At 41.6% G+C, this 57,671-nt stretch carries 49 protein-coding genes, 1 tRNA gene and 1 other RNA gene (1 of these 51 running past the window's edge); 34 read left to right on the plus strand and 17 right to left on the minus strand.

The window, feature by feature from the left end:
* Nucleotides 1–739: 739 nt before the first annotated feature.
* Together VHE99_10755 and VHE99_10760 are read right to left on the minus strand one after the other, a co-directional pair.
* Nucleotides 740–931, minus strand: coding sequence for an SDR family oxidoreductase (locus VHE99_10755; protein HVV69488.1), 192 nt, complete (start codon nucleotides 929–931; stop codon nucleotides 740–742).
* A complete protein-coding gene (locus tag VHE99_10760; protein ID HVV69489.1) occupies nucleotides 912–1,253 on the minus strand; it encodes an SDR family oxidoreductase in 342 nt (113 codons plus the stop codon). The genes VHE99_10755 and VHE99_10760 overlap by 20 nt, the downstream gene beginning before the upstream one ends.
* A 28-nt stretch (nucleotides 1,254–1,281) precedes the next feature.
* Here VHE99_10760 and tsaD point away from each other — a divergent pair, with 28 nt between their 5' ends.
* The 15 genes from tsaD to kdsB all read left to right on the plus strand — a co-directional run bounded on the left by tsaD (nucleotide 1,282) and on the right by kdsB (nucleotide 13,621).
* Nucleotides 1,282–2,298 carry a tRNA (adenosine(37)-N6)-threonylcarbamoyltransferase complex transferase subunit TsaD gene (gene tsaD / locus VHE99_10765; GenBank protein ID HVV69490.1) on the plus strand — a complete coding sequence of 339 codons (1,017 nt, stop codon included), beginning with the start codon at nucleotides 1,282–1,284 and terminating at the stop codon, nucleotides 2,296–2,298.
* Between the two features lie 96 nt (nucleotides 2,299–2,394).
* On the plus strand, nucleotides 2,395–4,356 hold the full coding sequence (gene thrS / locus VHE99_10770) for a threonine--tRNA ligase (protein HVV69491.1): 1,962 nt from the start codon (nucleotides 2,395–2,397) through the stop codon (nucleotides 4,354–4,356).
* A gap of 15 nt (nucleotides 4,357–4,371) precedes the next feature.
* A complete protein-coding gene (gene infC / locus VHE99_10775) occupies nucleotides 4,372–4,887 on the plus strand; it encodes a translation initiation factor IF-3 (protein HVV69492.1) in 516 nt (171 codons plus the stop codon).
* A gap of 13 nt (nucleotides 4,888–4,900) precedes the next feature.
* Nucleotides 4,901–5,098, plus strand: coding sequence for a 50S ribosomal protein L35 (gene rpmI, locus VHE99_10780; GenBank protein HVV69493.1), 198 nt, complete (start codon nucleotides 4,901–4,903; stop codon nucleotides 5,096–5,098).
* Between the two features lie 38 nt (nucleotides 5,099–5,136).
* The gene (rplT, locus tag VHE99_10785; protein ID HVV69494.1) at nucleotides 5,137–5,499 is read left to right on the plus strand and encodes a 50S ribosomal protein L20; all 363 of its coding nucleotides are present in this window, start codon (nucleotides 5,137–5,139) and stop codon (nucleotides 5,497–5,499) included.
* A gap of 3 nt (nucleotides 5,500–5,502) precedes the next feature.
* Nucleotides 5,503–6,576 carry a hypothetical protein gene (locus VHE99_10790; GenBank protein HVV69495.1) on the plus strand — a complete coding sequence of 358 codons (1,074 nt, stop codon included), beginning with the start codon at nucleotides 5,503–5,505 and terminating at the stop codon, nucleotides 6,574–6,576.
* Between the two features lie 182 nt (nucleotides 6,577–6,758).
* Complete coding sequence (gene pheS / locus VHE99_10795) at nucleotides 6,759–7,766, plus strand: phenylalanine--tRNA ligase subunit alpha (GenBank protein ID HVV69496.1); 1,008 nt, start codon at nucleotides 6,759–6,761, stop codon at nucleotides 7,764–7,766.
* An 18-nt stretch (nucleotides 7,767–7,784) separates the two neighbouring features.
* Complete coding sequence (locus VHE99_10800; protein HVV69497.1) at nucleotides 7,785–8,180, plus strand: hypothetical protein; 396 nt, start codon at nucleotides 7,785–7,787, stop codon at nucleotides 8,178–8,180.
* A gap of 109 nt (nucleotides 8,181–8,289) precedes the next feature.
* A complete protein-coding gene (pheT, locus tag VHE99_10805) occupies nucleotides 8,290–10,671 on the plus strand; it encodes a phenylalanine--tRNA ligase subunit beta (protein HVV69498.1) in 2,382 nt (793 codons plus the stop codon).
* Between the two features lie 4 nt (nucleotides 10,672–10,675).
* On the plus strand, nucleotides 10,676–11,005 hold the full coding sequence (locus VHE99_10810; protein ID HVV69499.1) for an integration host factor subunit alpha: 330 nt from the start codon (nucleotides 10,676–10,678) through the stop codon (nucleotides 11,003–11,005).
* Nucleotides 10,992–11,348: a MerR family transcriptional regulator gene (locus VHE99_10815; GenBank protein HVV69500.1), complete on the plus strand. Its 357-nt coding sequence runs from the start codon at nucleotides 10,992–10,994 to the stop codon at nucleotides 11,346–11,348. The genes VHE99_10810 and VHE99_10815 overlap by 14 nt, the downstream gene beginning before the upstream one ends.
* Before the next feature lie 117 nt (nucleotides 11,349–11,465).
* Nucleotides 11,466–11,542, plus strand: a tRNA-Pro gene (locus VHE99_10820).
* Between the two features lie 314 nt (nucleotides 11,543–11,856).
* Complete coding sequence (locus tag VHE99_10825; GenBank protein HVV69501.1) at nucleotides 11,857–12,210, plus strand: endonuclease domain-containing protein; 354 nt, start codon at nucleotides 11,857–11,859, stop codon at nucleotides 12,208–12,210.
* A 464-nt stretch (nucleotides 12,211–12,674) separates the two neighbouring features.
* On the plus strand, nucleotides 12,675–12,854 hold the full coding sequence (locus VHE99_10830) for a Trm112 family protein (protein HVV69502.1): 180 nt from the start codon (nucleotides 12,675–12,677) through the stop codon (nucleotides 12,852–12,854).
* Nucleotides 12,854–13,621 carry a 3-deoxy-manno-octulosonate cytidylyltransferase gene (gene kdsB / locus VHE99_10835; GenBank protein HVV69503.1) on the plus strand — a complete coding sequence of 256 codons (768 nt, stop codon included), beginning with the start codon at nucleotides 12,854–12,856 and terminating at the stop codon, nucleotides 13,619–13,621. Before VHE99_10830 ends, kdsB begins: the two co-directional genes overlap by 1 nt.
* Nucleotides 13,622–13,730: 109 nt before the next feature.
* On the opposite strand, the gene VHE99_10840 is transcribed toward kdsB, so the two are convergent.
* Complete coding sequence (locus tag VHE99_10840) at nucleotides 13,731–16,256, minus strand: hypothetical protein (GenBank protein ID HVV69504.1); 2,526 nt, start codon at nucleotides 16,254–16,256, stop codon at nucleotides 13,731–13,733.
* A 212-nt stretch (nucleotides 16,257–16,468) separates the two neighbouring features.
* A complete protein-coding gene (locus VHE99_10845; GenBank protein ID HVV69505.1) occupies nucleotides 16,469–17,587 on the minus strand; it encodes an IS4 family transposase in 1,119 nt (372 codons plus the stop codon).
* Between the two features lie 295 nt (nucleotides 17,588–17,882).
* Between VHE99_10845 and VHE99_10850 the strand changes: the two genes are divergently transcribed.
* The 3 genes from VHE99_10850 to mnmA all read left to right on the plus strand — a co-directional run bounded on the left by VHE99_10850 (nucleotide 17,883) and on the right by mnmA (nucleotide 21,271).
* The gene (locus VHE99_10850; GenBank protein ID HVV69506.1) at nucleotides 17,883–19,172 is read left to right on the plus strand and encodes a hypothetical protein; all 1,290 of its coding nucleotides are present in this window, start codon (nucleotides 17,883–17,885) and stop codon (nucleotides 19,170–19,172) included.
* An 89-nt stretch (nucleotides 19,173–19,261) separates the two neighbouring features.
* Nucleotides 19,262–20,188 (plus strand): Rpn family recombination-promoting nuclease/putative transposase, encoded by a 927-nt coding sequence (locus tag VHE99_10855; GenBank protein HVV69507.1) that lies wholly within the window; start codon nucleotides 19,262–19,264, stop codon nucleotides 20,186–20,188.
* Between the two features lie 3 nt (nucleotides 20,189–20,191).
* Complete coding sequence (gene mnmA, locus VHE99_10860; GenBank protein ID HVV69508.1) at nucleotides 20,192–21,271, plus strand: tRNA 2-thiouridine(34) synthase MnmA; 1,080 nt, start codon at nucleotides 20,192–20,194, stop codon at nucleotides 21,269–21,271.
* 186 nt (nucleotides 21,272–21,457) lie between these two features.
* Here the strand turns inward: mnmA and VHE99_10865 are convergent, their stop codons facing one another.
* Together VHE99_10865 and VHE99_10870 are read right to left on the minus strand one after the other, a co-directional pair.
* Complete coding sequence (locus tag VHE99_10865) at nucleotides 21,458–24,433, minus strand: hypothetical protein (GenBank protein ID HVV69509.1); 2,976 nt, start codon at nucleotides 24,431–24,433, stop codon at nucleotides 21,458–21,460.
* Nucleotides 24,434–24,605: 172 nt separating this feature from the next.
* On the minus strand, nucleotides 24,606–28,808 hold the full coding sequence (locus tag VHE99_10870) for a hypothetical protein (GenBank protein ID HVV69510.1): 4,203 nt from the start codon (nucleotides 28,806–28,808) through the stop codon (nucleotides 24,606–24,608).
* Nucleotides 28,809–29,289: 481 nt separating this feature from the next.
* Between VHE99_10870 and VHE99_10875 the strand changes: the two genes are divergently transcribed.
* The 10 genes from VHE99_10875 to VHE99_10920 all read left to right on the plus strand — a co-directional run bounded on the left by VHE99_10875 (nucleotide 29,290) and on the right by VHE99_10920 (nucleotide 38,091).
* On the plus strand, nucleotides 29,290–29,631 hold the full coding sequence (locus VHE99_10875) for a 4a-hydroxytetrahydrobiopterin dehydratase (GenBank protein ID HVV69511.1): 342 nt from the start codon (nucleotides 29,290–29,292) through the stop codon (nucleotides 29,629–29,631).
* A gap of 126 nt (nucleotides 29,632–29,757) precedes the next feature.
* Nucleotides 29,758–31,173, plus strand: a complete 1,416-nt coding sequence (gene murC, locus VHE99_10880) for a UDP-N-acetylmuramate--L-alanine ligase (protein HVV69512.1) — start codon at nucleotides 29,758–29,760, stop codon at nucleotides 31,171–31,173.
* Between the two features lie 21 nt (nucleotides 31,174–31,194).
* On the plus strand, nucleotides 31,195–32,091 hold the full coding sequence (gene murB / locus VHE99_10885) for a UDP-N-acetylmuramate dehydrogenase (protein HVV69513.1): 897 nt from the start codon (nucleotides 31,195–31,197) through the stop codon (nucleotides 32,089–32,091).
* Between the two features lie 129 nt (nucleotides 32,092–32,220).
* Nucleotides 32,221–33,336, plus strand: coding sequence for a D-alanine--D-alanine ligase family protein (locus VHE99_10890; GenBank protein HVV69514.1), 1,116 nt, complete (start codon nucleotides 32,221–32,223; stop codon nucleotides 33,334–33,336).
* 114 nt (nucleotides 33,337–33,450) lie between these two features.
* The gene (locus VHE99_10895; GenBank protein ID HVV69515.1) at nucleotides 33,451–34,083 is read left to right on the plus strand and encodes an alpha/beta fold hydrolase; all 633 of its coding nucleotides are present in this window, start codon (nucleotides 33,451–33,453) and stop codon (nucleotides 34,081–34,083) included.
* Between the two features lie 126 nt (nucleotides 34,084–34,209).
* Nucleotides 34,210–34,830 carry a hypothetical protein gene (locus VHE99_10900; GenBank protein ID HVV69516.1) on the plus strand — a complete coding sequence of 207 codons (621 nt, stop codon included), beginning with the start codon at nucleotides 34,210–34,212 and terminating at the stop codon, nucleotides 34,828–34,830.
* A 721-nt stretch (nucleotides 34,831–35,551) separates the two neighbouring features.
* Complete coding sequence (locus VHE99_10905) at nucleotides 35,552–36,415, plus strand: DUF3050 domain-containing protein (protein HVV69517.1); 864 nt, start codon at nucleotides 35,552–35,554, stop codon at nucleotides 36,413–36,415.
* Between the two features lie 287 nt (nucleotides 36,416–36,702).
* Nucleotides 36,703–37,061, plus strand: a transfer-messenger RNA (tmRNA) gene (gene ssrA, locus VHE99_10910).
* 401 nt (nucleotides 37,062–37,462) lie between these two features.
* A complete protein-coding gene (locus VHE99_10915) occupies nucleotides 37,463–37,705 on the plus strand; it encodes a type II toxin-antitoxin system prevent-host-death family antitoxin (protein ID HVV69518.1) in 243 nt (80 codons plus the stop codon).
* Nucleotides 37,702–38,091, plus strand: coding sequence for a type II toxin-antitoxin system VapC family toxin (locus VHE99_10920; protein ID HVV69519.1), 390 nt, complete (start codon nucleotides 37,702–37,704; stop codon nucleotides 38,089–38,091). The genes VHE99_10915 and VHE99_10920 overlap by 4 nt, the downstream gene beginning before the upstream one ends.
* 90 nt (nucleotides 38,092–38,181) lie before the next feature.
* Here the strand turns inward: VHE99_10920 and VHE99_10925 are convergent, their stop codons facing one another.
* The 4 genes from VHE99_10925 to VHE99_10940 form a co-directional block, all read right to left on the minus strand.
* On the minus strand, nucleotides 38,182–39,084 hold the full coding sequence (locus VHE99_10925) for a tetratricopeptide repeat protein (protein HVV69520.1): 903 nt from the start codon (nucleotides 39,082–39,084) through the stop codon (nucleotides 38,182–38,184).
* A gap of 195 nt (nucleotides 39,085–39,279) precedes the next feature.
* Nucleotides 39,280–41,568, minus strand: a complete 2,289-nt coding sequence (locus VHE99_10930) for a hypothetical protein (protein HVV69521.1) — start codon at nucleotides 41,566–41,568, stop codon at nucleotides 39,280–39,282.
* Between the two features lie 553 nt (nucleotides 41,569–42,121).
* On the minus strand, nucleotides 42,122–42,598 hold the full coding sequence (locus VHE99_10935; protein HVV69522.1) for a hypothetical protein: 477 nt from the start codon (nucleotides 42,596–42,598) through the stop codon (nucleotides 42,122–42,124).
* Between the two features lie 213 nt (nucleotides 42,599–42,811).
* On the minus strand, nucleotides 42,812–43,408 hold the full coding sequence (locus VHE99_10940; protein HVV69523.1) for a peptide deformylase: 597 nt from the start codon (nucleotides 43,406–43,408) through the stop codon (nucleotides 42,812–42,814).
* 268 nt (nucleotides 43,409–43,676) lie between these two features.
* Between VHE99_10940 and VHE99_10945 the strand changes: the two genes are divergently transcribed.
* Together VHE99_10945 and VHE99_10950 are read left to right on the plus strand one after the other, a co-directional pair.
* Entirely contained in the window at nucleotides 43,677–44,009 is a 333-nt protein-coding gene (locus VHE99_10945) for a tRNA-binding protein (GenBank protein HVV69524.1), read from the plus strand.
* Between the two features lie 101 nt (nucleotides 44,010–44,110).
* Nucleotides 44,111–45,730 (plus strand): ABC-F family ATP-binding cassette domain-containing protein, encoded by a 1,620-nt coding sequence (locus VHE99_10950; GenBank protein HVV69525.1) that lies wholly within the window; start codon nucleotides 44,111–44,113, stop codon nucleotides 45,728–45,730.
* A gap of 51 nt (nucleotides 45,731–45,781) precedes the next feature.
* Here the strand turns inward: VHE99_10950 and VHE99_10955 are convergent, their stop codons facing one another.
* Complete coding sequence (locus VHE99_10955) at nucleotides 45,782–46,006, minus strand: hypothetical protein (GenBank protein HVV69526.1); 225 nt, start codon at nucleotides 46,004–46,006, stop codon at nucleotides 45,782–45,784.
* 252 nt (nucleotides 46,007–46,258) lie between these two features.
* On the opposite strand from VHE99_10955, the gene VHE99_10960 reads away from it, so the two are divergent.
* Nucleotides 46,259–47,179: a TIGR01777 family oxidoreductase gene (locus VHE99_10960; GenBank protein ID HVV69527.1), complete on the plus strand. Its 921-nt coding sequence runs from the start codon at nucleotides 46,259–46,261 to the stop codon at nucleotides 47,177–47,179.
* A 171-nt stretch (nucleotides 47,180–47,350) separates the two neighbouring features.
* On the opposite strand, the gene xylA is transcribed toward VHE99_10960, so the two are convergent.
* The 4 genes from xylA to VHE99_10980 all read right to left on the minus strand — a co-directional run bounded on the left by xylA (nucleotide 47,351) and on the right by VHE99_10980 (nucleotide 52,704).
* Nucleotides 47,351–48,664, minus strand: a complete 1,314-nt coding sequence (gene xylA, locus VHE99_10965) for a xylose isomerase (protein ID HVV69528.1) — start codon at nucleotides 48,662–48,664, stop codon at nucleotides 47,351–47,353.
* A gap of 191 nt (nucleotides 48,665–48,855) precedes the next feature.
* Nucleotides 48,856–49,407, minus strand: a complete 552-nt coding sequence (locus VHE99_10970) for a DotI/IcmL family type IV secretion protein (GenBank protein ID HVV69529.1) — start codon at nucleotides 49,405–49,407, stop codon at nucleotides 48,856–48,858.
* Nucleotides 49,408–49,639: 232 nt separating this feature from the next.
* Nucleotides 49,640–51,106 carry a xylulokinase gene (xylB, locus tag VHE99_10975; GenBank protein ID HVV69530.1) on the minus strand — a complete coding sequence of 489 codons (1,467 nt, stop codon included), beginning with the start codon at nucleotides 51,104–51,106 and terminating at the stop codon, nucleotides 49,640–49,642.
* A 200-nt stretch (nucleotides 51,107–51,306) separates the two neighbouring features.
* The gene (locus tag VHE99_10980; protein ID HVV69531.1) at nucleotides 51,307–52,704 is read right to left on the minus strand and encodes a sugar porter family MFS transporter; all 1,398 of its coding nucleotides are present in this window, start codon (nucleotides 52,702–52,704) and stop codon (nucleotides 51,307–51,309) included.
* 183 nt (nucleotides 52,705–52,887) lie between these two features.
* Here VHE99_10980 and VHE99_10985 point away from each other — a divergent pair, with 183 nt between their 5' ends.
* The 3 genes from VHE99_10985 to VHE99_10995 are packed head-to-tail and all read left to right on the plus strand — an operon-like array spanning nucleotide 52,888 to nucleotide 55,494.
* Nucleotides 52,888–53,610 (plus strand): SDR family oxidoreductase, encoded by a 723-nt coding sequence (locus VHE99_10985; protein ID HVV69532.1) that lies wholly within the window; start codon nucleotides 52,888–52,890, stop codon nucleotides 53,608–53,610.
* Between the two features lie 33 nt (nucleotides 53,611–53,643).
* Nucleotides 53,644–54,522 (plus strand): Rpn family recombination-promoting nuclease/putative transposase, encoded by an 879-nt coding sequence (locus tag VHE99_10990; GenBank protein ID HVV69533.1) that lies wholly within the window; start codon nucleotides 53,644–53,646, stop codon nucleotides 54,520–54,522.
* Between the two features lie 27 nt (nucleotides 54,523–54,549).
* Nucleotides 54,550–55,494, plus strand: coding sequence for a hypothetical protein (locus VHE99_10995; GenBank protein HVV69534.1), 945 nt, complete (start codon nucleotides 54,550–54,552; stop codon nucleotides 55,492–55,494).
* A gap of 67 nt (nucleotides 55,495–55,561) precedes the next feature.
* Here VHE99_10995 and VHE99_11000 read toward each other — a convergent pair whose 3' ends face one another.
* Nucleotides 55,562–56,521 (minus strand): hypothetical protein, encoded by a 960-nt coding sequence (locus VHE99_11000; GenBank protein HVV69535.1) that lies wholly within the window; start codon nucleotides 56,519–56,521, stop codon nucleotides 55,562–55,564.
* A 360-nt stretch (nucleotides 56,522–56,881) separates the two neighbouring features.
* Nucleotides 56,882–57,671, minus strand: part of the annotated coding region (locus VHE99_11005; GenBank protein HVV69536.1) for an integrase (this coding region is incomplete at its 5' end). The annotated region continues 87 nt past the right edge of the window; 790 of its 877 annotated nt are in view.

Below are 57,671 nucleotides of genomic sequence, written 5' to 3' on the forward strand. Positions count from 1 at the left end.
GATAGCGGTATCATCGGAAACCAGTTGTAAGGTGAAGTTAAAAGGCTGGGATAGGGTTTCTGTGCCGGAAAAACTTAAGGGTACTAGTTGGTCTTCTGGTAGTAAATCCGATTGTAGGAAACGTTGGGTTTGGGTTAGCCAAGACATTGTAAATCCTTATTTTGTTTTTTATATGCGATTATGCCGCATATTATTTATAATATATTCCATTAAGACATAAAAATTTAATTAAAGCAATACGGTAAAAATTTAATATAACTAATATTCTGATTTTGTTGTTAGAGGAGGGATTTTTTAAGAAAAGATGTGAAGGTAAAAATGCCCATTTGAATAGCGTACACTAATCAAAAAATTTTTAATTATTGCTTTCAATTGAACGGATTCAATTTAAAAAAGATTTGTTGAATATCAACCTTTGATATTTGCATTGGTTATTATGCTGATTTTCCCGATTAAATTATGTTCGGGTAAAAGATAAATTTCTAAGCACAGTGATTTGAAAAAATAAATTGCAAAAAGAATTAATTAAGTCTTGTTCCATAATAAAATATCACTTAAAATTGCAATCTAACTCGCTGGCATTTTCATAAACATGTCCCTTTATTATTCTAGTGTTTGTGGGTCAGCGAGTTACTTTTTTGCTAATCAGAATTCCTAACGCAAATGTGGCTATCAGAATAAAATTCCTTAGATTTCTTGCAAATGCATTTCACTGGAACACTCTGATACGGCAACTACTTCAATCTGGGTTAAACCGCGCCCCATCATCAATTTGCAACATGGCGCCATTCATATAATTCGATCCAGAACTCGCTAAAAATAAAACCAAAGGCACCAATTCACTGGGCTCCATAAAACGTCCCAGCGGCACTTTATTTAGAAATTTTTTCAACATCTCAGCATTTTTTGGATTATCCCAAACTTCGCGCAATAATTTGGTATTGGGTTAGTCCCGGACAAATGGCATTCACTTGAATATTATGCGGTGCCCATTCGATAGCCATGGTTTTAGTAAGCTGATTAATGCCAGCTTTTGACGCAGTATAAGCACCACTTTCTGGCGTGCCATAAAAAGTAGCGTTTGAAGAGATGTTGATAATTTTTCCTGATTTTTGCGCAATCATTTTTTTTGCAATGAGGCGCGAGAGTACAAACACTGCGCGTAAGTTGACTTGATGCACTGCAGGGTACGAAAACTCTGCGGACACTAATGCGCCTGCGCTGGAATGACACTTTTTTATATCCTTGTGCAAAATATCATTCTTAATTGAAAAAACAAATATGAACATACTCGGTATTGAAACCTCTTGCGATGAAACCGCGGTTGCCATTTATGCAACAGCCGGCGGATTACTAGCGCATGATCTACATAGCCAGATAAAACTTCACGCCCAATATGGTGGTGTGGTACCAGAATTAGCTTCACGCGATCATGTGCGTAAGTTAACGCCGCTGATCCAACAAGTATTACAACAATCTGGATTGCAGGCGGAGAATATAGACGGCATCGCTTATACGAAAGGTCCTGGATTGATGGGCGCTTTGTTGGTGGGGGCGGCTATGGCAAAAAGTTTAGGATTTGCGTGGGGAATTCCAACCTTGGGAATTCATCATTTGGAAGGCCATTTGTTAGCGCCTATGTTGGAGCAACCAGCACCAGAATTTCCATTTCTGGCTTTGCTGGTTTCAGGTGGTCATACGGCCTTGGTTGCGGTATCAGGTGTCGGGCAGTACCGCATTTTAGGTGAAACCTTAGACGATGCGGCAGGGGAGGCGTTTGATAAAACGGCTAAATTGTTGGGTCTGCCTTATCCTGGTGGCGCACATCTGGCAGCTTTAGCGCAAAAAGGGGAGGTTGAGCGCTTTCATTTTCCTCGTCCCATGATAGATCGTCCGGGTTTGGATTTTAGTTTTAGCGGGCTTAAAACTTTTGCCATGAATACACTGCGTGCTAATGCTGTAGATGAACAGACTAAAGCTGATATTGCGCGGGCTTTTGAAGAAGCGGTGGTGGAAACCTTGGTCATCAAGTGCCAACGTGGGATAGGTTATACAGGATTTAAGCGTTTGGTTGTGGCGGGTGGTGTAGGGGCGAATTTGGCGCTGCGTCAAGCTTTGCAGCAAAAGGTGGCTAGCCAAGGGATTGAATTATTTTTTCCGCGCTTTGCGTTTTGTACGGATAATGCTGCGATGATTGCTTATGCAGGACATTGCCGGTTTATGGCGGGGGAGTGTGATAAGAGTCTGGAAATAGCGGTGCATCCGCGGTGGTCTTTGGAGGAGATATCTGGGAATTAGATATTATACAACATTTGCTTTTCCCCCACCAACCCCGCTAGAATACTTCACTTTTTTAACCCATAAATCAAAAGTGCGTATTTTCAGGAACAGTCCATGCCCGTAATCATCCTGCCCGATGGTCAGAAAAAAGAATTTTTGGAGCCAGTCAGTGTTGCTGACGTGGCTGCTGCTATTGGTGCAGGTCTTGCCAAAGCTGCTTTGGCAGGTAAGGTCAATGGCAAACTAGTCGATACCTCTTATATGATAGATCAAGATGCGCACGTCGCGATCATCACTGAGCGTGACCCCGAAGGATTAGAAATCATCCGCCACTCCACCGCGCATTTATTAGCTCACGCCGTCAAACAATTGTTTCCTCAAGCCCAAGTCACCATCGGTCCAGTGATAGAAGATGGGTTTTACTACGATTTTTCCTGGCCACAAGGTTTTACGCCTGCCGATCTAGATAAAATACAAGAACGTATGCAGGAATTAGCTAAGCAAGATTTTAAAGTGATGCGACGTGAGATCAGTCGTGAAGAAGCCATCGCCTTTTTCCGCGCGGCTGGTGAAGAATACAAAGCTCAAATTATCGAAAGCATCCCAGTCGGTGAAACCCTGACCTTGTATCAACAAGGTGATTTCACTGATTTATGTCGGGGGCCACATGTCCCCAGAACTGGATTATTAAAAGTCTTCAAGCTGACTAAAGTTGCAGGTGCCTACTGGCGTGGTAATTCCAATAATGAAATGCTGCAACGCATTTATGGCACTGCTTGGGCAGATAAAAAAGCCCTGGCTGATTATTTACAGCGTCTGGAAGAAGCCGAAAAACGCGATCATCGCAAACTGGCTAAGAAATTGGATCTATTCCACTTCCAAGAAGAAGCCCCGGGCATGGTGTTCTGGCATGCCGATGGCTGGACTATTTATCAAACCATAGAACAATATCTCCGGCGTAAATTACGCGCGCAAAACTACCTCGAAGTTCGTACGCCACAACTACTGGATCGTAGCCTATGGGAGAAATCCGGGCATTGGGAAAAATTCGGCGATGATATGTTTTATTCTGAATCCGAATCGCGGCAGTATGCAGTCAAACCGATGAGCTGCCCATGTCATGTCCAGATATTCAAACACGGTTTTCACAGTTACCGTGATTTACCGCTGCGATTTGCTGAATTTGGCTCCTGTCATCGCAATGAACCTTCCGGCAGTCTGCATGGATTAATGCGGGTGCGCAGTTTTGTGCAGGACGATGGCCATATTTTCTGCACCGAAGCACAAGTTGCGGATGAAGCGGCGCATTTTATCACTCAGCTGCGGCAGATATATGCCGATTTTGGTTTTAACGACATCATTGTCAGATTATCCACCCGTCCTGAAAAACGCATGGGTTCTGATGCGATATGGGATAAAGCGGAACACGCGCTGGAAAATGTGCTCAATGCCAGTGGTTTGGCTTGGGAATTCCAACCTGGAGAAGGGGCATTTTACGGACCTAAAGTGGAATTTTCACTGCGGGATTGTTTGCAACGCGTATGGCAATGTGGCACCTTGCAGGTAGATTTTCTCATGCCCGAACGCCTAGGCGCGCATTATATTGCCGAGGATAGCAGCAAACAGACCCCCGTGATGCTACACCGCGCGATCATAGGTACGTTTGAACGCTTCATGGGTATTTTGCTCGAAGAGTATGCAGGACATTTGCCGCTATGGTTGATGCCTGTGCAGGTTGTTGTGATGAATATCACCGATCAACAGCGTCTCTATGCCGATCAAATCGTGGAAACATTAAAAAATCATGGATTAAAAGTCATTGCAGACTTGAGAAACGAAAAAATCGGCTTTAAAATCCGCGAGCACACGTTAAAACATGTCCCTTATCAGCTGATTATCGGCGATCGTGAACTGGAGACGAATACAGTTTCGGTGCGCACTAAAGCGGGACAAGACTTAGGCAGCATGACACTCAACGATTTCATCCACAAATTACAGGTTGAAATTGCTCAGCATAGCAAGTCTCAAGTAAATAATCCTTCTCCCACGGGAGAAGGAAAAAGGCTAAGGCTATAATAGGAGGAATGAAATATTACAACCAAAAAAACCCGGGTAAACGAAGAAATCACTGCACCTGAAGTATTTCTGATCGGCACAGATGGTGAAAAAATCGGCAATATGCGGTTCAGGCAGGCATTACAAATGGCTGAAGAAGTGGGGAAAGACTTAGTTGAAATTGCGCCCCAAGCGACGCCTCCAGTTTGCCGAATTATGGATTATGGTAAATACCGTTTCGAACAGAACAAAAAATTAGCTGTACAGAAAAAGAAACAAAAGCAAGTACAAATTAAAGAAATCAAGCTGCGTCCCGGCACTGATGTCGGTGATTACCAAGTGAAATTGCGTAGTGCATTGCGATTTTTGGAAGAAGGTGATAAGGTCAAGTTTACTGTGCGCTTCCGCGGCCGGGAAATGTCTTATCAAGAACTGGGTATGGATTTATTAAAACGCATTGAGCAAGATTTAGGTGAAGCGGCGATCATTGAAAGTCGGCCTAAACTGGAAGGCAAGCAGATTGCCATGACGGTCGGGCCAAAGAAAAAATAATTGGAGTAAAGAAATGCCAAAATTAAAAAGCAACCGCGGTGCAGCTAAGCGGTTTAAAGCGACCGGGGGTGGTGGATTTAAACACCGTGCTGCCTACCGTAACCATATTTTAACCAAGAAAAAAAATAAGCGTAAACGTCATTTGCGCGGAACAGTCATGATTGCTGAAAGTGATTTGAAAAGCATTCGCCGCTTATTAAACTTTGAATAAAGCATCTTTTTGAGAAAACTGTATCAGAGGAAAAATCAATGCCAAGAGTCAAACGCGGGGTTCAAGCTAGAGCCCGGCATAAAAAAGTATTAAAGCAAGCCAAAGGCCATTACGGTGCACGCAGCCGCGTATTTCGTGTCGCTAAGCAGTCTGCTATCAAAGCCGGACAATATGCCTACCGTGACCGCCGTCAGCGCAAACGCCAATTCCGTGCATTATGGATCGTGCGTATCAATGCTGCTGCACGTGAAGTGGGTCTATCTTACAGCCGCCTGATTGCTGGTTTGAAAAAAGCTGCAATTGAAATAGATCGTAAAATATTAGCTGATCTGGCAGTGTTGAATAAAACTGCATTTACAGCCATTGCCGAAAAAGCTAAAGCCGCGCTTGAGAGCGCATAAGGAATGAAGCAGTATAGCGCCAGGATCAAATATGGTTGTGCGGTTTTGTTGGCATTACTGTCAGTAAAATCCATCCTGGCTGCTACCGATCCGCTGAGCTCCATGACACAGATACCTACTCAGCAGTTTGTGACTGCTGACGATGACAGTGGCGCGCCATCCGCCGATTCAGCTCCCGCTGCTGACACGCCTGATAACTCAGCTGCAAATCCGGATATTCCCTTGCAGCAAAGTACTACTCCGGTAACGGTAGTGCCGGTAACTGGCAATACGGTACAACCGACATTACCCCTGACGCCACCTATCCCAGGCTCTGAAAATACCCTGCAAGGCACCCCCAGATCTAATGCTCCTCTGGTACAATCTATCCCTGTGCCTTCTACGAATTTGCCATTGTCACCGCCTGTCAATCCAACGCCAATTGGGGCATTGCCGCAAGCTGCCGAAACTGGAGGACAAGCCGTAGCGCTGTCTCCTGAAGATGCAGCCCAAGTCGCTGCGCCAGAATTTGTAGGTGGCATCGACAGGCAACCCTTCATTTATTGCTCAAGATTATCAACGGTAGTTTGTAACCAAGCCACCAATGACACGACCTTTCGCAGCTGCCTGAGCACTATCACACAGCCAGGTTGTAAACAATATATGTCCTTTGCCGCTAGAGCCGGCTTTAACCGCGGCGATGTAGTGGATAGCACTCAGCATATTCAACAAGGACAGCTAGATTTAGTCCATGTTAAACGTTTTGGCGTTAATTTCCCGGGCGATTATTATGTCATTGGGGCTAAAGGCAATTTTTACAACATGACTTCGGGTCCAGAAGCGCAGGCGATTAATATCAAAGCCAGTCCCAATTTTCCCATGATGCAACAACGTTTTGCTCAGCCACAACTTTGGTCGATTATAGACAACCCTCCACGTGTGGAAGCTTTATCAACGGGTGGTGTACGCCTGGTATTCCGTTTCAAAATTTTAAATGGTTGTGCGACTTGTGAAACTGCGGGCTATGCCAATGTGGCTTATGATTTTTCGGCTGATGGGGTGTTAACGCAGGTACAATTGTTATCGCTGGATGTATAAGATAAATTAATGCTATTTTTTTCATTTCTTATGGTGAATTCATTTTTTTCCTTAGCACTATATCCCCTCTCCCACAAGGGGAGAGAGGATGCAGTGCAAAACCCAAAACCCAACACCCAACACCCCAACCGGAACATCACATGACCACCCAAACCCACGATGCGCAACAAATACAAAAACAAATGCAGGAGTTATTACAATCCGCGCAACAAGCCATCAACGCCGTAACCGATCTTGCCGCACTAGAACAACTGCGCACACACTATTTGGGAAAAAAAGGTCAAATCACCGAAGTACTGAAAAACCTAGGTGCTCTACCCCCTGAACTACGCTCACAAATCGGACAAACCGCTAATGCTGCCAAACAACAATTGCAACACACCCTACAAGCACGCCAAGATGCCCTGCAAACTTTACAGCTGACACAAAAATTAGAAAACGAACGCATCGATGTTACCCTACCAGGCCGACTCCACATTGCATCTGGTAACTTGCATCCTGTCGCTCGCATCCGCGAACGCATAGAACAACTCTTCATAACTGAAGGTTTCAACGTCGTTGAAGGTCCTGAAATCGAAGACGATTATCACAATTTTGCCGCGCTGAATTTCCCAGAACACCATCCGGCGCGCGCCATGCATGACACTTTTTATTTTGACAATGGCTTATTATTACGCACGCATACCTCACCCGTACAAATCCGCGTCATGCAACAAACTCCTCCCCCTTTGCGCATCATCACCCCTGGCCGCGTTTATCGCTGTGATTCTGACCAGACGCATACCCCCATGTTTCATCAAGTCGAAGGCTTGGTGGTTGATGAAACTTGCACATTCGCAAATTTAAAAGGCATGTTACAGGACTTTTTTATCCAACTATTTGAACGCGATCTCAAATTCCGTTTTCGCCCGTCCTATTTCCCATTCACCGAACCCTCAGCCGAAGCCGACATCGCCTGTGTCAAATGCGAAGGGCAGGGTTGCAGAATCTGCAGTCATACAGGTTGGTTGGAAGTGCTAGGCTGCGGTATGGTGCACCCCAATGTGCTGTCCATGTGCGGTATTGATTCTGAACGCTATACCGGTTTTGCGTTTGGTATTGGCATAGATCGCTTAGCAATGTTACGTTACGGTATTGACGATTTGCGGAAATTCTTTGACAATGATTTGCGATTTTTAGAACAGTTTTAATATTATTCAGGATTAGAGATGTCGATCTTTAGAACAATAAGACAAATTGACTCTCAGTTAGGTTTAACCAATACTTTGAGTAATTTAGCAGATCAAGCAGTGGACTTAGCTAGAAATCCAATGCGCTGCACTGGAGTAGCAGGGGGTAGTCTAGCAGCGGGAATAGGAGTATTCACCCTGGCATATGGAGTGATAGTGTTTAATCCTACGCTACAGTATTTAGGTTTTGGAATATCAGTAATTGGCGCAATGGTCATAGTAAAATCTTTAGACCCAACAGCTGATTTAGGACTGAATGACTCGGATGATGAGTCAAATGAGGAACTAGAAGAGCAAGAAGAACCAGAGGAACAGGAAGCGCCAGAGGGGCAAGAGGAACACAACATTACTTCGCATAGTCCTGTGCAGATATAAAAGAGAGAATAATGTGCCAGCGAAAGTAATCCAGCGAGACATGCGATGGCAGCCAAATTTTGTTCCACATTCCTTCTTCTATTAAAATTCAAATTCACAGGCATCAAGCATGAAATTCAGTACAAAATGGCTGCACGAATGGGTTAATCCCGATAGTAATATTGACCAACTGGTAGAAAAACTTACCATGGCAGGTCTCGAGGTTGAGTCAGTCACTCAGATTGGCGCGGGTTTAGAAGGCGTGCTCGTGGGGAAAGTATTGGCGGTCACTCCCCATCCAGACGCCGATCGGCTACGGGTCTGCCAAGTGACAGTGGCAGAAGATGTTGAGCCCTTAAGCATTATCTGCGGCGCACCCAATGTGCGAGCGGGATTAAAAGTAGCAGTAGCTATGATAGGCGCAGTATTGCCGGGAGATGTGAAAATCCGCCAAGCAAAAATCCGCGGCATCTCCTCCTCGGGCATGTTATGCTCCGCCAAAGAATTAGGTTTGGGCGAAGGTCAAGAAGGCATCCTCGAGTTAGCCTTGGATGCCCCTTTAGGGATCAGCATCAGCGAATACTTAAGCCTACCCGACCATATCCTCGATCTAAGCCTAACCCCTAACCGTGGTGACTGCTTGAGCGTAGCCGGAGTGGCACGGGAGGTCGCTGCCATCTGTGAAAGCGAATTTCATCCGCTGCAGCCGCAAACCATACCCCCAGTGATTGATACTGTTTTTCCAGTCAGTGTCAATGACGGTGCGGCGTGCCCACGCTATACCAGTCGCGTAATCAAAGGCATCAACCCACACGCCCAAACACCCTTGTGGTTGCAAGCACGCCTAGAGCGCAGCGGTTTGCGTAGCATCCACCCCATAGTAGACATCACCAACTACGTCATGCTGGAGCTGGGTCAACCTTTACATGCCTTTGACCTCAAGCATTTGGCAGGACACATCACCGTACGCCAAAGCAACCCAGGAGAAACAGTCACCCTGCTGGATGGTCAAACCCTCAGCTTGGAAAAGCCCGCATTAGTCATCGCCGATAACGAAAAAATCCTCGCCCTAGCCGGCATCATGGGCGGTGAACAATCGGCCGTCACGACTGAGACTTGCGATTTATTTTTAGAAAGTGCGCATTTCACGCCAGATGCCATATGCCCGACACTACGCCGCCTCGCCGTAAAAAGCGATTCTGCACACCGCTATGAGCGTGGTGTCGATCCAGAACTACCCTTGGCGGCACTCAATCGCCTCACCGAATTAGTCCTGCAAATTACCGGTGGTCAGGCAGGTCCAATCATCTGTGTTGAAGACACTACGCAGCTGCCAAAGCCAGTCACCGTGTCGCTACGTCATCAACGCATTGAGCGCATTTTAGGTATTTCTCTTGATGTTACTACCGTAACGCAAATTCTTCAGCGCTTAAAGATGACGTTCAAGCCCACCGCCGAAGGCTGGGAAGTTACTGTGCCTAGCTACCGTTTTGATATCCGTCAGGAAATCGATTTAATCGAAGAATTAGCGCGCCTTTACGGCTATAACCGTATCGAGCCTAAGGCATTACAAGCTCCTCTAACCATGCAACCGGTGTCTGAGCAACACTTGTCACAATCTCGCGTGCGGACTTTTTGGGCGGATCGAGGATATAGCGAAGCAATCAACTACAGCTTTGTCGATCCTGAATTATCTAAGCTATTAAATCCCAAACACCCGGCCTTACCGCTCAGCAATCCCATTTCTGCCGATATGGCAGTCATGCGTACTTCTTTATGGATGGGGTTGATAAAAACCGCCCTGTTCAATTTAAATCGCCAGCAAACACGCGTCCGCTTGTTTGAAATTGGCGCATGCTTTTTGCAATCAGCTACCGAGTTTACCCAACAGACGCGTATCGCTGGCATCAGCATAGGCAATAAAGCGCAAGAACAATGGGGTATCAAAGCAGCTCCAGTAGATTTCTTTGATATCAAAGGTGACTTAGAAGCATATTTTGATTTGACTAAAAATAGCGAACACTACCATTTTGCACCCACGCAGCACCCCGCCTTACATCCAGGACGCAGCGCTGAATTAACCTACTTAGGCCAACCGGTCGGTTATGTGGGCGCCTTACATCCACAATTACAACAGCAGCTGGGTTTTCCTTCCACAGTTTATCTATTCGAATTATTATTAGATGCAGTGGCGCAAGCGCAATTACCGATGTATATTACCCCTTCTAAGTACCCATCGATTCGACGCGATCTGGCGTTTATCGTAGATGAGCAATTCTCTTGGCGCAAAATTCATGACAGCATTCAAGCTTGCGTCGGGGGAATGTTGAAAAATATCCAATTATTTGATATTTATCGCGGTGAGGGTATCGCGCCAGGTAAAAAAAGTATTGCGCTGGGCTTGACGTTTCAATCAGCTTCGCGCACTCTAATAGACGAAGAAGTTGATACTATGGTGAGTCAAGTGATTAAGACGTTGAATGAAAACTATCAGGCAATTTTGAGGAATTAAAACGATGGCAGTGACCAAAGCGGATTTAGTCAACCATCTGTTTAATGTGCTAGGCATTAACAAACGCGAAGCCAAAGAAGTGGTGGAATCGCTGTTTGCGGAAGTCATGCTAGCACTGGAGCGTGGTGAAGAGGTCAAACTTTCGGGTTTTGGCATCTTTGGCATACGCGACAAAAATGAACGTCCGGGAAGGAACCCAAAAACGGGGGAGTCAATCCCCATTAAAGCGCGTCGCGTGGTGACTTTTAGGGCGGGTGAGAAACTTAAAGCCAGGGTTGTAAACTATGCAACAAGAACTACACAACAAGAAACGAGCAAATCTGACAACGAATAACAACAACACACAACTGCCGTCCATTCCAGATAAATTATATTTTAGCATTGGTGAAGTAGCAAAATTCTGCGAAGTCAAACCGCATGTGCTCCGATATTGGGAACAGGAATTCGAACAACTAAAGCCGTCCAAACGCCGTGGTAATCGTCGTTATTACCAGCGTAAAGATGTGTTGTTAGTTTGGCAAATCAAAGAATTATTATACGGCCAGGGTTTCACCATCGAAGGTGCCCGTGCACAGTTATTGTTGTCGGTAGAAGACATTAGCTCACTGCCGTTGGAAATATTGCAACGTGCTTTGACCGATCTAGAAGATTTACTTTTAGAATTGGAAGCCAATTAGTGCAAAATAACAGTCACAGATTAGTTGTGGCGCAAAATTCAAAAAAGCACGTCGTCCCGGCTTCCTTGCCGGGACGACATGCTTTTTTTAAGTTAAGAGCAAATGAATAACAAAAATCGGGGCGTAGCGCAGTTTGGTAGCGCACTTGCATGGGGTGCAAGGGGTCGCAGGTTCAAATCCTGCCGTCCCGACCAGTTTTGAGTTTGCAAAGTTAAGTCCTTAAGTGAACTACAAACTATAAAATAATTTATTTGAAATCAAACCATTAACAGAGAGCGACTGACTTTGTAAATAATGTTAATACATCCTTCTTCCTCCTGTGGCACTCATATCAACCTAAGTTTTGCAACCCACCTTGTCTGAGCATAAGTGCTAACTTAAACAACTCCTAGTAAGTATAGCGCTAACTTAGCATTGCAACTTTCTCTCCCTTGGCACTGTATCCCCTGGGTTAGGGAGAGGGGGAGTTTTAGCCATCACCTTATAAAACTTTTCTACCTCAACCACCATGTCAAAATCAAAATTTAAACAATTTGCTAAGAGCCTGCGCACAAACGCAACTGATACTGAGCAATTATTATGGCAACATTTGCGTGGTCACCGTTTTTTTAAAGTTAAATTCAAACGGCAACAGCCTATTGGTGAGTACATTGTTGACTTTATCTCCTTTAAATCCCAATTAATTATTGAATTAGATGGTGGGCAGCATGCAGAACAAAAGGAATACGATGAAAGCAGATCAAATTGGTTGCGCTCTCAAGGATTTGAAATTATCAGATTTTGGAATAATGAAGTTATTGAGAATTTAGAGGGGGTGTTGATGGTGATTGCTGAGAAACTTGGAATGGGTGACTTTTTTTAAGGTCGTGGCCTAAGCTCCCCCTCTCCCTAACCCTCTCCCACAAGGGGAGAGGGGATACAGTGCCAAGGGGAGGGAAATATATCACTCCATCTGCTCTGGCACTTTACTAACTCTCTCTAGCACTGCATTCCCTCTGCTCTGGCACTTTACCATCTCTCTCTAGCACTGCATTCCCTCTGCTTTGGCACTTTACCATCTCTCTTTAGCACTGCATTTCCTCTGCTTTGGCACTTTACCAACTCTCTTTAGCACTGCATTCCCTCTATTTTGGCACTTTACCATCTTTCTAGCACTGTATCCCCTCTCCCCTTGTGGGAGAGGGTTAGGGAGAGGGGGAGCTTAGGCCACGACCTTAAAAAAGTCACTAAAATAATCCCCAACCCCTATTAAAAAAATACAAAAACAACTAACTATGGCTATAATAAAGCAGTTGCCCTAAAATTCGGAACCGAGGTATCCTAAAAGTGGATTATAAATTACTACAAATTCTGGCTTGCCCAATCTGCAAAGGTAAACTCATTTACCAGAAAACCACCCATGAGCTGATCTGCACAGCAGATCAACTGGCCTATCCGATTCGCGATGGAATTCCAGTCATGTTGGCAGATCAGGCGCGCCGTTTAATGCAAACTGAGGTACAGTGATGGAATTCAAAGTAGTCATACCCGCGCGCTATGCGTCAACGCGTCTACCGGGAAAAATGCTAGTCGATATCGCCGGCAAACCCATGTTACAACACGTCTACGAGCGCGCACTCAAAAGCGGTGCCGAGAGCGTCATTATTGCCGCAGATGATGAACGCATTGCCAAAGTTGCAGAAGATTTCGGCGCCACCGTCTGCATGACCTCCCCCGATCATAACACCGGCACCGAACGCCTCGCCGAAGCCGTAGTCGCCCTGGGCTATCAAGAAGATGACATCATCGTCAACTTACAAGGCGATGAGCCTTTAGTCCCACCGGTAGTCATCCGTCAAGTCGCCGAAGATTTAGAAAAATACGAAAACGCCCGCGTCGCCACCCTCTATGAACCGATTAAAACCATAGAAGAACTCTTCAACCCCCACCATGTTAAAGTGGTCATGAACAAACGCGGCTACGCCCTATATTTCAGCCGCGCCCCCATTGCCTGGGATCGTGAGCATTTTCAAATCCCACCCAAGAAAAACCAGAAACTCGTCACTCAGCATTTCCGCCATGTCGGTATCTACGCTTACCGTGTAGGCTTCTTGCAGCAATATATGGAATGGGAATCTTCCCCGTTGGAACAAATGGAACGCTTAGAACAGCTGCGCGTATTATGGAACGGCGGCCGCGTGCACCTAACCCAGGCACAAGAAAGCGTGCCCAGTGATGTGAACACTGAGGAGGATTTAGAGCTGGTGCGCAAGTTGTTGGGTAAAAAAGCATAATTAATCACAGTGTTTTTGAGATTAATTATGCTTTCCAGTCGCATTAAATTGCCAACAATTTAGTAGGGTGCGTGTGACGACAGACCCTAAATTATCTCATATCATAATGTTAGCTTGGTGGTTGAGTTAAGTTTAGTAAGGCTGTGACTTCTCCAAGTAGATTTGTTTCCACCGATTCTTTCTCCGATGGAGAGGTAGGCAGTGGTCGTAAACCGCCCGCTTTTTTAACTTCCTGTGAATCTCTTCTTTCAAGCTTTTTCTCTAATACCCTTTCTCGTTTGCTGTTAGCTGCAGGTATAATAGTGCTAAATTGAAAATTTACCGGCGTTCCTAGGGGGGGTGTTGTTGCGGTGGGTGATTCTTTCTTGGGTTGTATATTGCAAGCATGTTGATAAGCTTTTTGAAACCTTGTCAGTGTTTCAGGCATTGAAAACAGGAGTGACTCGAGCTCTCTAAATGTAGCAGATATTTTTGCAATCTGTGAATTTTTTTCATGACCAAGTGTATATAGTTTATCTATAAGCTTTTCAAATGCTTGCTTAACTTCAGAATATGTTGGTTTTGATTGCAGCTGAACAGGAGGAATAATACTTAGACCCGCACTTATTGCCATTAAATCTTTGTAGCATCTCAGGGCATATAATTGGAGCTTTTGCTTATACCGACTACTCGGTTCCTTTAAATCTGGAAGTCCATCAATACCAGCCGTCGAACAAATGTCTTTGAAATTGCGTTGATAATAGAGTAAAACCTGTTTCTCAAACAAGGCCTTAGCATTAGTGTCTCTTTTTCTTGTAAGCTGTTCCACGATTTTTAATTGTTCACCTAAGGTCTTAAGTGCATCAACAACCTGCTTAAGACTTTCAACGGTTGGATAATTATTAGAGAGTTTTATTTTAACATCACCAGTAGGTATTGGCGGGTTTTGTTGTGGAGAATCCGATATTGGCAGGATATCTAAAGCGCTTGTCCCTCGTGCAGGAGGAGAAGTAGTTTCCGTAACATATATGGAACTTGGGCTTGAGCTTGAACTTGAACTAGAAGAAGAAGGGGCAGTTTGTTTAGCTTCTTCAGGTATACATTTTTTAGGGTCTTTAAGAAAAGATTCAGCTTGCGAGATTGTCTCTATAACTACGTCTATGCTATTTCTCATTTCTGGATAATCATCTTCTGTACCCTCTATATTAGACAACAGGACTTTGATCGTCGAAAAACATTCATTTAAATCCATTTTCAAATGGTAGTCACTGGGAAGAAAATCTTGACTGATACAGAATGGAAATAAGGTATCAAAGCAAAAATTTAACAACCCCCTATAAGCTGCTTTAATATCAACAGTAAGTTTTTTTAATAGTAATTCTGATTCTACCGGTTTATCTAATAATGAGTCTGGTTCTGATTTTGATAAATTGTGGATCCTATTTCCATTAATATTCCTATATTGATCAATCAGAGTACCAATGGTATCCCTAAACTTATTAATTTCTTCATCAATAAGTTTATGCCCTGATGACATCAATTCGAATTTATTAAAAATCAGCTGAATTTGTTCATATAAATTTAGCAATAGTGGAGGTGCTTTCTTAGATGAACCTATAATTTCTCTGATTTTTTCTATTGCTGAAGATACGAATGCTTCATCTGATAAAGTTTTTTTATCTTCGCTCTCAAAGGCAGTAGGAAATAATCCATCCTGTTTAAGTCCCAGTAAAAATTCTTTTAAATCTTCCGTAATGGACTTTAGTATTTTTTGAAGTTCCTCGTCATTACTAAGATTTATTTTATATTTATCTAGTGACAATGAAAGAGATAGATCATGTTTTTGAGCTTCTTTAATTGCTTTAGATGTTACTGCTATGAACTTTAAATTTTTCTCGTGTTCATCGAGGTTACAATAGAGTTCAGTAATCTCTTCAGCTCCTTTTTGAATTAAATTCCATAGGGTTGGGGTAGAACTCATTTGAATTTGCGTTAAAAAACTGCGTGCTTCAGCTTGAGTTGGGTATGTTTTTGGCATATCTAATATTAGGCCAGAATTAAAGCAGTATGCTAGAAATTCGGCATATTTAATTTTTAGTTTGTAGGATTGTGGATCTACATGACCCTCTAGAGCTTTATCAAAAGTTTTTTGTCTGTATTCTTTAAATGCCTTAATACTGCTTAGAATATTTTCAAGTAATTCTTGAGAAATTTCGGTAGTTTCTTTCGAAGTTTCAGTGGATTCCTTTGATTTTTTGTCAGTATTTTTCGGTTCACTTTCAGCAAGCTTGTGTAAGATTTTTAGTAATAATAAGACTATGTCATGTTTACTTGCGGGTTTTGTTTCTTTATTTGGAACTCCAGGCTCTAAAAACTTTAACTTTTCATTAGCAGACTTCATTACATCTGTAATCTTTTTGCTGATATCTTGCGTATTTTTTTTCCATTTAAATAAATCAGATTGTTCGCAGTATTTTAAAAATTCTTCAAAATTTTCTTTACTAGGAAGATTTTCAATTTTTTTAGAAAAATCTAATAAAGACCCATATAGTGTTTGGTAATTAAGGGTATCTTTAATATCAGAAGTTACTGTGCTAACTAAGGATGCAGATGGTTCTAAATTCGGAGTTGATGATGGAGTTCTTTCGCCTGACATAAATATTTTCTCTATAGTTAGATAAAAATTTGTCCTGTATTAAATTTTCCTAGTGTGAGTATTAAGTGCACGCAAAAATACTTAATTAAACAACTATGGATGTTAAATATGAAATTTGCGCAAGAATATTTTTTTGTAGTTTGAATGATATTTATTAAAATAGTATTAAGATTCAGTTTGCAAAGTTAAAAAATCTCTGTAGGTGACAAAAATCATAAAGCCACCTGCATATGAGTATGTGTTGGCGTACTCATAATTAGCTGCAAACAAGATTTCCAAATTTTTTTCACTTGTAAATTACCTTTAAAAACAACTTCTTGTAGCAAATCTAGCCCGTATCGAAAATAGCTACATTGCGGTCTTTGGCTATTTTTATAACGATTGATTGGAATAGGTTTTTGTATCGCTCGCCATTCGCCCACTTTATGTGCCCAACAAAATGTCAATGCTAACAGGGCCATCACTTTTTCTAGGCGATCTAGCGCTGTTATGTGGGTTTCCTCAAAATGAAATCCACGGCCTTTGAGACTTTGAAATAATGATTCGATTTCCCAGCGCCACAGATAAATCGCAATAGCATTCTTAGGGCTTTGGTTGGTGGCCACAATCATTAATTCTCCTCGCTCTGAGCGAGAACCTGCTAAAAACACCGAGGTATTATCCCACAGGTTAATTCTCATCATAAAAATAGACTTTTCTTTAAGATTTAAATGATTGAAAATTTTTTTAGCTTTCACCCATTTTTTGCCTTTGATATTCACCTGACTTCCTTCTTTAATGCGAATATAAAACGCAATTTTTTCCTTATTTAACCATTTAAAGAATGCTTTACTAGCAAATTCTCTATCTCCCAAAACACCTATAATATCCTTACTTCCAAATACACTAATAAATCGTTCTGCCAAGGAAATGTGCTCTTTAGCGGAAGCATTCCCCGCCTTTGGTAATAGTTGCCAAAATAAAGGAATCGCTATGCCTTCATAGGCTATTGCCAATGTAAACACGTTAATTTTTGCCTTACCTCGAAACCAATTTGTTCTATCTATCGTCAAATAGAGTTTTTTTCCAGAAAAAGAAAACCACTTAAATATCAATCGCGCAATAACAATCCCATCAATACTAAACCCGCTAAAAAAGCGTTTTAATCGCCTATAACGCGATGTTTGCTGCGCTTGGCTATCAATGACTACTGCCATCTTGTACAGACTAATCGTGCGTGATGCTAGCAGTGCCAATATCATCAAACTAAAGCAGATCAATCTTGCCTTGTTCCATTTTAATTCTTGTCCTAAAATGCTTACTAACTCGCTGGTTTTATTTTTATTATTCATAGAATCTCCTTTCTTGGTCGAAAAGATTATATGATTTTTTATTAAAATCAGCGAGTTATCTTCATACCATCCCTCCTAATAACGTACTCTTAATTTTTGTCACCTACAGAGACAGAAAATTTTTTCTTAATTATTATTAATATTCCTTTAAGAAACCATAGGCATACTATAAGCTCCAATACTTGGGTTTTCTTCCAGCTGGCGTAATCAAAACACTAGATAATCTGTAAGATAGCACCTAAGTAACATTAAAAACCATAGGACAAATTTTCATCCCTATTTTTTGGTAAAATTTATGTCTGATGTCAAAGCTGAAACGTCTTATCTCAATCAACTGCGTACGATATCTGATCTTGCTGAAGCTATTTTAAGATCTTTGAATCATACAAAAATTTCAATAGTAGATATCGAAAGAGATCTGAAATATTTTCTGAAAGAATGTAGAAAGATTAAGTTAATTAAGTATCCCATTTCTTTTTTGAATTCTGAAATTTCTGGGGAAAGTTTGAATTCTGCTTTAGATGCAATTTCGAAAAAACTTGAACTTTTTCAGAAAAAAGAAGGGATTTCTTCTGCTCAGCCTGAAGAAATTGCTGCTCTTCTAAAAGTAACGGAAGTAATTATATCTTATCAAGAAAAAAAGCATTTTAAAAATACGCCTCAAGAATCTAAAAAATATCCTAAAGAATTTAGAGAATTTGAAAATATTGTGCAGGTATTTTATTTGTTTAAAGATAAATGCGAGCTTTTGAGTGATACCGAAAAATTTATTGAAAAATATCCAGTAGATGCAGAGAAAACAGGGATAAAAGATTTTAAAAAATCTATAAAGTATTTATATCATAAATTTTTTGAAGCTTGCAGGCAAGCGAAGTTATTGCCTATTGAGCCAAATGAAGTGTTGGGATTGCCAATTAAACCGGATAAAAAATCTATTAGAAACATTTATTCAGTTAAATTTATTAAAGAAGAAATAGCAAGAATAAAAAGTGCAGATAAAGATGAAAGGCTGCATAAGACGCTTGATTTTATAGAGGCTGCTGCCGGCGCAATTATACCAATGTACAATAAGTTACCTGATAAATTGAGAAAAATGGATTTAATTTATGATAATTCAATGTTTCCTGGATGGCTTGAAGATGATGAAGACGAAGAAATCTTTGAATTAAAATCGACTATCGTAGATACGCTTACTAAAGATAACATTCGTCATATTCTCGGAATGTTAAATGTCCGTGATAGAAGAGTGGAGTTAAATAATTTTAGTGATAAATTACTTATAAAAGCGCTTAAACAAGCAGTGAGTGAAAATATTTCTACAGCAGCAATTCTAATTTCAGCGCATTTAACTGAAAGACAAAAACCTAGACAAGGTATCTTCAGCCCCTCAAGAAAATTACAAGTGGATTTACAAAAGCAAGAGATATTAGATTTTTTAATTGCCAAATCTAAGGAAGGAAATGAAACTGCAAAATATTTGATTCTAAGTCATAATTTTGAAAGTAAACGACGCACGCTTTCATCACCTCTTCCTGTCAGGGGTGAATCTACAAGAATACAAAGATTAACCTGCCAGTTGAATTAGATCCTCACTGATTATGAGATATATTCTAGGTTACTAGGTTGCTGAACCGCCTGCTTTTTGCTATGGTTAATCTTCACCAAGGAGCCACCATGTCAAAATACCTCGATCCAAAAACGGACATTGTTTTCAAGAAAATCTTTGGCCAACACCCACATTTATTGAAAAGTTTTCTCAATGCCGTGTTGCCATTGCCCGAAGATGGTTTAATTGACAGCCTGGAATATTTGTCGAATGAGCAAGCGCCGGTGATACCTGCATTTAAGTACACCGTGGTTGATGTGCGCTGCACCGATCAAAAAGGGCGAGTGTTTATCGTTGAAATGCAAATTCAATGGACGACCAGTTTTAAACAACGCATGCTGTTCAATGCTAGTAAGGCTTATGTTAACCAGTTGGAGAAAGGTGAGCATTACCATTTGTTAAAGCCGGTCTATGGTTTAGGCCTCATCAATACAATTTTTGAGCCAGATACTAACGATTGGTACCATCATTATAAAATCGTAAATGTCAAAAGCCCACGCACTGAAATCAAAGATTTACAGTTAATATTTATTGAACTGCCCAAATTCAAAACCCAAAATTTGCGCGAGAAGAAACTGCAGGTGTTATGGTTGCGCTTTATGTCTGAATTAAATGAAAAGGTTAACCAAGTGCCGTTGGAATGGCTGGAGGCGCCTGAAATACAAGAGGCTGTGGCGCTAGCTGAGGAAACAGCGTATTCACCAGCAGAATTGGCGGCTTATGATCGTTATTGGGATGCAATCAGCATCGAAAAAACACTGGTGGGAGATGCCTATAAATCTGGCCAAGATCAGGGTATTGCCTTGGGGTTTGAAAGAGGTTTAGAACAAGGGTTAGAACAAGGACGAGAACAAGGATGGGAAGAAGGGCAGAGAGAAATTAAATACGCTATGGCACGCAGGTTGTTAGCAAAAGGTCTGTCGGCAGAGGAGGTGGCTTCTTTGTCAGAATTGCCTCTGCAGGTGATTGAAACCCTCAAATTAAGCGTAGAATGACCCTTGGTAAGTAAGCCCAAAATCATAGTCGGCCTATCCGGTGGCGTGGATTCCTCTGTCGCTGCTATTCTTTTGTGTCAACAAGGTTATGACGTCCATGGCGTATTTATGCAAAACTGGGATCAAGACAATCAAGATCCATTCTGCAGCGCCAACCAAGATTTCCTAGATGCTAAAATGGTTTGTGAGCGTCTAGATATCCCATTGCAGACCGTGCGCTTTGCTAAGGAGTACTGGGAGCGAGTGTTCCAGCATTTCCTCGATGAATATGCCAAAGGCCGCACGCCCAATCCTGATATTTTGTGTAACAAAGAAATCAAATTTAAAGCCTTTCTGGATTATGCGATCTCTCAAGGTGCTGAGTTTATCGCCACGGGGCATTATGCGCGCTGTGTGCGCAAGGATGGGCAATATCAATTGCAGAAAGGTCTGGATGCTAACAAAGACCAAAGTTATTTTTTATATACGCTGCAGCAATCGCAGTTGGCGCGGAGTCTGTTTCCGCTGGGCGAGCTGGAAAAGCCGGCGGTGCGAGCCATGGCGCAAGCTGCCGGTCTTGCTAATCATGCGAAAAAAGACAGTACCGGGATTTGTTTTATCGGGGAGCGCAAATTTAAGGATTTTCTGGGTGAATATCTGTTGGCGCGGCCTGGTAATATCGAAAATGACAGTGGGAAAGTGATTGGGCGGCATAGTGGTTTGATGTTTTATACTTTGGGGCAGCGGCAAGGTTTGGGGATAGGGGGTAGGCAAGATGCTAAAGCGGATCCTTGGTATGTGGTAGCTAAAGATATTGCGCGAAATACGCTGATTGTGGGGCAGGGGCATGAGCATCCGCGGTTGTTGACTAAAGTTTTGCAGTGTCGGCAAATGCATTGGGTGTTGGGTCATGCGCCGCCTTTTCCGCTGCAATGTGCGGCGAAAACTCGGTATCGACAGCGTGATGCGGCTTGTATGGTCAGGCAATTGGGTGAGGATTATTTGCAGGTGGAGTTTTTTGAGCCGCAATGGGCGGTGACAGAGGGGCAGTCGGTGGTTTTTTATCAGGGAGAGGTTTGTTTGGGTGGGGGGGTGATTGAATGAGGCGAAGGATGCTAAGAGTTAATTTAATGACTGCTCACATCTCATATCAGCACGTCGTCCCGGCATCCATGTCATGAGTTTATACATAACAAGGTTTGTCATTCAGGTCCCCGCCTTCGCGGGGACCTGAATGACAAAGTTATTTTTCCTGGTAAGTTCTCTTTCTTATCCTTGGAAAGTTACTAATCATTCACTACTGGTGCTGGGGCTACTGCTGGGAGTGATGCTGTTATTAGTGCTGGTGCTGCTTTCGACGTTGGTTGAACTACTACTGCTGGCGGTGCTATCACTACTATTTGAGCTACTACTGCTGAGGGTACTGCTATCGCTGCTACTATTGCTGAGTGTGCTGCTATTGCTAGTACTTGAGCTGCTACCACCGCTACTATAGGGGAAAGTCACTGAGCTACCTAAGTATGAAGCAGAAGTCGAGACCCTTCGTCTTCGACCTGAAATAGTTTCAACATGTCCCACAAAAAGTTTTGCAGCTGGATTTTTATCTGAAAATTCAAATGTACTTTTAATATATTCATTTAATAAATGAACAGCAGTAGCCCCTGTCTTGTTGTTCCAAATTAAATCAGTTTGTTTAATCAAAAAATCGTAAACTTCAGCAGCTGTTCTTTTGTCATTTTTTGAAATTATGCAGTGTTGTAATAATGCTCCTATTTTAAGGTTATCCTGAATATATGGAGCTAAAATAATTGCTAAGTCGTCACCTAACAATATCTTGTTATAAAGTTCTGAGGCAAGCTTGCCGGAAGATTTAACATCAAGTACCGGCAAAGATGTTATAGATGTAGTTTTAGATAGCCAAGGTGAAGTTAATATAGATGGTTTTAGAAAACAAAGAATTTGTTGAGAAACGGGATTTTCCACGGTCAAATGGTCTATATGATCGAGGATTAGACTTGTAAATGCTTCTAGTTTTTCAGATAGCAGAATAGAAGCAGGTGAAGATATCGGTATTACTGGATAGGATAGTGTTGAACTTGAACTTGAACTTGAACTTGAACTTGAACTTACCACAAGTGTATTTTGATCTTTACAGTATTTCTCTAAAGTATGGTTAAGTAAAGCAAAAGCTATTTCCTCTTCATTAAGGAAAATAGCCAGCTTTAATGCTTCAGTGATAACTGCATCATCTTCTTGATCGAGGGGAGTTGAAATATTTGATTTTAGAGCAGCATGAAGCTTAAGCGCCTTGCCTTCTATAATTTTAATAAATGCACTTTGTAGATACTCAATTGATGTGGTTACATGATTTTCCAACTCTCTCAAGGTTAAAATTATATTTCGCAATGTGGCTAGTAATGGTAATTGATCGGTGATTTTTTGAGTAGCTTCTGTTTGAAGGTATGTAAGAAAATTTTCTGATTTCTTTTGAAGAGATATGGGCATTACAATCTGTGGAGGCGCTAGTTTGTAACTATTTGCAATAAAAGCATCAATAACGTTGCCGATAAGTCTATCCAGAGGTTCTATTGTAATTTCTCTAAGTAATTGTAAATCGATGAATGTATGGGTGACATAGGCATGATGGAGCTTAAATTTGTCTTGTAATATTTTTGATATATTGACCCCAGCAAACGTACAAAGAGAAATTAAATTACGTAGATGTTGGCCAAGATCTTCTAATGAAATTACTTTTGATGTATCTTGTATTATGCTTGACAAAATATTTTTTGTTGAATCGAGGCACTTTTCATATTTTTTGTAATCGCCTGTTAGAGTAATCATTGTTGGAAATTTCTCTCTACTAGTGAGATCGAGAGTAGGTTCTCTATCCGATGATGAGCGCGCAATGGATTTATGTTTGCTTTCTGTGTGAAGTGTTTCAGCTTCCAAATTTCTATGACTAAATAAGGAGAGATAATTTTCTAGGGCTTGATGGATGTGAGAATGCAGCGTAAATATCCCTGCTGGTAGAACTTTTTCTTGTAGTGATTTTTCTGTATTTAGTGAAGAGGTGGTGAAATTTTTAAAAAATACAGCTATATGAATATCTAAAAATTGAGTTTTTGTAATAAAATTAAAATTCTGGTATACATAGGGTTGAGCTAGTGCTAAGACAAATCGAAGCTCTCCTATCGCTCCGATGGGATCAGGGTCCATGCTGACAAGTTTTTTGTCCTTACCCTGCGGTGGGTTTTTCGACTGCCAAGCTCGCTCTAGCTGTTCAAAAGATTGAAATTGAGTGGTTGGATATTTTTGTGAAATAAACTCTCTTAGTATAGTTACTGCCTCAATTATCTCGGTGCATTGCGTGGTAATTTTAAGAATGCTTTCTGGTGGAATCTTAGATTCAGCAGGAGAATTCTTAGCTCTTTTGTCTAGCCAGGGCTTTAAAAAATCAAGCAACACCAAATACATGTTTGACATATGCAGAATCACATTGACCAAATCTGCATGCTGGCTAATTTTACCTGACTTCTTTTTAACATCCTTTAAAAAATTGGGCACTCGTTCAGTTAAAATTTTTGGATCAAGAAATCTGTATAGATATAAAGCAAATGAACTGTCTAGCAGATGTTCGATACGTGCACAGCTTTTAAGGATATCAAAATATTGTTGTTGGTATGACGGAAATTTATGTACTAAATGCCGGGTTCTTTCCTTCTCTTTGGGTTCGGTATCTAGAAAATCCAATATGTCGGTATAAAACTTTCGAATGGTTTCAATTCTTTTTGGTATAGTTAAAGGTTCTTGACGGGTTTCTTTCTCGGAGGAATCTTTTTTATCCTGAGGAAAAACTTTGTCTGGATTCCAGCTGCATTTTGTGCAGTAATATTGCAACCGGCTATGATAATTGATTAAAGATTTTGTGATTCCTATAATGTCTTTAAGCAGTGAAGATTCTGCGTTATCTGGATCTTTTAAGAAGTCTGAGAATTTTGTCAAATAAGTGTTGGCTGCCGCAGGTTCTGATATTTTTGGTTTGTCAGCTACTGGTATAAAACCATGCCTGACGCAGACCAGCAAAAATTCATTATAAATATAAACCAGTTTTGCCGTTCTTTTTGCTATTTCCTCATCTGAAGGTAATGAGCTTACTTGCAGTAATTCTTTATAAGTTGTTTGAAATTTTTCAATGGCTTTGGTTACTTCGAGATAATTTTTTGAGAAGTCAGGTTTTGATTCTTTTTTTTCTGGTGATGACATGATTACCTCTTTACGTTAGTTATAATTTTTTTAATTATGAAAATATTCTGTCATTGCTCACCCACTATGTCATTCTGGCATCACTGACAAAGTGATATAGTCGATTAGTGGCTACAATAATCTTATGAAATTGTAAAGATTTTACTTTTAATCGTGAGCTAATTTTGTAAATTTATTTTCTTTTTGTTGGAGTTGAATTAGGGGTAACGTTTGTACTTGTACTTGTACTTGTACTTGTACTTGTACTCCCCTTCCCACTTCCACTTGGTGGAGATTTAGTGGGTGTACGAGGAGTGGTTATAACTGCAGAGGGTTTAGGAGTTTTAGCCCTTTTAATGTCTGCAGGTTTGCAGGCTACAGATATTAATTTTGCGGCTTTATTAACACCACTTTGCTGAGCTTCAATTGCAAATTGATATAGATCTTTTTTTGTTCGAGTTAATTGGGGTTCGCGTAATGTTCCATCTAAATAGCTAAATATTGCACTGGTTACTTTTTCATTGTGTTCTGTAATAGCGTATTTCAAAACTTCAATAATAAAATTAATCTGCTTTTTAGTCTGCATTTCATTTAGTTTTTCAAAGACTTTTGGAAAGTTGTCCGTTATGTAAAAAATGGCATTAAAAAGATCTACATGATCCTTAGTATACTCTTCAGTAACAGGTGCAGTGGGTAAACTAATGGATATCAATTGGCCATAGCTTGAGCTAATTGGATGTTTGACAACTCGTTGTTTATTCGTAGGGTCATCAGACGTTGCCTTTGTAATAACATAATGGGCTTTCACAGGCTCCCTGATCTCATCCAGAACAGTGAAGCTGGATTGAAAGGTCAGAAGAATTTTATCATAAGTTGTTACAAGAGCATCTAAAGATTTTAAAAGAAGAGGAGGTGTAGGGCATGTTTCGAGTTGTTCCTTTTCCTTTAGCCTTTCTTCCTCTCTTTCTATTTCTGCATAAAGTGACGTTGTTGTTGTTTCATCAAGCCTTTTTTCTGCAATGGATGGGACTTTTGATTTTATAGCCATATATATAGATTTGAAATGGTCGTAATTTTCAAAATCAATTATAGGGAGCCCCAATAATTGTAAGATATGATTGCTGCAATCATAAATAAGTGATTCAAAAGTTTCGGTTGACTTTTGTTTAGGGTCTTCAAAGAAATAAGTAGATACTATGTCTGGGTAGATTTGGAATATTTTAGAAGCTAAAGGTTTTACATTAACTTTTTCAAAAACAGGAGAGTGAACAAAATAATAAAATTGTTTTTTCCAGGAACCCTCTGGATTGGAAGGATCAGATGTTTTTTTAAAATCAGGCAAAACTAGGCTGGAGAGTAGTTCCTCTGGGGTGGGATATTTTTTCGGTGTTGGCTTTGGTTGTATGGTAATAAAGTGTGCAATAGCATCGGCGCCATGATCTAATGTGGTTGGAATGTTTTCACGTAGTGTCAATAACAAAGTTAGTATGTGAAATAGATTAATTTCTTGCGCATTGTATTCATAAACAGGATTGGTAAAGTTTCTCTTTATTGAATTAAATGCTTGCTTAAAATCAAGGTAGGAGTCAATCCTTGGTGGGTCATTAGCGACCATAGCTAATAGTTCATTGCAGCAATCAAACATGATAAGATGTATTTCTCTGGGGGAAGAACTTTTCACTTTTTTTTCTCGGACATTTAAAAAAGCAGTGAAAAATATTTCATAATCTTCAAACTTTGCTTTTGCATCAGGCAATATGTCAATTTTTGCTTGCTCACATTCGGATAAAAATTTAGCAAAATCCGCTTTCCATTTTTTTCTTGCTAAAGTTCCGTCTTGCATTTTCTTAATCGCTTTAAATTCAGCTGATAACTGCTGTTGTGCTTTATCAAGGTCTTTAAGTTGAACTAAATCAGAATAAGTTCTTGTGCGTGATGTTGATAAAACTTTAGAATCCGCTACCGCCTGATGAGATTCTAGTTTTAAGATGGTTCTTAAGTTTTGTCTGCTTTGTTCGAGAGTTGTCACGATCAAGTTTTGAGTCTGGATCAGAAGTTCAAATGTACGTTTCAGTTCTTTTATTTTCTCATAGTTTTCAGGCAATGGCACTTTAGATTTGTTTTTTTCTAAAAAATCTCCTATAGCCGCTTTTTTACTCTTAAATTCACTTTCGTTTTCTACATTATTTTTAGTTATTTTGAGTGTGATGTTCGCGGATTCGCATGCTGCAGATAAGTCAGTAAAACATTGAGATACAAATCCCGGCATGTTATCAACCTGATTTGTGTCTTTGGTTTCTTGCCAATGGCTTTCTGGGAGTTTTATGTTTTTAGCGTCTAATAGAGGATAAAGATATTCTGCTTCGCCCGGCCTTACAAATATTTCTAAGGTTTGTGGTAAAACATCTAGTTCGGCATTATTCCAGGCTTTCAAAAAGTTTATAAAATCATTATTCCAGTGAGCTGTAGATTGGGGTATCTGCATAAGAATATCGCTTTTTTCTACAATTTTTTCTAGTTCCGCAATGGTTGGGTAAGGTTTTGCGGATTGTTTTTTTTCCTTCTGTTCTTTAATTGGAGCTCTAAGTTTTAGATCAGGTGCGCGGCTACTAAAGCTGAGAGATTTGGGTGTCTGGAAAAGTGACCTTGGAGTTGAAGGGGCTGTTGCAGGTGAAGTGGTAGGGCTGATCAAACTGAATGTAGCACCATTGCGAGTCGATGCAAGTGGAGTAGCAGGTGATGCAGAGGGAGGGATGGGTGATTGTGGTAGCAAAGTTGTTGAGCCAAGGAGAGGGCTTAAAGTTGATTGTGAATCGCCATCTATAGTAATAGTAAGAGGTGGGGTGGGTTGCCTTGGAGTTAGAAGTTCTGAAGTAGAGGTTGATGAAGTGATTGAGCTGCTTGCGGGAGAAGGAGCGCTGGAAGATATTGTGATTTTATTTTCTATTTCTATATTTGAACCTAAAGGGGGATTTAGACTGTCACTTTGAGCAGGAGTGCTATTGCTAATTGTAATTGGAGTTGATGGCATGGTTGAAGAAGAAGAGCTTGCACTACTAGGTTGTGATGCTGGTTCAGTTGTTGGTTCTTTGAGTTTTGATTCTAAACTCGGCTGATTCTTATCTGGCTCTTGAGTGGGTTCGCTTTTGAGTGACGGGGTCGCTGGATCAGATATTTCTGTTGGTTTATTTTTTTTATCCTCATTAATAGATTTTTCTAAAAATAAATTGATTTGATCAATTGCTGCTATAGCAGCATCTATGTGTGACAATAATTCATCATATTGATTAGTTACATTGCCTGAATGTACTGCGTCTCTAATAGCCTGTAGGGTTAGAGTCGGATTTGGGTCGTCTAGTGTGGTTATAGTGAGTCCGCGTTTGCTGCAAAATGCATACAACTCAGTGAAAAAGAATGCAGCAATTCTACTGCGTAAATTTCTTAACTCTTTTAGAAAATTATCTCTCTCTTCTTCCTGCTTAGGGGGGAATTGTAAAGTTTCTCCAATAGTAATACTAAGATCTTTTAGTGTATTTTTTATTTGTTTAAGCTCAAAATCACTGGGATTAAAATTGATTAAAATAAGGTGTTTGTTAAGTATTTCTTCCATTTGGACGTAATAAGTAAACTTTATAACTGCGTATGAATTTGTTGATTTTTCGAAAAACATCTTAGCTGTTGATATTCTACCTAACAGTTGGGAAATATTTTCTGCTTTTGTAAAATCTGTATCTTCTGAGAAATTCCATCCATCGAATAGTTTTTCAGACAGACATTTTTTCAATAATGGGATCAGCATTCGCAATTGTTGAGCTTGAGTTTCCTCAATAACTTTGATATGACTTTCTGGACTTAAGGTTGTTAGGCATGAAGTAATAGCATTATTACGTTCTAAAATAGCTTCTAGCATTGAGTCTTTGGTAACTGTTATATCTTTCTTTAATCGTAGAAAGTTGCGATTTAGTTGTGAAAGCAATGTTACATATAAATTATGAATGTCTGTAATAATTTTTTTTGTGAGGTTATTATTTTTAATGTCTTTTGCGTTGAGTATTATCTTTAAATACTCTCTTGCCTCAGTTATTTCTGTTATTGGAACTTCTGGTTGATCTTTTAGGTAGTTTAGCTTCTGACATTTCGTAAGAAATGTCAGGTGTAATGAAGCTAGTTGCTCTTTGGTTGCTCTTAGAGTTTGAAAGGTTTTTGTTTTAGACTTTTGATCTTTTTTTGATGTTTCAATGGTTTCTTCTAGGGATGCAATTTGTGTTTGATAAGTTTTAAAATTTTCTAAAATAGACGAAAACTCTAAACTAATTTGATGGTCGGTTGTCGAGCTTGATGATTGAGGTGGAGCAGGGCGGGACGATGGTGGGGGATTTTTTTGTTTTTCTTCCATAAATAATTCCTCGGAGTTTAGTGTAAAATTTATTTTTGTTTATACTCTCTTGTTTATTTATATGTTACTTAAGTTTCTTTGAAAAATATGAGTCCTTATGGGTTGTTAAAAAAATTTACTTCATAAAAATTCCTTTAGCCATGTTGGAAGGAAATTTAAGACTTCAGTAAAATTTTTAGGTTAATCGATGCTGTTAGGCTGGAGTGCAGCCGAAATTGGCTTGTTGATGCCAGAGGGGATTTTAGGGTGTTTAGTACAGACATGAACTTTTCCTTTTAAAGGCAGATGGGTAAGGTGCGCTTACTCTGGTTTCTTATAAGTGTCTGCAAAGCTTGAGCGCAAGAGAGATGGAGATTGCTTCTGGCGCCTACGAAATTCGTTAAGCCTATCATTAATAAAATATTATGGCAATCATGTTTATATTGCTGGTACAGAGATATCCTTCTACACTTAAGTCATTTCACTTATTGGAGAAAAACAAATGGCGGATTTAACTCAGAAGAAATGTCTTCCCTGTGAAGGAGGTGTGGCGCCGTTGACGCTTTCGGAGGCTAACAATTTATTGGGGCAAGTGTTGGGCTGGCAGCTGGATAGCACAGGCCAAGTAATTTCCCGGGATTTTACTTTTAAGAATTTCTATCAGGTGATGGCTTTTGTGAATGCGGTTGCTTGGTTGGCGCATCAGGAAAATCATCATCCCGATCTTGAGGTGGGTTATCAGCATTGTTTGGTGCGCTATAGCACGCATGCGATTGGCGGGCTTTCGGAAAATGATTTTATCTGTGCCGCTAAAGTGAATGGGTTGTTTGGGGATAAGCCGTAGCAAAAGTCACAAAATTCGACAGGATTTTAAGTAAAATACCTACATTTTTCGGGGTGTTTTCATTTGTCTGCCCTCGTATCTCCCTGTACAATATACCTTTTTTGTACCATATTTCAGGGGATAATTGTGACCACATCTTTATTGGAAAATGTAAGGCATATCCACTTTGTGGGTATTGGCGGGGCAGGGATGGGAGGAATTGCCGAAGTATTATTACACCAAGGCTATATAATCAGCGGCTCGGACATGGGTAAAAATGCCATGGTGCAGCGGCTTTCCGGTCTTGGCGCTAAAATTTTTCCCGAGCATAAAGCACAAAATATCCTGGGGGCGGAAATAGTGGTGGTTTCTACCGCTATTGCTGAGGATAACCCTGAAGTCATTGCGGCGCGATTGGCGAATATTCCGGTGATTGCACGCGCGCAGATGCTGGCTGAGCTCATGCATAGCAAATATGGAATCGCTATTGCCGGCACCCACGGTAAAACTACCACCACGAGTTTAGTTGCCTCTATCTTAACCGAAGGTGGATTAGATCCGACTTTCGTCATCGGTGGTTTATTAAAAAGCGCCGGCGCCAATGCGCATTTAGGCACGAGTGAATATTTTGTCGCTGAAGCCGATGAGAGCGACGCTTCGTTTTTATTCTTACATCCTAAAATCACCATTGTGACCAATGTCGATGCCGATCACCTCGGAACTTATGGCGGGGATTTCGAATGCTTGTGCGATACGTTTATTCGATTTTTACATCAGCTGCCTGAAGATGGTTTGGCCATTGTCTGTATTGATGATCCGGTGATCCGGGAATTATTGCCGCGTATTACCCGGCCGGTAGTGACTTATGGTTTTGACAGTGCGGCAGAAATCCGCATTACGGATTTTGATCCGCAGGGTTTTCAGACGCATTTTAAAGTGCGTGATACGCACCATGGCGAGGAGGTGGTGGTTAGTCTGAATTTGCCAGGTGCGCATAATGTCTTAAATGCGACAGCAGCAATAGCGGTGGCTTTTCGATTAGGTATTTCGGGAGAGGCAGTTGCGCGTGCGTTGCAGAAATTCGCAGGCGTAGGTCGCAGAATGCAGATTTACGGTGAGCTACCAGTGGGCAAGGGTGGGGTGTTGGTGATTGATGATTATGGTCACCATCCGCGTGAAATCGCAGCGACTTGGGCGGCGATCCGTCAAGCCTGGCCGGAGCGACGTTTGGTGGTGGTGTATCAGCCGCACCGTTATACTCGCACCCGGGATTTGTTTACGGATTTTGTCAGTGTGTTGACCAAAGAGGTCGATAAATTGATTTTGCTGGACGTCTATTCTGCGGGAGAAACACCGATATCCGGCGCTGACGGTGCTGCGTTATTTTTGGCGATTCAATCACATACTGAAGGCGAGCCGGTATTTGTGCCGCATATGGATGATTTACCGGAAGTGCTTGCGCGAGAGCTGCGCGCTGGTGATGTGTTGTTGACGCAAGGCGCAGGCAGTGTCGGGGGGGTGGCGCCGAAATTGATGGCTAAGGAATTTCAGTTGGTAGCTTAGGATTTACTACAGGATCATTCCATGTCAGACCTACAACTCTCTCCAGCCTTGCGTGGCGTATTACTGAAAGATGAGCCACTAGCCGGCTACACTTCCTGGCACGTTGGCGGCAAGGCCAAGCGCTTTTACAAGCCTTTCGATCTGGCTGATCTTGCCGCGTTTCTACCGACATTACCCCCCACAGAAACTATCGTCTGGCTCGGTCTTGGCAGTAATGTCTTGATCCGTGACGGCGGCATTAACGGCACGGTGATTTTTACCCAAGGTTGTATAAAAGAACTGAGTTTGCAGACTCCGGAGACTATCCGTGCTGAAGCCGGCGTCACCTGCGCTAAATTAGCTAAATTCTGCGCCCGCCACCAATTAGCGCAAGGCGCTTTTTTTGCCGGCATTCCTGGAACGGTAGGCGGTGCTTTAGCCATGAATGCCGGTGCGTTTAATGGTGAGACCTGGTCATATGTGACTGCGGTGGAAACCATCGATAGAGAGGGAGTTATCCGTAAAAGGTTGAAACAGGATTTTGAAGTGGCCTACCGCGAAGTCAAACGTCCGGCCAATGAGTGGTTTGTCGCCGGCCATTTTCAATTTCCGCTGGGGGATGAACAACAAGCTAATCAGGCCATCCGCGAATTATTGCGCAAACGTGGAGATAGCCAGCCGATTGGCGAATTCAGTTGTGGCTCAGTATTTCGCAATCCACCCGGTGATTATGCGGGAAGGTTAATTGAATCTTGTGGTTTAAAGGGGAAAAAAATCGGCGGTGCGTGGGTGTCAACTAAGCATGCGAATTTTATTATTAATGGCGGTGAGGCAACAGCGGCTGACATTGAAAATTTAATTGAAAATGTGCAGCAAGTGGTAAAAGAGCAGACGGGGGTTAGTTTACAGCCAGAGTGCCATATGGTAGGAGAGCCATAGCTAGTTTAAAAATAGAAATGGAATAAATCAGAAAAAAAATATAACTCCAAATACTTGTATTTTTTTGGTATTTTTTAACTAGGGTCTATCGTCAATTAGCCCGCTACAGAACGCAAATTTGAGAAAAGTATGCCCCAAAAAAAACATATCGCTATATTATGCGGCGGCCAATCCGCCGAGCATGAAGTATCCATACAATCCGCTAAAAATATTATTCAGGCACTAGATGTCAATCGTTATCAGATTTCCACCATATTAATTACTTTGCAAGGAGAATGGTTGTTGCTTGATTCTCCCGCAGTAATCCTTAATAACCCGGATATGCAACCCTTGCCTACACCCGTCGCGGGGCAGCGTTTGGTATTTAATTTTGGCAGTGAACACCCTTTAACTGTGCAAGCATCACAAGCAGCATTGGCAGTGGATGTGATTTTTCCGGTATTGCATGGAGCGCATGGTGAAGATGGTACGCTGCAGGGTTTGTTGGAATTGGCGAATATTCCCTATGTCGGTGCAGGGACCTTAGGCTCCGCTGTGTGCATGGATAAGGAAGTGACTAAGCATTTATTAATGGCGGCAAATATTCCCGTGGCGCGTTGGCTAACGGTGCGGCAGTTGGATTTACCCAATCTTAATTATGATGAAGTGGTGGCGCAGCTGGGTTCTCCGTTATTTGTCAAACCGGCCAATACCGGGTCTTCAGTCGGTGTATCCAAAGTTAAAAACCGCGATGATTTTGCTAAAGCATTACAATTGGCGCAGCAATATGATCGGAAAATTATTATTGAAGAATTTATTCCCGGGCGCGAAATTGAGTGTGCGGTATTAGGTAATGAAGAACCCAAGGCGTCATTGCCTGGTGAGATTATTCCCAAGCATGAATTTTACAGCTATGAGGCAAAATACTTAGATCCTGATGGCGCCGAGTTAAAAATGCCTGCGAATTTGCCGGCCGCTGCCATCGCTAATATCCAAGATTTAGCTAAACGGGCATTTGTCGTGTTAGGCTGCTCTGGTATGGCGCGGGTGGATTTTTTCTTTATGCAAGATGGCCGCGCGGTGTTAAATGAAGCCAATACCATTCCTGGGTTTACACAAATTAGTATGTATCCGCAAATGTGGGTAGCGACAGGTATGACTTATAGTGGTTTGATTGATAAGCTGATTGAATTGGGATTGGAACGATTTGAGAAAGAGCGGGTATTGGTGCTGCAATCGGGGGTGGCGGCACGCAAGGGGCTTTGACTTCTTAGAAAAATATAAGTATCTACATGCAATCCTTCTCCCACAAGGGGAGAAGGATTTGCGTAGATTATTTAGAAAAAGAAATAATTCACAAATTAACACTGAGCGACTCCAATGCTTGTAACCTATTCTCCCATCATTATTCCAGGTCCCGCGGGACAGCTTGAAGCCTTAATTTCCGCCCCAGACACGCAAGAATCTACCGCAGTTGGTATCATCTGCCATCCCCACCCGTTATACGGCGGTGCCATGAACAATAAGGTCGTTACCACTATTGCCCGTACTTTCCACGAGTTAGGGTTGCACACAGTGCGTTTTAATTTTCGTGGTGTGGGGAAAAGTGAAGGCAGTTATGCAGAGGGCATAGGAGAAACGGAAGATTTACGCGCAGTCTCCGCCTGGGCGCGCAAGAATTACCCTAACCAACCTATCTGGTTGGCTGGGTTTTCGTTTGGCAGTTATGTGGCGATGCGGATTGCGGCAGCGGAGGAAGTGGCACAATTGATTACCATTGCGCCGGCAGTTAACCATGTAAACTTTGGGGATGCCGATCAGGTACGTTGCCCTTGGTTGCTGATTATGGGAGAGGCCGATGAAATCGTGCCGGTGGCGGATGTCAAAGCCTGGGTAAAAAAATTATCGGTGCCGGTAAGGTGCGTTTTTCTGCCTGGTGTGAGCCATTTTTTTCATGGTCATTTGGGACTTTTAAGTGAAGAATTGAAGCGGAATTTACCCAAGAGAAATTAGCGAATAGGTTTGTAAATTAAGAAAACTGTGATGCATTAGGCATCAAGCTTTATATCCACTCATGGCAGATAACATAGTGGTATAAAATTTCAGTTTCTTTTTTTTGCACTAATAAAGGTTAACGACATGACTGAAGAAAAAAAACTTGTAAGAAAACGAGCCGGTGAATTTTTTGCAGAGATAGAATATATTCGAGGAATTTTTGAGGACAATTGTAATTTGCCTGGACCAATCGCATCGACAATAAATCAATATTATATGTCCTCTGAAGGTTTAATGGCTTGTTGGGGAGACATATCAGATAAGATATTACACTTCAAGAGTATGTTACCAGTCAAGATTAGGTTCCAAGAAATGCCTCAATCTGCACAGGAGTGCCAGGCATTATTAAACGAATTTCAAAGCTTGATGAATGATAGAATTAAAGAGGACCAAGTAACATTGATGGTTTATCATTTTTATGCCTTGGCTTTGAAGTATTACCCGACACTCACTGCTGGCGGTGGCATTACCGATTCTTCGATTGCGACAATAGGAAACTCCATAATTATTTTTGGAGCTATACTTGCTCTAGCTCATTTTGCTATAACCACACGCGGGGAACAGGCATCAAACACGAAGCTCTTGAGTGATCTTCTCAATGATATAGCCTCTTTCCGTGAACTTCTTAAAGAGCGTGAGAAAAAAAGCGAAAATATCTCAACAAATAGCGACGATCCTCAAGATACTTGCGCTAAACTTTTCTGAAACGAAGGAGATGGTTTTAAGTTTGGGAAACTCGCGCGCTTTGCCTTTGCCCAGTCAAGGTAGTCAGGAGAATCATGGGTTTGCTAAAATTGATTTTCTTCAGCTTTATTTTTAAATGTGGGTAATTTTTTAAGCTTGTTCATAATATTTCCGCTTCGGAGCAGCCATGATTGTGGCTGGGCGCAGGGATTGCTACATTTAAAGAGTCTAGAAGTTGCGGGCATTGAATTAATTAAAGAAACCTTAAGCAGGTATTGCTTTCAAAAAATATTCAGCAGATAATAGCATTTGCCCATTTTTTATAAATAGGCGCAACCCCCATGTGGTTCAGACCCACAGAGGGGGGTCACTTCCCGATAAACCTAACTAGGAGGTTCATCAGACAAATGTTATTTTACACTATGACGCACACGCGTCGCATTCCTTTTTGTACCCTTTTCCCTTTTTTAAAAGCCAACTTTTGCCCTGGCCGCTGTCTGCCTGCGGCAAAACCACGCTGCCCCTTGAGTCAACCCTCAACGCCTGATGTCTTCGGGAGGCGAGGTGGCAGGTTGCGGGTTTTAAGAAAAACGGTTTTAGGTGCAATAGGCGGGGTAAACTGACCGAGGGTGGATTGATCGCGGGGCGTAACGCCCTCTAAAGCAATACGCCTCGCTGTCGGTCTTCATTCCTCGCCAGTTTACCCCTCTAGCTGATTTATTCAGAAGAGGGATACACGCGCATGTCATTATCAAATATTCTCACGATCACCCAACCGCTAGTTGACAAAATTCAAGAGCACCCGACGTTCAGCGCCATTACTTCCCTTGAGCGCTTACGCCGCTTTGCACAGATCCATGTATTTGCCGTTTACGACTTTATGGCATTGTTGCAAGCACTACAGCGCAGTCTCACCGGCAACTCACTGTTATGGTTACCTCCCATAGATCACCTGGGCTGTCATTTGATTCACACCATGCTAGCAGAAGAAGAAAGCGATTTTTTGCCGGATGGCCGCTGCTTGAGCCACTTCGAACTTTATTTGGACGCCATGCAGTGTTGCGGCGCCGATGCACAAAGCATCACCACTTTTATTAACTCCGTACAACATAATGCCGATTTATCTCAGCTGCTCACCCAAGATGATATACCCAATCCGGCTAAACGCTTTCTAACGGACACATTTGACATCATCGATGGAGACAGTCATATGATTGCGAGCGCGTTTGCCTTTGGGCGCGAGCATATCACCTCGCCTATGTTTACGCAGATTCTGCAGCAACTCACCTCCTTGACTATTGATGAACGGTATTCACTTCAACCATTTATCTATTATTTCCAGCGCCATATTGATTTAGATGGCGGCAAGCATAGCCAGCAGTCGAAAACCCTGCTCGCCAATTTATGTGGAACCGATGAAAATAAATGGGACGAAGCAGCGGGAGCCGCTTTTTTCTCTCTCAAAAGCCGGCTGCAATTGTTAGATGGTATTTATACTTATATGACCGTTTGGATTTATTTGATGCACCTATTTCTTTTAAAAGAAGAAATGTGTGCCTCGGATAGCTGCTGTTGCAAAGCCTGTGTTCTCAATATCAAATTGTAGAATTTTATCTCCTTGATGAATCTGGTAGTTTTTTAATGCTGGACATGAACGGTAAAGAAATTTGGCTGATCGTGCACACTGCCGGCGATATTGAAATATTTTATGAATTAGCAACAGGTGAGCCAGATTATCTCAAAGGGAGGGGACGAGAGATTTGCATGGAAAACCAAAGGATACCTTCAAGGGGGCATTTCTATTGAGTTTTTATGGGGACACTCACTGAGTTCCGACCCTTTTAAAAATTAGCCTGGAGATGTTCGCCGTTTTCCTCTATAATTAGAGTAGAAGGGGGCGACATGGTTTCGACGTGAATTGCAAAGCCTGAAAGAGCGTGTCGAGTAGGTAGCTTCACTCGTTAAAATGAGTTACAAACTATAGTCGCAAACGACGAAAACTTCGCAGTCGCCGCTTAATAACCGGCGTTGTGCCGTTGACTGGACTTGCTTATGAGTCCTTTCCCAACGGTCATTTTTCATAAGATCGCAGCTTAAGGCGCTTTCATTTAAGCTGTTAAAACTTAGAAAGCTCGTGGTTTGTTGTCCTGCCCATCGGATAGCAAATTGTTAAATTCAAAGATGCGGCTACACATGTAGAACCGAAGGTAGAGGATTTGCGGACGCGAGTTCGATTCTCGCCGCCTCCACCAAGTTTAAATCCAACAACGTCCCCCTCAAGGCCAAATCTCTAATAAAAACAAGGGATTTGGCCTTTTTTTTGTCCTAGGAAATCCAACTGAATCTATTGATGGCCAGCTATTTTTGGGGGCAAGATTGGGGGCAACTGACTTGATAGGAGGAAATTTCTGGACAACTATTGGTGGTTATAGACAGGCTTCTCTATTATTAGTCTAAAAGAAACTTAAATAGGTTTAAATATGAAAAATGATCTAACTATCTTTGAAGGTTACCAAATCAGGCGCTTGTATAATGAAAAAACAGAAACCTGGCTCTTTTCAGTTATTGGCGTCCAGATAAAACTTAATTATTGACAACCTATGATATATGAACTAAACTTAGTTTAGTTGAAATGTTTCAGGGCGAGATTTTTATGATTACTGTCAATACACACCAAGCAAAAACCCAACTGTCTTATTTATTGGCACAAATCGAGCAACATAATGAGATAGTTCGAGTGTGTCGTCATGGTAAGCCTATCGCTGATATCGTGCCTATTAAAAAATCACAAATTGATCCGTTGAAACAACATGCTATTCTACAAGGCGTTAAAATACACTATGATCCTGCTACCCCCCTCACTGAAGATGAGTGGCCTATTGAGGATGGCATGTGATATTGCTTGATACTTGTACGTTCCTTTGGTTGGTGACTCAACAAGACAGCCTTAGTCAAAAAGTGCGCCAAGAAATCAGTGATAATGCCAATGCATTATTTATTTCGTCTATCAGCGCTTTTGAAATTGGAATAAAAGTAAGTAAAAAATTGATAGAGTTGCCTTTGCCTCCCCAAGAATGGTTAAGCAAAGCTTTCTATTTACATGGCTTAACCGAATTACCCATAGACAGTGAAATTGCGGTGTATGCCACGCAATTACCCCCCATTCACAGAGATCCTGCTGACCGCCTAATCATAGCTACGGCTCATAAACATCATTTGACCATTTTAACACCAGACCAACACATCAGTTCTTACCCTCAGGCAAAAACAAGTTGGTGTTGATAATATACGCCGGAACATCGATTAAGGCCTTGAAAACATTTTAATATTCTTTGATAGGGTGTTTTAGTGTTCTCATATTTACGGCGGTATTTAGCTTAATTTTATTTTATCAGGTAGCGCTTTATCTACGACATATTCTGCAATAGTTGAATTCAACTGTGGAACAGCCAATAGTCCAAAACGGTTAAGAATATTCGCCAGCTTCTCCTTTTCTTGTTTATATGCTTCGTAAGATTTACCCATCTTTTTTTCAAAAAAATGTTTAGCATCCTGATGGTTTGGCTGTTTTTCTAATATAGCTAAACTAATGGAGATAACTTCTTCATCAGTTCCAAGTTTATGTAGAACTTGTAATGCATAGGTTTGTTTAGGGTTATATTTTAGTGCAAGCCGCGCATCCTGCAAGGCCAAGTCGCCTTCTTCTAAAAAAACATATACATTACATCGAATATTATAGAAAAGTCCCTCTTCAGGATTAATTTCTATGGCTTTAGTAAAGTCTTGTAGCGCATCATAATATTGCAGCAAGTCGAAATATACTTTGCCTCGGCCATAATAAATTGTTGCATCTATAGTATTTAAAGATAATGCATGAGTATACGTCAATAGCGCGTTATGGTAATTAGATCTGCATAAATTTGGGTCACCATAGAGAGCTAAAGCTAAATACCCATCGCCTATGTGTCTGTGGTGCCTGGATTGTTCAAGTTGCGATAGTGTGGTATTTTTTAAAGATTTTCTATGTTCTTCTATGCTTTGTTCTGCTTTTTTCATTTTGTGGAGATCCATTTTTCTACTGGAAATCTGTGCGTAGAAAAGCTTTTCTCTCATTTTTATGCCTAATCTATGTTTATGATCTATGCGTAAAAGTTTGTTTATATTTAAGATGGCTTTAGGAATTTTTCCTTGTTCTTCATGGTGTATGGCTTGTTTGTAACATTCAAGGGGATCCTCAGTTTGAGATTTATTCGTGGTTTTTTTTTCTATCGACATTATTTTTATTCCTAAAGTTTAACAGCCATATTTGGCGTTATGTTTAACTCCTTCTCCCATTTCGTTGAGGATTCCCTTCGGTCACAGACGGAAGAAAAGAGTTAAAAATTTATGCAACAACGCCACCTTGTCTTGCAACTTTTCACACTTTACAGTAGGTGAAAGTAGTTGCAATCAAATTTGTGCTCATGACCTTTAAGATATAGCCAAAATTAAATTGTTCTTAGAGGCTTCTAGCTCAGAACCATCCCGTTCTAAAGGAGGGATCAATTTAATATTAATACTTGGCTCCGAATACCTGCGCTGAAACATTGCCGGTCCAGTACTAGATGCGATTGCAGAAAGAGACAAGCTGCGCTTTTCTCTGCTGGGTAAAAGAATTAATTTATCTTTAGCTTCAGGAACCTCAGGTGGTTCGGACAGAACTAAAGAATTTTCTTTAGCTTCTTTTTTTTCTTTAACAGTTGTTTCCTGGAAATTATCTGTCAAAAATACCGGATTATCTGTTTTCGATAATATATTACTTTCATCCAAAAAAGTGAATTCTGCTACATGCTGGATATCAGTAAATGATTTAGAACGTTCTATATCAAAAGCAGCCTTCTTGTCTTGTAAATCTTTCGGTTTTTCTTCTATGAAAATATGTTTAGCAATATCTTTATTATCTGTTAAAGCTTCAGGTTTGCTCTGAAGCAATACTTGAGAAATAAGCCGTCGTTCTTCGGCTGGTTTCTGCGAGAAAGGAGCTGCAGATAGTTTTTGTCCCGGAATTAATCCATTGAATAGACCGGAATCATATAAAAAACTCAAACGTGAATCACGACTGTCGCTAGATGATCCCGTGCCATACCAGGCTCGATAAGGTCCTTCTCCTTTAAGAAAACGCAGAGCTTCTTGCTGAATGGTGGCTAGATCATGTTTGCTTATTTCTAAGAGATTTTTTATGAATAATTCAGTAGTTTTTCTGCTTTGAATTTTTAAAATGCTACGTTCACCTAAGTAAGCATAAGCAGCACTCAATGCTTTAACGAGTGGTGATTTGGCTTTTAAAGTTTCAGAAAGTGGGAGTGCTTTGGCTGCAGCTAATTTTTCATGAAGCGACGCTTGAAATACTGTATCAAATTTATAACGCAGCAAAGGTTTGGCAGTTATCATGCCAATTTGAGGATCCGCATGATGCTCTATGCAGGTTTTCACCAGTGACGTATCTTCTGCTTTAACAGCACAAAGTAATGCTAAATTTGGATCTGCACCAAGCTGTAAACATTTTCTTATTGCAGATCGATTTTGCTCTTTGAAGGCATGAAGTAATGCTAAATTTGGATCTGCGCCCTTTTCGATTAGTAGCGCTATGCCAGGTTCAAAATTTCCTTTTATCGCTAGACTAAGCGGTGTTGCCCCATTAATGATAATATTGGGGTCAGCGTCATGATCTAATAGTGTTTTTAAGCTATTTAAACTTTTATAGCCAATAGCTATGCTCAATGGAGCGAGTTTAATTTTTTCCCTATTATTTTTATAAGGAAACTTATCCTCGGTGACCAAATTGACTTTGGCTCCCAATTGTATGAGTACCTCCATCGCTTGGATATTGTCGGAAGTAGCAACAAGCAGTAATGGCGTCCAACCTCCTTTATCAGGTAAATTGATATGAGTTACTTCTGTTTTGATTTTTTGAGGATTGATCTTGGCTAAATATTCTGGAGCATATTTAGCTAAGGCATGCAGACCCCAACCATCCAAAACATATTGCGGGTTCTGCATTAAAAGTCGCTGGTAATGTTTAAAAGATGGGGGGAAGTTAACCTTTTTTCCAACAGTTTTTTTATCTAAGGCACCAGAGGGCAGGTCGGATTCCAGTGAATCTGAAAGTGAAGAACCTTTTTTGTCTGGTGTTTCTGATAAAGTTGTTTCAGGTTTGATCCCTAACTTACAATATTCAAACGTAATATCTGCCCCTAATATATTTTTTATTTCCTTAAGTAGATCTTTCATGCCTGCTTTTGTGTCCTTAAATATTTTAGCTTTATTATCTGCATAGTTAGGATCATAAAAAGACCATTCTTGGGTTTTTGGATTATAACTCAATTCGCAAGCATGCGGTGTAAAACCTGAACTTGATAATAAACATATATTCTCTTCTAGCGCTTTTTTTGTCGCAGGCTGACTTAAATCATCTGCAGATAAAATACCATGGCCTGTTGCTACATAGGTTTTATTTGGTATCAGAGTTTTCTTGCCATCTGATAGTTCAAAATTCCCATTTTTACGGAATGCATCAATCTGTATTGGTGGACTTAGATAAGGAACTAGAACTTGAGAAGAGTGATTTAAAAAAATATAATTGATAGCTCGATTGAAAACAGTTTCAAGACTGATTGAAGCGGGTTCTTTTTTATCTTTACTTGCGAGTTCGGCGCCCTTTAGAACATATTGGCGTTCAAGCGATTGTGGGCGTTCATCCCAGGCGGTGATTTTTGCCAATACATCTTCCCACCATTCCAGCTTGCCGGTTGTACGCATCGCGCCGCGGCAAAGAGAAAAACCAAAACATAAGCCAGATACGCGTGGATTGGTTTCTAATTCTTTAGCCAGTCTAAGACTTTCCGAATTTTTTTGAAGTTTTAAAAATGTTATAAATTTCTTTATTAATACAGTTTGCGCCACTACCAACCCAACCTAAAATTACATTAAATTATCATTTTTCTATGGTAACTGATTTAGATTAAGTGAATATTAAATAAAAATTATCGAAAGTCTAGCAATGACGGCCACAGGACACTTAAATGTCATTTAATTAAAATGGTTATAAATGTAACCGGTTGATACCTAGCCTGTGGCTGGGAGTAGGCTAATACAAGACCCGCAAGGGGAATCTACCTGTCTTGGGATATATGCTGGTTTTCTTGCCGCTAGCATTTGTTACACTATAGAGGTTATTTATGTGTTGCCAATGCTGAAACTCTTCCAGTTTAAATAACTGGCTTTGTCGTTTCATAGCCTTAAAGTAACAAAAATGCAATAAATGTTTTGTATATTAGAAATCGCAAGTAACCGTTTCGTAATACTTAATATTATTTACAGCAGATTCAAGTGCCTTTAACGCGCTTTTATCACGGTTACGACGATTAACATAGTCTTTTAAAGTTGCAACTTTAAGTGATTCTAAATCTTCTTCGAAACTTTCTTTTGTGTGCTTAGGGACAGTGAATTCACCTAATTGTTTTGAATAATTTTTAATTTTTTTTAAATTTTCATCAAGAACCTCGTCATTATTTCCATAATTAAGCAATTTTTGTATTTTGTTGAGACATAGCTTGATTTTTGTCCATAATTCACTGATAGTTTTCTCTGATTGTTTACTCTCTTGTGTTGATGTTTTCTCATGCTGTTTCAAATGATCTTCAATGAATGTAAATTTTTTCCAGGCGGGATCAAACTGTATTTTTGGTTTTGTATCAGAAAGCTCGCTGGTACTGTAAGAGTTAAGTAATCGATGATATTCTTCGCTCATAGTATTCATTACCTCTGTAAATATAAAATTATTATCATTTGCTTATAGAAGCAGCTTCTTACATCAAATCAGAAGAAGTCAAATTATTATGAAAGATATCTCTAGAATATTAAGGAAATATTAGTTTTTGAAAAGTTTAGCTGAGGCGCTCGGCACTAAACAAAAAATACTGTCATTGGCGTGCAAGTGGGGACAAATTGGATTGATAAGGCACTACTTAATCCCAAGCTCCTGACAAGCTTGCTTAATAGTCTTATCTTTCCAATAGCGAGCATAATTATCCATAGTCATTAAGCTGCGCGAAGATGGCATGCGGTCGATGTATAAATTCCCCTGCAAGTGATCGATCTCATGCTGTAATATGCGAGCATACCAGCCGCGGGCTTTGATGGTGATGGGTTGGGCATGTTCGTTTAAGCAAGTGACGGTTACGGCGCGAGCGCGGGGTGTTAATCCGATCAATCCAGCCATACTTAGGCATGCTTCAAAAAATTCGGCGGGTGCTGATTCTTCTTCCAGCATGAGTTTGGGGTTGATAATGACATGAAAGGGTACGGGAACGCGTTCGCGTTCTGCCACAAATTCAGGGGGTAAGTTTTGGGTATATTCCGGGCGGTCTTCAATGACGGCTAGTTGTAGTGGTTCACCGATCTGTGGTGCGGCTAAGCCAACGCCGGGGGCATCACGTAAGGTATTTTGCATGAGAAGGATTAATGTCTGAACATAGGGACTGGTGATTTCTTCAGGAGTGAGTTCGCGTGCCCTTTGGCGTAACACGGGTTCGCCGGTTTGCAGGATTTTTAGTTTCATAATGCGGGTCTTGATGGGTTTAAAGGTTGAAGTATCGGGTTGATAAAGAATACGAAGGTGGAAAATCTTGGATATTCTAGTAATGTATTGGACTATTAGCAATTGCGGGTTGGTAAGTTTGTAGATGATCTTTGGCTTAAGAGAGGGAAGCAGCATATAATCAGTCTTCTAAAGACGCCACCACATGCACGTCGTGCCGGGACGACGTGCATTTTTTAATTTTCGCGCCAGCGAGTAGTTACGTAATTTTTAAACCAGGAAAGTAAAGATGATTATCCCCTATGAAACTTTTGAAAAAATCGATATGCGATCTGGAACTGTGGTCAAAGTTGAAGCTTTTCCTCGTGCCAGAAAACCCGCTTTTAAAATCTGGGTTGATTTTGGTGAGCTGGGTGTGAAAAAAACTTCTGCGCAAGTAACTGCGCGTTATACCCTCGAGTCTTTGCTGGGCAAACAGGTGGTGGGTTGTGTCAATCTGACTCCTAAGAATGTCGCTGGTTTTACATCGGAATTTTTATTATTGGGTGTGGCGGATGAAGATGATGCGATTTGTTTGCTGAGTTTTGATTGTAGCGTTCCTAATGGAAAGCGGGTTATGTAAATTCCGTGACTTTTTCCCTTCTTTCACAAGGGGAGAAGGGAAAAAGTCACGGTTATGAAGAAAATGTGATTCATCTTCACTTAGTAAAGGGTATTAAAACCATGCTAGATATACGTGATTTAAGCTTAAATTTTGGGCAAAGAATATTATTTAAAGATGTAGACCTGATGTTGCTGCCTAACCAACGTTACGGTGTGGTGGGGCCCAATGGTGCAGGCAAATCGACTTTTTTGCGCCTCTTGGCCGGCGAAGAAACGCCTAATGAGGGTACGGTAGATAAACCGAAAACAATGACGGTGGGGATTCTCAAGCAGGATCATTTTCTCTATGAACATGATCGTGTGGTCGATGTGGTCATCAAAGGCAATACTGAATTATGGGCGGCGCAAGTGGAAAAAGAACACCTTCTACATAAACCCCATTTGACCGAAGAAGATGGCTACCGCTTGGGGACGCTTGAGGAAATTATTTTGCATCATGAAGGCTATGATGCTGAAGCTGTGGCACAACGGCTTTTGGTCGGTCTTGGTATTTCCGAAAAATACCATTTTGGTCCGCTGAATGCCTTATCAGGTGGCTATAAATTACGGGTATTGTTGGCGCAGGTGTTATTTCAGAAGCCGGATATCATGTTGCTGGACGAACCGACTAACCATTTAGATATTGTGTCCATTGATTGGCTGGAAGATTTTTTAATCCAGGAGTTTAAAGGATTGCTGGTGTTTGTCTCACATGATCGGGAATTTCTGAATAATCTGTCTACACATATTCTGGATGTCGATTATAAAACCATTACCGAATACCCAGGTAATTATGATTATTTTCTCAAAGCCAAGGAAGAAACTTTACGTTTGTTGCAACAGGAATTGCAACACAAAGAAAAACAAATTGCCCACCTACAAAGCTTTGTCGATCGTTTCCGAGCATCTGCCAATCGTTCTCGCCAGGCACAATCGCGTCTTAAAATGATTGAGCGCATTGAATTACCTGATATCAAAGACTCAGAGATTATGAAGCCATTTTTTCGTCTGCAGCCAGAGAAGCCCTCAGGTAAAACGGTGTTAAAAGTTGAACATATTGGCAAACAATTCGATGAGCGCGTATTGTTGAAAGATATTGCTTTCAGTTTGCAACGAGGAGATAAATGCGCTGTGATTGGCGCCAATGGCATTGGTAAATCGACGTTGTTAAAAATTTTGTTGCAAGAAGTGAAAGCCGATCACGGTCATTATGAATGGAGTGAAACGGTAAAGGTAGGTTATTTTGCGCAGGATTATCGTGTGCAGTTGCCGAAAGAGGTGACGGTGTGGGAATGGCTGGAAAATCGAGTGAATGCGCCTTCTCAGGAAATCAGAAATGTTTTAGGGCAGGTGTTGTTTCGTGGACAGGATGTGGAAAAGAAAATTGCCGTTTTGAGCGGTGGAGAATCTGCACGCTTGGTGCTGGCAAGTTTAATTTTACAGAAAAATAATGTGCTGGTGCTGGATGAACCGACGAATCATTTGGATATGGAATCGATTGAAGCCTTGATGGAGGCCTTGCATAAGTTTCCGGGTGCGGTGTTATTTGTCAGCCATAATCGTTATTTTATCGATCATGTGGCAACACGGGTGATTGCGTTAACTGAAAAAGGCGGAGTGCGGAATTATTTAGGAAATTATCATGATTATCTGGCGCAATATGGCAAGGATTATCTGGCGCGGATCGGAAGTCCGCGTTAATAAATTTGCTGCTTTCGACTCCCCCCTCTTTGAAAAAGAGGGAAGGGGGATTTATAAAGTTTTAGTTTGAGATTTAAAGCTATCCATCACTGTCGATAATGAATCTGTCAGTTGATGTATGAGAGAATTGAAGATTCCTTGAATTTTAGCGAAAAAGGAGTGTATGGTATTAATAATGCCAGATAAATAGGAACCGCCAGGGATGTCTGCCAGAATATCAGGATAAAATGATAGTACGATAATGGCAATAATCGCCAGATAGATGATTTTTTTCAAAGCCTTAGTTCCTATATTGCATTATGGCATAGTTTAATTTAGGTTTAATTATAAAGCACTTATCTTAATACAATATTAAGAAATATTTTCGATTTTCTTAAAAAAATACGCCTCCTTCTAGTGTCACACGCACCCTACTACGTCGTCCCGTGGCTTGTCTGCGGGACGATGTGGGAGGTTAATTGACGACAGACCCTAGGTGAGAAGGATTGATGCCGAGGGACGATTTAGTAATCTGCAAAGGGAGAAAACATGCATATTTTAATCTCAGGTGGTTCTGGATTTATTGGCCAGGCGTTGGTTAATTACTTTCTAACTCAAGGGCAGCAATTATCGGTTATAAGCCGCAATAAAGAAAAATTACAGCTTTTATTTGGCGCTCAAGTGAATAGTCTTGACTGGAGCGAGTTGGCGCTGGGAGCTAATCATTGTCAACCGGATGTGGTTATTAACCTCGCGGGAGAAAATATTGCGGGCGGCTTATGGACTCAAGCTAAAAAACAAAAATTACATACCAGCCGTATGATGGCTACTTTGCAGCTGGTAGATTTTGTTAAAAAATTACCCAGTAAACCCCAATGTTTTATATCGGCGAGTGGTGTCACTATCTATCCACCATCGACAGAAATTTGCACAGAAGATACAGAGGTTACTAACCCAGCCGGACAAGGTTTTTTAAGGCAGTTGGCCTGGGATTGGGAGCAGGCGCTTTTGCCCTTGCAGGGCACAGGGATACGGGTAGTCAATCTACGACTGGCTCCAGTACTGGGGGCTTCAGGTGGCATGCTAAAGCAGCTACTTTGGCCTTATAAGCTGGGGTTGGGTGGGCGTTTGGGTACTGGTCAGCAGCCATTTCCTTGGGTGGCATTGCCAGATGTAGTACGCGCGGTAGATTTTATTATACAGTCCGGTTTAAGCGGCGCAGTCAATATGGTAGCGCCAGAGCTCGTAGATCAAATCACTTTTGCAAAAACCCTGGCTTCGGTATTGCACCGTCCTTGTATTTTCGCTATGCCAGAGTGGTTATTGCGAAAACTATTTGGACAAATGGCGGAAGAATTATTATTGAATGGGGTTAAGGTCATGCCGGTGCGGTTATTACAGGCAGGATTTGAATTTAAGTATCCAACGCTGGCGCAGGCGTTAGGCCGGGGCACGTTCTCACCCCCTTAGAAAAAGGGGGTCGAAGGCCGTAAGGCCTGAGGGGGGATTTAAAGAGTTTTGGGTGCCTAATATTGTGTGTTAGTACTCCCAGCTTTTTAAATCCCCCCTCAGGCCTACGGCCTTCGACCCCCTTTTTCTAAGGGGGTTAAATTGTCTCCCCCTTTTTCAAAGTGGTTAAATTTAAATCGCCTCATTCACAATGCTTTCTAATAATTCCTGATGACCAGAAACCGGTTTAGGCTCTAAGCCTTGTTTTAGAACCTCTGCAGCGATCCTTTCAAAATCTGCCTTGCCACCCAGTATCTCAGCGCCGAGACCAGATTTCCAACCGGCATAACGTTGGTTGACAAAGTTTTGTAATTCGCCGCTAGTGATTAATTTGGCTGCAACCAGCAGGCTGCGTGCCAGGGTGTCAACGCCGCTGATATGGGCATAAAACATATCTTCTAAATCAATACTCTGACGGCGTAACTTCGTATCAAAATTAAACCCGCCGTTTTCAAAACCACCGTGCTGTAAAATGTAATACAAAGCCAGTGTGGTATCGTTTAAATCCATAGGGAATTGATCTGTGTCCCAGCCAAGCTGCGCATCCCCACGGTTAGCGTCAATGCTGCCAAAAATGCCATTAGTGTAGGCGTAAGCAATTTCATGTGGGAAGCTGTGTCCAGACAGTGTGGCATGATTGGCTTCAATATTGACTTTAAATTCTTTCTCCAAGCCGTATTTTTGTAAAAAGGCTAATACCGTGGCGCTGTCAAAATCATATTGGTGTTTAGTCGGCTCGCAGGGTTTAGGTTCAATGAGGAAGGTGCCTTTGAAGCCTATTTTGTGTTTATAGTCCACCAACAGTGATAAAAATCGACCCAACTGTTCACTTTCCTGACGTAAGTCAGTATTGAGTAAGGTGTCGTAACCTTCACGTCCGCCCCATAATACATAATTGGCGCCTTTTAATTGGTGGGTAATGTCTAGGGCTTGTTTAACTTGTGCGACGGCATAGGCGAATACTTCTGGGTTAGGATTCGTGGCAGCACCTGCCATGTAACGGCGGTGACTGAATAGATTGGCGGTTCCCCATAAGAGTTTAATGCCTGTTTTTTGCATTTGTGCGGCGATTTTTTCCGCAATGTGCTGCAAATTGCGGTTGGATTCTTGCAGGTTATTGCCTTCTGGGGCGACATCACGGTCGTGGAAGGTGAAAAACGGTAAGCCTAATTTACTGATGAATTCAAATGCGGCTAACACCCTTTGTTCGGCGCGTTGCATGGGATCGGCAGCTTGCAGCCAGGGGCGGTCAAAAGTAGCTTCGCCAAAAATATCCTGTCCAGACCAACAAAAAGTGTGCCAGAAGCACACAGCCATTCTGAGATGTTCTTCCATGGTTTTATTTAATACTTGTTGTTGAGGGTTGTAATAGCGGTAGGCTAGGGGATTTTTTGTTTGTGGACCTTCGTATTTAATATGATTAATGTTAGGGAAAAATTCTGTCATGGGGGCTCCGAAAGGTTGTGATGAGATTAATTTTTCTTCCCAAAGCACTATTTTCCTTTCTCTAACCTTCTCTAACCAGGGGCGCTATAATCCCCTCTTCCCTTGTGGGAGTGGGGGCGCAGTGGAGGGAAGAAGGTCTATAGTGCGTAGTTAGTCTATGCAACTTGTAGAAGAAACATCAATCCAAAATTTTATTTTGTCGTCATGACTAATGAATTAATAGCAATTCCCTGAGCATTGATATTTGGTGGTGTTTTTACCACGGTTACAGTAATGCTGCCAAGTTGTTCTTGCACTTCGGCATTATTTTCAGTGCTGGCGTAAACTAGCTTAACCGGCATTTCAATTTTCCAGGTATAGATGCCGGTTTTTGCGTCTTGGCTGATAATTTTTGCATCACCGTCTAGAGTGCCGCTTAAGCGGAGTTTACGTTCTTTGATTGTGGTGATATTGCCTGAGGCATCTAAGGCACGGTTGTATTCTTTCCAAGCTTGGGGGGTGAAGTTGCGTGAAGCGGCTTTTAGGACATCTTTGTAATTTTTATAGTCTAGGTTAAAGGTCTTAAGCACGGCTTGTTCTGTCCAGCCTAATAATGCACTTTGCGGTAATTCAGGGGTTGCCAGTGGGTTAGGGGCTGGGGGAGCGGCTAGGGAGGGGGTTGCCAAGGTAAATGTGGCCGTGACTAATAAGGTAAATGCAAGTTTGGTGATTAACTTGCAGGTTTTGTTTTGGGTCAATGTCATGGTGTATTCCTTAAAGTGATGAATTTTACTATATTACCTCAGTATTGGAATAAAATCCTTTTTCCTCTTGAAGTCCCTCACCCCCTTTGAAAAAGGGGGTCGAAGGCCGCAAGGCCTGAGGGGGGATTTAAGAAGCTGGTCAGTACTAAATTAGTAATATTATGCACCCAAACTCTTTAAATCCCCCCGCAGGCCTTAAGGCCTGCGACCCCCTTTTTCAAAGTGGGTGAGGTTACAAAGCCTCCGCAAAAACCCCACGCAACTGCCCATAAAGTTGTTGGAATATTGCCCGTTTTTTGGCATAGGTTTCAAGTAAGTTCTGCTCAGGTGCAACAGTATTTTCAATGGGCGGTGTGGAAAATGCATTTTCTGGATTAATAGAATGCACCGCCAGCCATCCCAAGCGCGCAGCGCCAAGGGCAGCGCCGGCTTCGCGATCTTCACGATAGACTAAAGGCCGGTTGAGTACAGTGGCTAATATTCTTCCCCAGTAAATACTGCGTGCCCCGCCGCCAACCACGGCCACTTCTTGAATGGGCAATTGCGCAGCCAACATGGCATCCTGCCCATCGGCAAATGCAAAGGCCACTCCTTCCAATACGGCGCGTGTTAGGTCGCTGCGTTGGGTGGTGTGACTTAGGCCGAAAAATACACCCCGGGCATAAGGATCATTATGCGGCGTGCGCTCGCCAGATAAATACGGCAGAAAAATAATCGTATCATGGCTGGGGGGAGTCGTTTCAGCTTCTTCCAGTAATTCGAAAGGAGAGGCTCCAACGACACTGGACAGCCAACTCAGACAGCTGGCGGCACTTAAGTGCACCGTCATTTGGTGCCAAAGTTTCGGTAAGCAATGGCAGAAAGTATGCACGCCAGCAGTTGGGTTAGTGCGGTAGTCTTTGCTAGCGACAAAATAAACTCCTGAAGTACCCAATGATAAAAAAGCACTACCAGGGGCAATGACATTCATGCTGACCGCGGCGGCTGCATTATCACCGGCACCGCCGGCAACAATAGTCTCGGGTGGAATACCCCACTCTACTGCCAATTCAGGCGTCACTTGCGCAGTTGCGTCACAGCCCTCAAACAATTCTGGCATATGCGTCAACTTTAATCCGGTGGCTTGTAGCATTTCCTCTGACCAGCGACGTTGACCTACATTTAACCAAGCAGTGCCTGATGCATCGGAGGGATCAGTTGCATAAACGCCTGTCATCAAAAGACGCAGATAATCTTTAGGCAGAAGAACTTTAGCGACCTGGCTGAAAACCTCTGGTTCATGCTCTGCCACCCACAATAATTTGGGCGCAGTAAAACCGGCCATAATGAGGTTGCCGGTGATGGTTTGGTATTGTGGTACACGTTCAGCAAGGATTTGGCATTGTTTGGCTGATCGGCCGTCATTCCATAAAATGGCTGGGCGTAGTACCTGATTGTGCTGATCCAATAAGGTAGCGCCGTGCATTTGGCCGGATAGACCGATGGCCTTGACCTGTGCCAATAAATCGGCGTGATTGATTTGTAAGGTTTTAATGGTGTCGCAGGTTGCTAGCCACCAGTCGTGTGGGTTTTGTTCTGACCAGAGGGGTTGCGGTTGAGTAATTGGCAGTGAACAGGAAGCCTGAGCTTTAATGTTCTGGGTTTCGTCCATTAGGACGGTTTTTACTGCGGAAGTGCCTAAGTCTATGCCGAGATACATGGAGTTTGCCTTTTAATTGAGCTCTTACCCCCTTTGAAAAAGGGGGTCGTAGGCCGAAGGCCTGCGGGGGGATTTAAAGAGTTTGGAGTACTTAAGAGTTCTTTTAGTACTCATTAGCTCTTTAAATCCCCCCTCAGTCCTTACGGACTTCGACCCCCTTTTTCAAAGGGGGTGAGGAAGAAGGGGGGGGTGCTTGATACTTAGCAGACTTTAGTTCCCAAATTCCGTGTGGATAAGCCTTTGTATAAATTCATTTCAATCTGCTCCAGCGACACCCCTTTGGTTTCCGGTACCAGAAAATACACAAAAGCCAGTGATAACACCGAAACCACACCATAAATCAGAAAAGTCCCACTAGCACCTAATAAGTTCACCAAAGTTAAAAACGTCAGTGCCACAATCATATTACTGCCCCAGTTAGCACAAGTGGCGAGGCTAGAACCTAAACCCCGAACTCTTAGCGGATAGATTTCCGCAATCATTAACCACATAATGGGTCCCAGGCTGAAGGCGAAACAAGCGATATAAAATACCATGCTACCCAGTGCCACCCATTTCAGTGAGGGCAAGGCCGTAGGGTCTTGATTAAATGCCCAACTCAGTGCAAAAAGGGAGAGTGCCATGCCGACCAAGCCTAATAGCAGCAAAAATCGGCGGCCTAGGGTGTCAATTAAGGGTAGGGCGATCAGGGTAAATAATACGAAGCTAATGCCAATGCCCATCGTCGCTAGAATCGCCGTAGTCGCACTTTCAAACCCGGCCATTTTGAAAATAGTGGGCGCATAATAAATAATGGTATTGATACCTGTGACTTGCTGAATAATCGCTAATCCTACACCGATGGTAATGGTTGGACGAATCAAGGAGCTAAACAGCATTTTCCAGCTACCATGTTGATGTTGCAGATTACTACGAATCGCACTTAATTCCGTTTCGACTTCTTGCGCATGGTTGCGGATGCGCAACAAAGTGGCTTTGGCTTTATCCTCAAAACCACGTGATACCAACCAGCGTGGGCTATCAGGTAAAGACAGCATGCCTAAAAAAAGCAATACCGCAGGCACCAACCCAGCTCCCAGCATCCAACGCCAGGCGCCGGATGGGGCAAAATAATAATCCACGATGTAAGACAACAGAATACCAATGGTGATGGCTAACTGATTAAGCGACACTAGGGCGCCGCGGTAACGGCTGGGGGCGATTTCGCTGATGTACAGCGGCGCAACATAAGAGGCAACACCAATAGCCAGGCCGACGATGATACGTCCAATAATGAGGGTAAGGATGGAAGTGGCAAATGCGGTAATTAATGTGCCAAGGCTAAATATCAGGGCATCGGCGATTAGCAAGCGTTTACGACCCCAGCGATCGGTGAGCCTGCCGCTGATCGCTGCCCCGAGTAACGCACCCAGTAACACACCGCTGACAACTACGCCGTTCATTTGCGGGGTGAGTGCGAATTTATCGTTGATAAATAATATGGCGCCTGAAATGACGCCTGTGTCATAGCCGAATAAAATACCGGAGAGAGCGGCTACGGCGACGATGAAAATAAGAAAGGAACTGAGTTTTTGATTGGCGGGTATGGATTGGGGCATAGATTGGCTCGCTAGTGTTAGAATGATGAGGCTTGTCCAATTGAGCCTGGCTGGCCTAGGTGGTGGCAAGTATATATTATTTGGGAGCAAAGACAAGATTGCTAGTTTTTATTCAGAATGCCTTGCATATTCCCAACCCATACCCATATCTATTAAAAATTCTACTCACACAAGGAGAAGCTAATGGTGTTTGATTTATCACAAAAAAAGGTCGTTATCATCGGCGGCAGTTCCGGCATGGGACTGGCCACAGCTAAAGCTGCAGATTTGTTAGGCGCGGAAGTGATTTTAGCCGGACGCAGCCAAGACAAGCTGCAGGCAGCCGCTAAAGAGTTAACTCACGGCGCTAAGACGCAGTCATTAGACATAGCCCAACCAGAACAGCTCCAAGCATTTTTTGAGAAAATTGGCCACTTCGATCACTTATTGACTCCAGGTTCAGTGGTGCATGTTGGCGGTTTTACTCAGATGCCGTATCAAGAAGAACATGCCTCGTTCGACAGTAAATTTTGGGGTCAGTATTATGCAGCGAAATATGCTGTGCCATATATTAATCTAGGTGGTTCTATCACGCTGTTTTCTGGCTGTTGGGGGCATCGTCCGGTACGAGGCTCAGCTATTCCTGCTTCTATCAATGGTGCAATAGAGGCATTAGCGCGGGCGTTGGCAGTGGAGCTAGCACCGCTTAGAGTCAATGCGATTTGTCCGGGCATTGTCGATACGCCATTATTTTCCGCTATGCCAGAAAATGAAAGAAAGGCATTTTTTGAGCAGACTGCAAAAAGTCTGCCGGTGGGTAGGGTAGGGACACCGGAAGATGTGGCGCAGACTGCTATTTATTTGATGGTAAATGGTTATACAACTGGGAATACGGTATTTGTGGATGGTGGTGATGCGTTGCGATGATAATAAATCTTTTAAAACTGTAGGTAAAAACAGATGTCTCGATATTTAGATCCAAAAGCTGATGTGGTTTTCAAAAAAATCTTTGGAGAACATCCAGATTTGCTGAAAAGTTTTTTAAACGCGGTGCTGCCCTTAAGTGATGATCAGAAAATTGCATCATTAGAGTATTTATCAGGTGAACAAGTGCCGGTTATTCCCCTATTCAAAGCCACCATAGTCGATGTGAAATGCACCGACCAGTATGGGCGCGTGTTTATTGTAGAGATGCAAATTCAGTGGACAGCGAGTTTTATGCAGCGCATGTTTTTTAATGCCAGTAAAGCCTATATCAAACAATTACAGACAGGAGAAGATTACCATCTGCTCAAACCGGTTTATGGTCTGGGATTGATTGCCAGCGAATTTGATCCTGATCCAGATCATTGGTACCACCATTACAAAATGGTTAATGTAGAGAAGCCGGCGATTGAAATTAAAGATTTGCAGTTGGTATTTATTGAGTTGCCAAAATTCAAAAGTAAAACCTACCGAGAAAAGAAGCTGCAGGTGTTGTGGTTGCGTTTCATATCTGAGCTAGATACCAAGACTCGGGATATTCCAGAAGAATGGCTGCGTGTACCGGAAATTAAAAAAGCCGTCAGTTTGGCGGAAGAAGCAGGCTATACGTCCAGTGAATTGGAGGCTTATGATAAATACTGGGATGCCGTGAGTACTGAGAAAACCCTAATCAGTGGGTTTTATGAGAGTGGCCTGCAAAAAGGACTGGAAACCGGTCGAGAAGAGGGCCGTCAAGAGGGAGAACTAAAAACTAAACAAGCCATAGTGCGTAAGTTGCTCGCTAAATCAGTGCCGTTATCAGAAATTTCTGCATTAACAGAACTCACTGTAGATGAAATTAAAGCAATGGTATAGAAATTTTAATAGAGGCTAAGGGTGAAAATGCAAGACCAAAAAACCAATCCTTCTTTGCAATCAGAACCATCATCAAGAATGCGTTTAAAGAGAAAAATAAGTGATCTGCGCGTTAATAAAATGCAAATACCAGAGTCAAAAAAATTTCGGCATGAAGCTGTGGCGGATGACTTTGAACTTTGGCTTAAAAGCATGAAATTGGATGACAGCACGGAAAAGGGCTTGCAGTTAATTCATGCTGCAGCTTTAGATGACTTAGCTAAAATACGTGATTTGATAGCACAGATTTCACCTAATCGGGTTTATGTAGGCGGGGTAACTGAAAAACTGCCTAAATCTGGTTATGCCCGTTATCTGAACAGTAGTCCTTTCCACTGGGCGTGCAGTGATGAGGCTAGAGAATTGTTATGCGACAATATGGATATGAATGTCATTGCATTGGTCGATGGGGAAGGATTGACACCGCTTGCACGATGTGTCTGTATGAAAGATTTAGCTGGCGTAAAATATTGGGTTTGTAAAGGTGCGATCATTAACAGTGAGGAAGATCCTTTAGGCGTATTGAAGCTGGCGGTGCAGGATAAAAGTATTTTTGAATATCTATCGTTTCGTGGCGATAGAATTAGAAAGTTAGAGGATTTAAAAAAATTAGAAAAAATTGCCATACAAAAAAATGCGACTGAAGCCTTAGAAATCATACGTCAAGAAAGAAGAAATTTGGAGTGGCGGGCTACACTTTCTACCTCGGGGCAGGATAATAAACATCGGCCAGTAGAAGATAATCCTGATGGTTCCATTGCTGAAGATGATGAAGCTACGGTGTTAATTCGAACACCAACTCCTCATTACTCTCCTTCTGAGTTACCTAGTTTTTTTGAGGAACAGCATGAAAAATTTCCCACTACAGAAAGACAAGAGTCAGCACAAGAGAATGACAAATTGCTGCCTGGTTTAGGCAGTCTTCGTGATTAACTGTGATGACACTGTCGAGATTTCAAATGCAATAGTTGGTAGTTCGGAAATTATTCCCTTTCAAATGTTACATTAATAGGCACTTGCTGCCGTCCTTGTTATATTTACGTAAGTCATCTTCATTAAGTTCCAACTGTGCATTTTTTGCTACCTGAATTATTTGTTGCAGGTTTTGCTTAATAAACGGTAACGTTAATATTCCAGGTATAATGGAATTTTCTTTTATCATGCTTAATACTAATAAATTCCAAAAACCTATGGTTTCCGGGTCGTCTTTATGACGTTTGGGATCAAAAATCGATAATATATTTTGATTTATTAAGTAGCCTTCATAAATTTTAGGTGGACTCCACATCATTTCTTTTTCTGTTTGAGGTGTGCGGCGCATTAAAGTTTGGCTAGTTTTTTCAGCTTTAAACAATAACGCATCATATAGGGGGTGGCAAATAACCGCTGGTTTACCTGGACCTATACTGCCTTTAAAATATTTCGCTGGCTTCGCATCTTGTGTATGGTCCATACCGTCACTAAGTATTTCTTTTTGCATATCAAAGAGAGCATAAATTTCTTCTTCAAGGAAACTTGTTTCAATGGGAAGACATGGAATGCGACTAATAATATCTTCTGGAATTAATTCAACATATTGCTCTAAGGTGTGTAGAAGAGCTCGAATAATCCAATAACTGAATTTCTCTTGTTCGGTTAAATTTCGAGGGGGTTGCTTATGTTTTTTTTCTTCATCTTCATCTGATTTTACAGAGGAGTACCAGATTTTTTCAAAATCCTCTAGCGCTTTTTCTAAAACTGGAACTGCTTTTAATAAACTTGTTTTTGGATATTGACTACCAGTGGCATTTATTTCAGATACAATAGCAGCGATTGCTTCGAAACAGGCAATTGCTTTTGTTTTATCTTTACTTTCTATCGCTTCTTCTAAAGCTTCCCAAGGAGAAAGTTCTTTACCTGAATCTTGGCTGACAAAAAAACTACTTGAAAAATTTGTATGTGATTTCTTTTTTTCTTCCATTATCTAGCCTCTATTGCTGGTTCTAACCTTAAGGTTTTATTAAGAGCCATGATTTTAACTTAAATTTTTATAGAGTGCCATGGTTATTCTTTAAACAAATTTAATGCCTCCCCTCCCTGCCGGCGCGTTGCCTCATCATTTTACCTAACTTTAGGAGGCTCCAACGTTGACTCAGAAATCACCTAACCCAAATAAGTAAAAATTTTATAGTAATATTATCAATATTATCTGTGGGCGAAGTGTGGGTAAGGTTGTGGGCGACAGGGTGGAAAACAGGGATGTTTTACACGCTTCGTCCATCATCCTTATCCACACGCCTCGAAGAGTCGTCCACAGATTCCTTTATGATCTTAGCAAAATTCATAACTTCTTTCTCGGGTTTTTATTGACCGAAGTATATCTGAAAATATTCTTTATTTTCCTCTCTATTGATTTTTTTAATTCAAACGGATTCAAAGTTTCGTGCAGCAACTCTTTCTGCACTTTAATTTCATTATCAACCTGCGGAGACTCTAATAACCTTTGATAGGGTGTTTTAGCCTTCTCATATTTGCGTCGATATTTTGAGTTGATTTTTTCTTTTGATAACAATTTTTGTGATGGCATAAAATGATTCTGATACAAACTCCATTCATTTTGGTATACATCGTTCATCAAACCAACCAAGCGACGATCGTCAAATCGATCATAGCCAAATAAATGTCGCACATGGGTCCAGTTTTTCTGCTCTACATGCGCATTATCATTTTTTCGATACGGTCTTGAACGTGTCATGTTCACGCCTTGCGTTCTACCCTCAGTAAAATATCTCACCAAGTGCCAATTTAAAAATTCACTCCCATTATCACAATCAAAGCCTAATAGCTGAAAAGGCAGCTTTTTTTCAATGTCTCTAATTTGGTTTACCACCCCTTCGGCACCCTTATTCCATACCGCTCTAATCTCAGTCCAACCTGTTTTAATATCCGTCAGGGTGATGCTCCAAATAAATTCTCCCGCCAGCGAATTGCCACAATGCGCTACACTATCTGCTTCCATGAAGCCTGGACAAGTGACATCCCAATGGTCTGTCTTGATGGGTATTTGGTTCTTGAGTAAATAGCCTGGTTTCGTTCCACATAGACCCCGTCTCTTATATTTTATTTTGCTG

This window comes from Gammaproteobacteria bacterium (genome assembly GCA_035546635.1).
In the GTDB taxonomy this organism is placed as follows: Bacteria; Pseudomonadota; Gammaproteobacteria; order JAURND01; family JAURND01; genus DASZWJ01.

Excerpts from the sequence above, each read along its gene's own strand:
- tsaD (HVV69490.1), top strand. The coding sequence starts at position 1,282 with ATGAACATACTCGGTATTGAAACCTCTTGCGATGAAACCGCGGTTGCC.
- thrS (HVV69491.1), top strand. The coding sequence starts at position 2,395 with ATGCCCGTAATCATCCTGCCCGATGGTCAGAAAAAAGAATTTTTGGAG.
- rpmI (HVV69493.1), top strand. The coding sequence starts at position 4,901 with ATGCCAAAATTAAAAAGCAACCGCGGTGCAGCTAAGCGGTTTAAAGCG.
- rplT (HVV69494.1), top strand. The coding sequence starts at position 5,137 with ATGCCAAGAGTCAAACGCGGGGTTCAAGCTAGAGCCCGGCATAAAAAA.
- VHE99_10790 (HVV69495.1), top strand. The coding sequence starts at position 5,503 with ATGAAGCAGTATAGCGCCAGGATCAAATATGGTTGTGCGGTTTTGTTG.
- pheS (HVV69496.1), top strand. The coding sequence starts at position 6,759 with ATGCAGGAGTTATTACAATCCGCGCAACAAGCCATCAACGCCGTAACC.
- VHE99_10800 (HVV69497.1), top strand. The coding sequence starts at position 7,785 with ATGTCGATCTTTAGAACAATAAGACAAATTGACTCTCAGTTAGGTTTA.
- pheT (HVV69498.1), top strand. The coding sequence starts at position 8,290 with ATGAAATTCAGTACAAAATGGCTGCACGAATGGGTTAATCCCGATAGT.
- VHE99_10810 (HVV69499.1), top strand. The coding sequence starts at position 10,676 with ATGGCAGTGACCAAAGCGGATTTAGTCAACCATCTGTTTAATGTGCTA.
- VHE99_10825 (HVV69501.1), top strand. The coding sequence starts at position 11,857 with ATGTCAAAATCAAAATTTAAACAATTTGCTAAGAGCCTGCGCACAAAC.
- kdsB (HVV69503.1), top strand. The coding sequence starts at position 12,854 with ATGGAATTCAAAGTAGTCATACCCGCGCGCTATGCGTCAACGCGTCTA.
- VHE99_10840 (HVV69504.1), bottom strand. The coding sequence starts at position 16,256 with ATGTCAGGCGAAAGAACTCCATCATCAACTCCGAATTTAGAACCATCT.
- VHE99_10845 (HVV69505.1), bottom strand. The coding sequence starts at position 17,587 with ATGAATAATAAAAATAAAACCAGCGAGTTAGTAAGCATTTTAGGACAA.
- VHE99_10850 (HVV69506.1), top strand. The coding sequence starts at position 17,883 with ATGTCTGATGTCAAAGCTGAAACGTCTTATCTCAATCAACTGCGTACG.
- VHE99_10855 (HVV69507.1), top strand. The coding sequence starts at position 19,262 with ATGTCAAAATACCTCGATCCAAAAACGGACATTGTTTTCAAGAAAATC.
- VHE99_10865 (HVV69509.1), bottom strand. The coding sequence starts at position 24,433 with ATGTCATCACCAGAAAAAAAAGAATCAAAACCTGACTTCTCAAAAAAT.
- VHE99_10870 (HVV69510.1), bottom strand. The coding sequence starts at position 28,808 with ATGGAAGAAAAACAAAAAAATCCCCCACCATCGTCCCGCCCTGCTCCA.
- VHE99_10875 (HVV69511.1), top strand. The coding sequence starts at position 29,290 with ATGGCGGATTTAACTCAGAAGAAATGTCTTCCCTGTGAAGGAGGTGTG.
- murB (HVV69513.1), top strand. The coding sequence starts at position 31,195 with ATGTCAGACCTACAACTCTCTCCAGCCTTGCGTGGCGTATTACTGAAA.
- VHE99_10890 (HVV69514.1), top strand. The coding sequence starts at position 32,221 with ATGCCCCAAAAAAAACATATCGCTATATTATGCGGCGGCCAATCCGCC.
- VHE99_10895 (HVV69515.1), top strand. The coding sequence starts at position 33,451 with ATGCTTGTAACCTATTCTCCCATCATTATTCCAGGTCCCGCGGGACAG.
- VHE99_10900 (HVV69516.1), top strand. The coding sequence starts at position 34,210 with ATGACTGAAGAAAAAAAACTTGTAAGAAAACGAGCCGGTGAATTTTTT.
- VHE99_10905 (HVV69517.1), top strand. The coding sequence starts at position 35,552 with ATGTCATTATCAAATATTCTCACGATCACCCAACCGCTAGTTGACAAA.
- VHE99_10915 (HVV69518.1), top strand. The coding sequence starts at position 37,463 with ATGATTACTGTCAATACACACCAAGCAAAAACCCAACTGTCTTATTTA.
- VHE99_10925 (HVV69520.1), bottom strand. The coding sequence starts at position 39,084 with ATGTCGATAGAAAAAAAAACCACGAATAAATCTCAAACTGAGGATCCC.
- VHE99_10935 (HVV69522.1), bottom strand. The coding sequence starts at position 42,598 with ATGAGCGAAGAATATCATCGATTACTTAACTCTTACAGTACCAGCGAG.
- VHE99_10940 (HVV69523.1), bottom strand. The coding sequence starts at position 43,408 with ATGAAACTAAAAATCCTGCAAACCGGCGAACCCGTGTTACGCCAAAGG.
- VHE99_10945 (HVV69524.1), top strand. The coding sequence starts at position 43,677 with ATGATTATCCCCTATGAAACTTTTGAAAAAATCGATATGCGATCTGGA.
- VHE99_10950 (HVV69525.1), top strand. The coding sequence starts at position 44,111 with ATGCTAGATATACGTGATTTAAGCTTAAATTTTGGGCAAAGAATATTA.
- VHE99_10960 (HVV69527.1), top strand. The coding sequence starts at position 46,259 with ATGCATATTTTAATCTCAGGTGGTTCTGGATTTATTGGCCAGGCGTTG.
- xylA (HVV69528.1), bottom strand. The coding sequence starts at position 48,664 with ATGACAGAATTTTTCCCTAACATTAATCATATTAAATACGAAGGTCCA.
- VHE99_10970 (HVV69529.1), bottom strand. The coding sequence starts at position 49,407 with ATGACATTGACCCAAAACAAAACCTGCAAGTTAATCACCAAACTTGCA.
- xylB (HVV69530.1), bottom strand. The coding sequence starts at position 51,106 with ATGTATCTCGGCATAGACTTAGGCACTTCCGCAGTAAAAACCGTCCTA.
- VHE99_10980 (HVV69531.1), bottom strand. The coding sequence starts at position 52,704 with ATGCCCCAATCCATACCCGCCAATCAAAAACTCAGTTCCTTTCTTATT.
- VHE99_10985 (HVV69532.1), top strand. The coding sequence starts at position 52,888 with ATGGTGTTTGATTTATCACAAAAAAAGGTCGTTATCATCGGCGGCAGT.
- VHE99_10990 (HVV69533.1), top strand. The coding sequence starts at position 53,644 with ATGTCTCGATATTTAGATCCAAAAGCTGATGTGGTTTTCAAAAAAATC.
- VHE99_10995 (HVV69534.1), top strand. The coding sequence starts at position 54,550 with ATGCAAGACCAAAAAACCAATCCTTCTTTGCAATCAGAACCATCATCA.
- VHE99_11000 (HVV69535.1), bottom strand. The coding sequence starts at position 56,521 with ATGGAAGAAAAAAAGAAATCACATACAAATTTTTCAAGTAGTTTTTTT.